The organism is Zwartia lucis (assembly GCF_965234455.1).
In the GTDB taxonomy this organism is placed as follows: domain Bacteria; phylum Pseudomonadota; class Gammaproteobacteria; order Burkholderiales; family Burkholderiaceae_B; genus Zwartia; species Zwartia lucis.
In genome coordinates this window covers 114036-157234 of sequence record NZ_OZ248477.1, presented here as the reverse complement: position 1 = coordinate 157234, position 43199 = coordinate 114036, and the positions used below count along the sequence as shown (strand labels likewise).

The 43199-nt window shown below is 51.6% G+C and carries 42 protein-coding genes and 2 tRNA genes (1 of these 44 only partly in view); 29 read left to right on the top strand and 15 right to left on the bottom strand.

Annotated elements, in window-relative coordinates:
* Positions 1–351, top strand: a 351-nt coding sequence (locus tag AC8GE9_RS17365; RefSeq protein ID WP_506678432.1) for a transposase, incomplete at its 5' end; no start/stop codon positions are given.
* Positions 352–537: 186 nt separating this feature from the next.
* Here the strand turns inward: AC8GE9_RS17365 and AC8GE9_RS17360 are convergent.
* A tRNA-Asn gene (locus tag AC8GE9_RS17360) sits at positions 538–613 on the bottom strand.
* Between the two features lie 255 nt (positions 614–868).
* Here AC8GE9_RS17360 and corA point away from each other — a divergent pair.
* Positions 869–1834: a magnesium/cobalt transporter CorA gene (gene corA / locus AC8GE9_RS17355; RefSeq protein WP_506678431.1), complete on the top strand. Its 966-nt coding sequence runs from the start codon at positions 869–871 to the stop codon at positions 1832–1834.
* Here the strand turns inward: corA and AC8GE9_RS17350 are convergent.
* The gene (locus AC8GE9_RS17350) at positions 1831–4329 is read right to left on the bottom strand and encodes a YgiQ family radical SAM protein (RefSeq protein WP_506678430.1); all 2499 of its coding nucleotides are present in this window, start codon (positions 4327–4329) and stop codon (positions 1831–1833) included. The two genes, corA and AC8GE9_RS17350, sit on opposite strands and share 4 nt — an antisense overlap.
* Before the next feature lie 100 nt (positions 4330–4429).
* Between AC8GE9_RS17350 and AC8GE9_RS17345 the strand changes: the two genes are divergently transcribed.
* From AC8GE9_RS17345 to AC8GE9_RS17310, 8 genes are all read left to right on the top strand, one after another.
* Positions 4430–4505, top strand: a tRNA-Thr gene (locus AC8GE9_RS17345).
* 282 nt (positions 4506–4787) lie between these two features.
* The gene (locus AC8GE9_RS17340; protein WP_506678429.1) at positions 4788–5816 is read left to right on the top strand and encodes a TauD/TfdA family dioxygenase; all 1029 of its coding nucleotides are present in this window, start codon (positions 4788–4790) and stop codon (positions 5814–5816) included.
* Positions 5816–6502, top strand: a complete 687-nt coding sequence (locus AC8GE9_RS17335) for a GntR family transcriptional regulator (protein ID WP_506678428.1) — start codon at positions 5816–5818, stop codon at positions 6500–6502. The genes AC8GE9_RS17340 and AC8GE9_RS17335 overlap by 1 nt, the downstream gene beginning before the upstream one ends.
* A 52-nt stretch (positions 6503–6554) precedes the next feature.
* Positions 6555–7538: a Bug family tripartite tricarboxylate transporter substrate binding protein gene (locus AC8GE9_RS17330; RefSeq protein WP_506678427.1), complete on the top strand. Its 984-nt coding sequence runs from the start codon at positions 6555–6557 to the stop codon at positions 7536–7538.
* Between the two features lie 39 nt (positions 7539–7577).
* The gene (locus tag AC8GE9_RS17325) at positions 7578–8450 is read left to right on the top strand and encodes an SMP-30/gluconolactonase/LRE family protein (RefSeq protein WP_506678426.1); all 873 of its coding nucleotides are present in this window, start codon (positions 7578–7580) and stop codon (positions 8448–8450) included.
* A 242-nt stretch (positions 8451–8692) separates the two neighbouring features.
* The gene (locus tag AC8GE9_RS17320) at positions 8693–9679 is read left to right on the top strand and encodes a Bug family tripartite tricarboxylate transporter substrate binding protein (RefSeq protein WP_506678425.1); all 987 of its coding nucleotides are present in this window, start codon (positions 8693–8695) and stop codon (positions 9677–9679) included.
* Positions 9680–9945: 266 nt separating this feature from the next.
* Positions 9946–10815, top strand: coding sequence for an NAD(P)-dependent oxidoreductase (locus tag AC8GE9_RS17315; protein WP_506678424.1), 870 nt, complete (start codon positions 9946–9948; stop codon positions 10813–10815).
* Positions 10816–11010: 195 nt separating this feature from the next.
* Complete coding sequence (locus AC8GE9_RS17310) at positions 11011–12684, top strand: formate--tetrahydrofolate ligase (RefSeq protein WP_506678423.1); 1674 nt, start codon at positions 11011–11013, stop codon at positions 12682–12684.
* A gap of 168 nt (positions 12685–12852) precedes the next feature.
* Here the strand turns inward: AC8GE9_RS17310 and AC8GE9_RS17305 are convergent, their stop codons facing one another.
* Together AC8GE9_RS17305 and AC8GE9_RS17300 are read right to left on the bottom strand one after the other, a co-directional pair.
* Positions 12853–13521, bottom strand: a complete 669-nt coding sequence (locus tag AC8GE9_RS17305; RefSeq protein ID WP_506678422.1) for a class I SAM-dependent methyltransferase — start codon at positions 13519–13521, stop codon at positions 12853–12855.
* The gene (locus tag AC8GE9_RS17300; protein WP_506678421.1) at positions 13521–14210 is read right to left on the bottom strand and encodes a glycosyltransferase; all 690 of its coding nucleotides are present in this window, start codon (positions 14208–14210) and stop codon (positions 13521–13523) included. Before AC8GE9_RS17300 ends, AC8GE9_RS17305 begins: the two co-directional genes overlap by 1 nt.
* Before the next feature lie 93 nt (positions 14211–14303).
* Between AC8GE9_RS17300 and AC8GE9_RS17295 the strand changes: the two genes are divergently transcribed.
* Entirely contained in the window at positions 14304–14912 is a 609-nt protein-coding gene (locus tag AC8GE9_RS17295) for a lipocalin family protein (protein WP_506678420.1), read from the top strand.
* 9 nt (positions 14913–14921) lie between these two features.
* Positions 14922–16286 (top strand): TAXI family TRAP transporter solute-binding subunit, encoded by a 1365-nt coding sequence (locus AC8GE9_RS17290; RefSeq protein ID WP_506678419.1) that lies wholly within the window; start codon positions 14922–14924, stop codon positions 16284–16286.
* Between the two features lie 3 nt (positions 16287–16289).
* Here the strand turns inward: AC8GE9_RS17290 and ispH are convergent, their stop codons facing one another.
* Together ispH and AC8GE9_RS17280 are read right to left on the bottom strand one after the other, a co-directional pair.
* Positions 16290–17237 carry a 4-hydroxy-3-methylbut-2-enyl diphosphate reductase gene (ispH, locus tag AC8GE9_RS17285; protein ID WP_506678418.1) on the bottom strand — a complete coding sequence of 316 codons (948 nt, stop codon included), beginning with the start codon at positions 17235–17237 and terminating at the stop codon, positions 16290–16292.
* Complete coding sequence (locus AC8GE9_RS17280) at positions 17237–17713, bottom strand: FKBP-type peptidyl-prolyl cis-trans isomerase (protein WP_506678417.1); 477 nt, start codon at positions 17711–17713, stop codon at positions 17237–17239. The genes ispH and AC8GE9_RS17280 overlap by 1 nt, the downstream gene beginning before the upstream one ends.
* 51 nt (positions 17714–17764) lie before the next feature.
* Here AC8GE9_RS17280 and radC point away from each other — a divergent pair, with 51 nt between their 5' ends.
* The gene (gene radC, locus AC8GE9_RS17275; RefSeq protein ID WP_506678416.1) at positions 17765–18442 is read left to right on the top strand and encodes a RadC family protein; all 678 of its coding nucleotides are present in this window, start codon (positions 17765–17767) and stop codon (positions 18440–18442) included.
* Between the two features lie 70 nt (positions 18443–18512).
* Here the strand turns inward: radC and AC8GE9_RS17270 are convergent, their stop codons facing one another.
* Positions 18513–19694, bottom strand: coding sequence for an acetyl-CoA C-acyltransferase family protein (locus AC8GE9_RS17270; protein ID WP_506678415.1), 1182 nt, complete (start codon positions 19692–19694; stop codon positions 18513–18515).
* A gap of 124 nt (positions 19695–19818) precedes the next feature.
* Here AC8GE9_RS17270 and AC8GE9_RS17265 point away from each other — a divergent pair, with 124 nt between their 5' ends.
* The 15 genes from AC8GE9_RS17265 (at position 19819) to hslO (ending at position 34276) form a co-directional block, all read left to right on the top strand.
* Entirely contained in the window at positions 19819–20835 is a 1017-nt protein-coding gene (locus AC8GE9_RS17265; protein WP_506678414.1) for an LLM class flavin-dependent oxidoreductase, read from the top strand.
* A 63-nt stretch (positions 20836–20898) separates the two neighbouring features.
* Complete coding sequence (locus tag AC8GE9_RS17260; protein WP_506678413.1) at positions 20899–22101, top strand: multidrug effflux MFS transporter; 1203 nt, start codon at positions 20899–20901, stop codon at positions 22099–22101.
* A 72-nt stretch (positions 22102–22173) separates the two neighbouring features.
* On the top strand, positions 22174–22410 hold the full coding sequence (rpmB, locus tag AC8GE9_RS17255) for a 50S ribosomal protein L28 (RefSeq protein ID WP_259661765.1): 237 nt from the start codon (positions 22174–22176) through the stop codon (positions 22408–22410).
* A gap of 20 nt (positions 22411–22430) precedes the next feature.
* The gene (rpmG, locus tag AC8GE9_RS17250; RefSeq protein WP_163655958.1) at positions 22431–22598 is read left to right on the top strand and encodes a 50S ribosomal protein L33; all 168 of its coding nucleotides are present in this window, start codon (positions 22431–22433) and stop codon (positions 22596–22598) included.
* A 175-nt stretch (positions 22599–22773) separates the two neighbouring features.
* Positions 22774–25434 carry a leucine--tRNA ligase gene (gene leuS, locus AC8GE9_RS17245; protein ID WP_506678412.1) on the top strand — a complete coding sequence of 887 codons (2661 nt, stop codon included), beginning with the start codon at positions 22774–22776 and terminating at the stop codon, positions 25432–25434.
* A 15-nt stretch (positions 25435–25449) separates the two neighbouring features.
* Positions 25450–26118, top strand: a complete 669-nt coding sequence (locus AC8GE9_RS17240) for an LPS-assembly lipoprotein LptE (protein ID WP_506678411.1) — start codon at positions 25450–25452, stop codon at positions 26116–26118.
* A gap of 12 nt (positions 26119–26130) precedes the next feature.
* A complete protein-coding gene (gene holA, locus AC8GE9_RS17235; RefSeq protein ID WP_506678410.1) occupies positions 26131–27168 on the top strand; it encodes a DNA polymerase III subunit delta in 1038 nt (345 codons plus the stop codon).
* A 4-nt stretch (positions 27169–27172) separates the two neighbouring features.
* Complete coding sequence (locus AC8GE9_RS17230) at positions 27173–28432, top strand: glutamate-5-semialdehyde dehydrogenase (protein WP_506678409.1); 1260 nt, start codon at positions 27173–27175, stop codon at positions 28430–28432.
* Between the two features lie 14 nt (positions 28433–28446).
* A complete protein-coding gene (locus AC8GE9_RS17225; RefSeq protein WP_506678440.1) occupies positions 28447–28869 on the top strand; it encodes a CopD family protein in 423 nt (140 codons plus the stop codon).
* A 9-nt stretch (positions 28870–28878) separates the two neighbouring features.
* Entirely contained in the window at positions 28879–30462 is a 1584-nt protein-coding gene (locus tag AC8GE9_RS17220; protein ID WP_506678408.1) for a THUMP domain-containing class I SAM-dependent RNA methyltransferase, read from the top strand.
* A gap of 107 nt (positions 30463–30569) precedes the next feature.
* On the top strand, positions 30570–30746 hold the full coding sequence (locus AC8GE9_RS17215; RefSeq protein WP_506678407.1) for a hypothetical protein: 177 nt from the start codon (positions 30570–30572) through the stop codon (positions 30744–30746).
* 52 nt (positions 30747–30798) lie between these two features.
* Positions 30799–31344, top strand: a complete 546-nt coding sequence (locus tag AC8GE9_RS17210) for an RDD family protein (protein WP_506678406.1) — start codon at positions 30799–30801, stop codon at positions 31342–31344.
* A gap of 63 nt (positions 31345–31407) precedes the next feature.
* Positions 31408–32769: an AMP-binding protein gene (locus AC8GE9_RS17205; RefSeq protein WP_506678405.1), complete on the top strand. Its 1362-nt coding sequence runs from the start codon at positions 31408–31410 to the stop codon at positions 32767–32769.
* Positions 32770–32824: 55 nt separating this feature from the next.
* On the top strand, positions 32825–33346 hold the full coding sequence (locus tag AC8GE9_RS17200) for a gamma carbonic anhydrase family protein (protein WP_506678404.1): 522 nt from the start codon (positions 32825–32827) through the stop codon (positions 33344–33346).
* A gap of 18 nt (positions 33347–33364) precedes the next feature.
* Positions 33365–34276: an Hsp33 family molecular chaperone HslO gene (gene hslO, locus AC8GE9_RS17195; protein WP_506678403.1), complete on the top strand. Its 912-nt coding sequence runs from the start codon at positions 33365–33367 to the stop codon at positions 34274–34276.
* 28 nt (positions 34277–34304) lie between these two features.
* Here hslO and AC8GE9_RS17190 read toward each other — a convergent pair whose 3' ends face one another.
* Genes AC8GE9_RS17190 through AC8GE9_RS17180 form a run of 3 tightly spaced genes read right to left on the bottom strand, consistent with a single transcriptional unit; the run spans position 34305 to position 38184 of the window.
* Positions 34305–35084 (bottom strand): response regulator transcription factor, encoded by a 780-nt coding sequence (locus AC8GE9_RS17190; protein ID WP_506678402.1) that lies wholly within the window; start codon positions 35082–35084, stop codon positions 34305–34307.
* On the bottom strand, positions 35084–36973 hold the full coding sequence (locus AC8GE9_RS17185; RefSeq protein WP_506678400.1) for a sensor histidine kinase: 1890 nt from the start codon (positions 36971–36973) through the stop codon (positions 35084–35086). The genes AC8GE9_RS17190 and AC8GE9_RS17185 overlap by 1 nt, the downstream gene beginning before the upstream one ends.
* 2 nt (positions 36974–36975) lie before the next feature.
* Complete coding sequence (locus tag AC8GE9_RS17180; protein WP_506678399.1) at positions 36976–38184, bottom strand: pyridoxal-phosphate-dependent aminotransferase family protein; 1209 nt, start codon at positions 38182–38184, stop codon at positions 36976–36978.
* A gap of 135 nt (positions 38185–38319) precedes the next feature.
* Between AC8GE9_RS17180 and AC8GE9_RS17175 the strand changes: the two genes are divergently transcribed.
* Entirely contained in the window at positions 38320–38844 is a 525-nt protein-coding gene (locus tag AC8GE9_RS17175; RefSeq protein WP_506678397.1) for a hypothetical protein, read from the top strand.
* Between the two features lie 12 nt (positions 38845–38856).
* Here the strand turns inward: AC8GE9_RS17175 and ftsB are convergent, their stop codons facing one another.
* From ftsB to AC8GE9_RS17150, 5 genes are all read right to left on the bottom strand, one after another.
* The gene (gene ftsB, locus AC8GE9_RS17170) at positions 38857–39195 is read right to left on the bottom strand and encodes a cell division protein FtsB (protein WP_506678396.1); all 339 of its coding nucleotides are present in this window, start codon (positions 39193–39195) and stop codon (positions 38857–38859) included.
* Between the two features lie 50 nt (positions 39196–39245).
* The gene (eno, locus tag AC8GE9_RS17165; RefSeq protein WP_506678395.1) at positions 39246–40532 is read right to left on the bottom strand and encodes a phosphopyruvate hydratase; all 1287 of its coding nucleotides are present in this window, start codon (positions 40530–40532) and stop codon (positions 39246–39248) included.
* A 30-nt stretch (positions 40533–40562) separates the two neighbouring features.
* Complete coding sequence (gene kdsA / locus AC8GE9_RS17160) at positions 40563–41417, bottom strand: 3-deoxy-8-phosphooctulonate synthase (RefSeq protein ID WP_506678439.1); 855 nt, start codon at positions 41415–41417, stop codon at positions 40563–40565.
* Positions 41414–43063: a CTP synthase gene (gene pyrG / locus AC8GE9_RS17155; RefSeq protein WP_506678393.1), complete on the bottom strand. Its 1650-nt coding sequence runs from the start codon at positions 43061–43063 to the stop codon at positions 41414–41416. Before pyrG ends, kdsA begins: the two co-directional genes overlap by 4 nt.
* 126 nt (positions 43064–43189) lie before the next feature.
* A protein-coding gene (locus tag AC8GE9_RS17150; RefSeq protein WP_506678392.1) for an aminopeptidase P family protein crosses the window boundary here: on the bottom strand, positions 43190–43199 show its end. Its footprint extends 1799 nt past the window's final position; the window shows 10 of its 1809 coding nt (coding positions 1800–1809); its start codon lies off the right edge, out of view; its stop codon occupies positions 43190–43192.

The following is a 43199-nucleotide window of genomic DNA, read 5'->3' as shown; positions in this document are numbered from 1 at the left end:
GAAGCGCTTCAAGAGGCCCTTGGTCGGTATGGCAAGCCAGAGATTTTTAATACTGACCAAGGCAGCCAATTCACCAGCGAGGACTTCACGGGGGTGTTGAAAGAAAACGGTATTCGGATCAGTATGGATGGAAAAGGCCGTTGGGTAGATAATGTTTTTGTTGAACGACTCTGGCGCTCTGTAAAGTACGAGAACGTTTATCTTAGGGCGTACGAATCAATGGCGGCATTGCGCGAGGGCATCAAAGACTACTTTTTGTTTTACAACACAAAAAGAACGCATCAATCGCTTGCCAAGCAGACACCAGATGAGGTTTACTTTAAAGACAACGGGCTGAAGGAAGCGGCTTGACATGACCGATCAATGACTTTCAACCCGAGCTGGGAACGAGCGGTCTCGTCCTGAGTATGATGAAACAACTGCCAATGCCATGTCTGAGAAAGAGAGTGACATGATTTATCTCCTGAATAAGCCCGAAACGTAGCGATGGTTTTGTGCATCGCTGCTTTCCGCCGGAAACGGCTATCAGAAGTAAATTGGCTCCCCGAGCTGGACTCGAACCAGCGACCTGCGGATTAACAGTCCGTCGCTCTACCGACTGAGCTATCAGGGAATAATATTAAAGATCAAAGCTTATAGCTTTTGACTTAAAAGCTGAACATTTGATGATTTTAAACTCAAAATATTCTAGCATATTCTGAGAAGCAATTGGTAGCTTGAAGCCTATCCTCATTAAGCACCCAGCCAACGAGCGATAATGCTTCGCTATAGGATGATTTCTCCAATGCGATGGATTCAACGATCACAAGAAAATCAACCTGCACCTCAAGAGCCCATCTTATGACTAAAACTTAAGGTTTATCCAAAAATGCTGATCAATTGTGTTGTGTATCGGGACGGTAACAAGCTTGCAGACATTGACATTGCAGATATCAGTGAATGGATCGCTCAGCCAGGCTGCTTTATTTGGGTCGCCCTGCGTGACGCTTCCTTGGATGAACTCAATCAAATGAAGGAGGAGTTTTCATTACATCCACTTGCAATTGAAGATGCCGCCAAAGGACATCAACGACCGAAAATTGAGGAGTATGGAGATACAGTATTTATCGTCATGCAACTGCTTGAACAAAGAGCCGATACGCTCCACGTAGGTGAAGTCGCTATTTTTGCGGGCCGTAATTTTGTCCTTTCTGTTCGAAGAGACAGTGATCAAAACTTTCTCGAAGTACGCGTCAGGTGCGAACAGGAGCCCGAACTGCTCAAACTAGGCGCAGGTTTTGTTTCCTATGCCTTGATGGATGCCGTGGTAGATCGTTATTTTCCGATCGTCGAAGCTCTAGAAGCAGATTTGGAAACCATTGAGTCAAAAATATTTATAGAAAACTCAGCACGTTCAAATATTGAGCAACTCTATGCCCTCAAACAACAAAGTGCAACGCTCAGACACGCTGTCGTGCCTTTACTAGAAGTCGTGGGAAAGTTGCATGGTGCACGCGTACCCCCCATTTGCATGAATAGTCAAGAATATTACCGAGACGTGCATGATCATTTATCACGCATCAACGGCACGGTCGATGCGGTACGCGATACGATTGCGACCGCCATTCAAGTGAACTTGTCCTTGGTCACAATCGAAGACTCAACTATTACTAAAAAATTAGCAGCTTGGGCCGCAATTTTTGCTGTATCAACGGCCTTAGCTGGCATCTGGGGCATGAACTTCGAAGTCATGCCTGAATTGCAATGGAAGTATGGCTATCCCGCGGCACTCGTTACCCTCGCATCAATTACCGGCTTTTTGTACTGGCGCTTTCGCCGCAAAGGTTGGCTCTAACTTTTACGCCGCGGAGGTAAACCTGTGTGTTGCGTGAGCATCTGACCAGATCGGACTGGCTTGTTAGGCCGCCCTGATGAGGTTGGTTTAGCAGTTAGGCTAGTTTTTACTGCGGCCTTTGCATCCGCTCTCACCGGCGCCTGAACGACAGGCTTTCCATACGTCGCGACAGGCCTGACAGACTGACCGGAACGAACAGGCTGAGCAGTTTTCACACCCCGCGCACCAGCAGTACCAGCAGCCTCGGTACTGTTTTTACGACGCACACTGGTGTAGCTACCGTCAGTCTGAGGCTGATGAAATGGAATCAAATGCTTCTTTCCAATGCCGATCAAGTCCGAACGACCCATTGCTTTGAGTGCTTCGCGCAATAGGGGCCAATTATTGGCATCGTGATAGCGTAAAAAAGCCTTGTGCAAACGACGACGGCGATCACCACGGACGATATCGACCGTTTCACTCTCACGTGTCACGCGACCTAGAGGATTGCGGCCAGAATGGTACATGGCGGTCGCTGTGGCCATCGGACTCGGGTAAAACGTTTGGACTTGGTCCGCACGGAATCCATGGCTCTTGAGCCACAGGGCCAGATGCATCATGTCTTCGTCAGCGGTACCAGGGTGAGCCGCAATAAAGTACGGGACTAAAAACTGCTTTTTACCCGCTTCAAGGCTGAACTTATCGAACAATTGTTTAAAGCGATCATAGCTACCAATGCCGGGCTTCATCATCTTGGATAAAGGCCCCATTTCGGTATGCTCAGGTGCAATCTTGAGATAACCGCCCACATGGTGCGTCACGAGCTCTTTGATGTACTCAGGTGATTTCACTGCCAAGTCGTACCGCAGACCCGAGCCAATCAGGATTTTCTTTACGCCTTTCACGGCGCGTGCCCGTCGGTACATATGGATCAACGAGCTGTGATCTGTATTGAGGTTTTGGCACACATCCGGATAGACGCAACTCGGCTTGCGACAGGCAGACTCAATCTCAGGACTCTTGCAACCGATGCGATACATATTGGCGGTCGGACCACCTAAGTCTGAAATCACTCCTGTAAAGCCAGGCACCTTGTCGCGGATGTCCTCGATTTCACGGATGACGGAGTCTTCGCTGCGGCTTTGGATAATGCGGCCCTCGTGCTCGGTGATCGAGCAAAAAGTACACCCTCCAAAACAACCGCGCATGATGTTGACGCTAAAGCGGATCATCTCCCATGCGGGGATCTTAGTTGCGCCATCGTGACCACCGCTTTCATCCGCATATACAGGATGTGGGCTGCGCGCATAGGGTAAATCAAACACCAGATCCATTTCTGCAGTCGTCAACGGAATGGGAGGCGGCGTGATCCAGACATCGCGTGCGGTTCTGCCGTCTCCATGCGCCTGAACGATGGCTCGCGCGTTCCCTGGATTGGTTTCCAGATGCAGCACTCGGTTGGCATGGGCATACAACACGGGATCTGATTTGACCTGCTCATACGAAGGCAAGCGAATCACGCTGCGATCACGAGGTGGGACTTTGAGCTTGCCTTTGACTTGCAGGGAGGGATTGGGCTGAAAGAGAAGCGGTGACTCTGTTTTGCCGCCCACTGCGGCTTTTACAGCCTTGGATCCTTTGGCTACAGTTTTAGCGTTGACCTCATCCGCAACAGCACGCGCCTCATCATTGCGCGCACAGCTTTCGCCCTGCTCGAGCGCTTGCTCACTAATCATCAAGTAAGGATTGACGTGAGCCTCTACCCTGCCCGGCGCATCGACACTCGTCGAGTCAATCTCAAACCATCCCTCGGGTGTCTCGCGGCGCACGAACGCCGTTCCGCGCACATCGGTCATATTTTGAACAGGTTCTTTGGCCGCCAAACGGTGGGCAATTTCCACCACTGCGCGCTCAGCGTTGCCATAGAGAAGCAAATCACATTTGCTATCGACCACGACCGAGCGACGGACTTTGTCAGACCAATAATCGTAGTGGGCAATGCGACGAAGCGAGCCTTCGATGCCACCCAAAATAATCGGTACATCTTTATAAGCTTCTTTGCACCGCTGGGTATAAACAATGGCCGCGCGATCGGGACGCTTGCCGCCGACATCACCAGCTGTATAAGCGTCATCGCTGCGCATTTTGCGATCCGCCGTATACCGGTTGATCATCGAGTCCATATTGCCCGCGGTCACGCCAAAAAACAGATTAGGCTTACCAAGGGCTTTGAAGGGTTCGGCGCTTTGCCAGTCGGGCTGGGCAATGATACCCACCCGAAATCCTTGATTTTCAAGCATTCGGCCAATCACGGCCATGCCAAAGCTCGGATGATCCACGTACGCATCACCCGTGACAATAATGATGTCACAACTATCCCAGCCAAGCTGCGTCATCTCCTCGCGGCTCATCGGCAGGAAAGGCGCCACGCCAAAGCGAGAGGCCCAGAACTTGCGATAGCTGCTCAGGGGCTTAGCATTGCGGGGAAAAAGGGAAACGTCGGCGTAGGTAGTCATATCCCTACTATTATCCGAGTAATTACCCTTATAAACAAGGTTCGCCTCAAAACCTATAGGGTCTTCAAGCTCAAAAGTGCTCTGCTATAATTTTTTCTATGCCGATGTAGCTCAGTTGGTAGAGCAGCTCATTCGTAATGAGAAGGTCGACAGTTCGATTCCGTTCATCGGCACCAATGAATATTTGGGTCACAGCAATGTGATCCTTTTTTCATTTTGGAACGGGCTAACACGGGGCTAAATCATCAAGAGCGAGTAGTAATACTCGAAGTTTTTGGTGTGCCTATATCCCTTTACTACTTCACTCACATGCACCAATCATCGGCAAGGTCGGTGTAGACAATCGGCTGGGCGCAGTCAAGGAAATTTGTACCAATGCGAGGGATAGTACTAATTTGTATTATTGTCGACAATATCATATTCTAACTTTACTCTATTGTGTAAAGTTGAAAATTATGATGCGCACACCAATTAGCGGACCTACAGTTTGGACGGGCGCAGAACTATCGAAGTCTGAACAATGGATTACCCGGCTGACGGCTTGCGACATCACGGAAATTTCAAATGCTGTCGCGTCGGTCGAGGCTCGCAATCTAGAACTATTTAGTATTACGAAAGCAGATTTCCCTTTGCCCATGCTGGGGGCCCGAATCGCCGCTCTGCGAAACGAAATAGAGGGCGGCAGAGGATTTGCTATATTGCGTGGCCTTCCGGTCAATCAATTTACCTTTGCAGCAAACCAGAAAATTATCTGGGGTTTGTCTGTTCATCTCGGACTTCCCGAACCTCAAGACTTCCTCAAAAATCTAATGCACAGTGTGACCAACACTGGCAAACGTGTGGAAACCAGCGAATCTACCCGTGGTTACGAAACCGACGATGAACTAAAGTTCCACAATGACGGTGGGGATGCGTTCATGCTTCTATGCCTTAAAACTGCTCGCGAAGGGGGTATAAGCAAACTGATGAGTGTAGGCACATTATTCAATGCAATTCTTGCGCGACGTCCTGATCTTGCCGAGGTGCTCCAACAACCATTCTATTTCGATGCACGGGCCCAGAATCCGCTAGCTAAGAAAGTTCAGATCGTTCCTGTTTTCGTGGAACATGAGGGATTGTTGAATGTGCTTTATAAGCGACGCTATATCGAAACTGCGCAACGGTTCGATGATGTCCCCCGTCTTACACCTCTTCAGCGCGAAGCCCTAGACTTATTTGACAAAATGTGCGCCGACCCAACGCTGCATCTGGCATTTACTATGGAGCCTGGTGATATCCAAATCGGCAATAACTATGCGCTGCTCCATTCGCGGACAAGCTACCAGGATCACGACGACGTAAGTCTTCGCCGTCATTTGTTGCGGGTTTGGCTCACGTTAGAAAACGGGAGACCCTTACCTGATGTTTTTGCAGAAACCAGAGAATTCGGTCATTCCTACGCTCGAAGGACAGGTAAACAATTTGCGTCTACAGAGTCTGTTGGCTGATGAATGCACTCGAAAAAGGCCCAAGTCGCTTCTTGTCTTTGCCCGATCAAATCGTAGCGAAGCTAACCGATGATATTGTTAAAGGTGTTTACAAGCCTGGCGAGCGCCTGAAAGAGCAAGAACTTGCTTTAAGGAATGGCATCAGCCGCGCGCCACTGCGAGAAGCATTCCGTGTTCTAGAACGTAACGGCCTGATAGAGATTATGCCCTGGAGAGGCGCCCGCGTTGTAGAGCAATCCCGCGCAGAGATCATTGAATTATTCGATGCACGAGCTGATCTCTTTGGGCTGTGCGCCAGGCATGTGGCGAAAAAAGGTCGGCCTGAAGATATCGCGGCTATCAAAGCTGAAATTGAGACTCTGTTATTAGCCACCGACTCTGGCTGCGATGAAATGACCTACAAGCACCAAACCAATCATATTTTCATGATGATGTACAAAAGTCTCGCCAATCGGTATCTGAGGGACATAATGGACAACATCCGACAGAAGATGTTCTGGCATTACTGCTTTTTAGGGATTTCAACAATTAAACGGAGGCAAGATTCGAACGAGTACTGGCGACAGCTTTCTAACGCCATTGAAAAGCGGGACGAGCAAACTGCGGAAGAGACTGCGCACAGAATCACGACTAGTTCGAAGGAGTTCGCACTGCAGTTTCTTGATTGCAATTCAGAAGATTTATAAGTACTGCACCTAGTCAACGATAGACCAATTACAACAATTATAGGGACATACTATGACGCTCAATCGTGCTGTAATGACTGTGATGATCCGGATTTTGCTTTGTGCTGCGACCACCACGGTAGCGGCCCAGGGAGAGTGGCCCTCCAAGCCGATCAATATCATCGTTCCATATTCGGCTGGAGGCGCAGCCGACATTGTCACCCGCATCATTGCGAACGAATTATCACTCCAGCTCAAACAATCGGTGGTGGTAGAGAATAAGCCGGGTGGTAATTCAAATATTGCAGCCAACTTAGTCGCTCGTGCGCAGCCAGATGGCAATACGCTTTTATTGACTGGTCCTTGGCTGCTCATTAACCAGTTTTTGGAAACTGGGCGTCGCTGGACACCAGAACAACTCATACCAGTGGCTCGCGTCGGCGTCAGCGACAACATTCTTGTCGTCCCAGCGAATTCGCCTGCAAAGACCCTTGAACAATATATCCAAATGGCCAAGACTGCGAAAGACAAGCCTTTGCAATACGGCAGTCCTGGGTTTGGATCAACGCAAAGAATGGCTGTCGAAATGCTCGCAAAGGCTGCCGATATAAGGTTGGAAGCTGTCCAATACACCGGAGCGCCACCCATTATTCCAGACCTTGTGACGGGTCGGGTCAGCATGGCGATTCTCGCGGCAGCCAATGTTACAGGACTAGTGAAGGACGGAAAGCTTCGCGCCCTAGCCACTGCAAGCGACAAACGGAGTCCGGACACACCAGAAATTCCTACCATTATCGAAACGGGGTTGAATAACGTAGAGGCAATATCATGGTTTGGATTGGGCGCGCCAGCTGGAACGCCATCCGATCGGATAAAGAAAATTTCAGACAGCATACAAAGCGTGCTTTCCAAGCCCGAGGTCAAAAAACAGTTGCTGTCAGCGGATACTCGTATTGCGTTCTTAAATACCAAAGATTTCGAGGCTTATCTCGAGGAAGAAAAGACCCGTTGGGGAGAGGTCGCTGGATCGATTACAACCAAGGAGAAGCAACAATGATGTCCAGTTTGCCGAGTACTTCTCGTATGCATGGTCAAGATGGCTACCGCTGAGTGTGTGGTCTGTAGCTCAGATATGTTAGGCGAAATGCCGATATGGTCTGAGCGAGATCAATTACTTTACTGGATAGATGTTAGGGCACCAGCACTCCATTCGTATGACCCATCGCGAGCCAAAGTACATACCTATGAACTGTCGGAAGTCGTTGGTAGCTTTTGCGAGCGTCAGTCGGGCGGTCTCATGTTGGCTATGAAGTCAGGCCTATATTTCTATGACACCAACACTGAAAATTCAGACCTATGGTTGAATCTTGAGCCTAAACTGCCAAATAATCGCCTAAATGATGGCAAGTGCGATCGGCAAGGTCGATTCTGGGTCGGTAGCATGAATGATGGCGATCGGCTTCCAACCGGAAGCTTGTTTTGCATTGAGCAAGGCGGCGAGCACCGCATTCTCTTCGACGGCATCACGATTCCCAATTCGCTCGCCTTCAGCCCCGATGGTCGTCTGATGTACTTTACAGACACTCCAAAGAAAATGATAATGGTGTACGACTTTGATACTGATGTCGGCATTCCACGGAACCCAAGAATATTCCGGGATATGCGCGATCACCATGGTAGGCCCGATGGCTCTACGGTTGATGCTGATGGCTGCTTATGGAATGCTGAGGTGGCCGCCTCGCGCGTCGTCCGATACACGCCAAAGGGCGAAATCGACCGAATCATCAATTTGCCAGTCTCAGTGGTAACTTCCTGCGCTTTCGGAGGCCCTCGGCTGGATACTTTGTACATCACAACGGCACGGCAAGGGCTGACGCTTGAGCAGTTAGAGAAACAACCACTAGCAGGTTCTTTATTCGCCATTAATACAGGTGCAATCGGAGTACCGGAAACACTGTTTGCAGGATAACCTTAGTCAAATTTAATCAATTTAAATCCGGACCAATGAACTTCGCAGCAATCTCTAACGAAATGTGCTGCTTGGGTTGCGTGTAGAAAATCCAGCCCAGTTTCCCGAGGCTTTCGCAAGTGCCTTGAGGGCTGATGTTCCTGTTGTGCTCGATGTGGTCACAGATCCAGACGCACTGGCTCCGCTACCGTGTTCGGGACAAGTTTGATTCCAACCAAAAAATGTAAAAAGGAATGACCAAAATGTGGAAAACTAACTTTGCTGTATTCTTGCTCGCTTGTGTCACCGCTTTCCCAGTACATGCCAACCAGAATGACACCGACCCTCAATACCCTTCCAAGCCGATACGTCTAATCGTTCCGTACGCACCTGGAGGCTCTACCGACAAAATAGCTCGCCTCCTTGCCGAACACCTCAGTAAAGGACTTAAACAGCCAGTAATTATCGAAAATCGGCCTGGGGCCAATAACATAGTTGGAGCCAATACTTTGTTGACCAGCAAGGCAGATGGCTACACACTTATGCTTGCGAGCAACGGTCTGCTGACGATGGCTCCGGCACTTTTTAAAAAGTTACCTTTTAATCCGGCGAAAGACTTCACTCTTGTCGGATTTGTGAACAAGAATCCCATGGTTCTTGTGACTCGCCGCGATGCCAAATACGGTGACATTGGCAGCCTTTTGAAGTACGCCAAAACGAATCCCGGCGTAGTTTCATATGCTGTATCGGGCGGCCTCGTGCCAGCAATGCTAGGTGCAGGAATACAGAGGATGAGCGGTACGGAGATGATCGAAGTTAGATACAAAGGCAGCGGCCCATCGATTACGGACATCGTCTCGGGCCGTGTAGATTTCGGCATATTAGGAGTTTCACTTGTGATGGGACTGGGGAGCGAAGACGGAAAACTTAAATCCCTTGCAGTAACAAGCAAACAACGCTCGACTAGCCTTCCCGACGTTCCAACTCTGTCAGAGTCAGGAATTCCAGAATTCGATACCATTGTATGGAACGGATTGATCGGACCCGCACAGCTCCCAAAACATATTGTATCGAAGCTGAGTAAAGCCCTCGCATCGCTATACCATAATCCAGAGTTTCGTAAAACGCTTCATGCCAGCGGAGAAGAGCCATTGTGGGGCACGCCTGATGAGATGCAGTCACGGATTGACGAGGAAATTGCCTTATGGAAGAAAATTGTCGCTGAGGCGAAAATCGAACCAATGGACTAGTAGCTGCCATTTCGATACTTGCAGCCAAGCGCGGTTTCGATGTTTGTATCAATTACAAGTCCAATAGAGAGCGCGACCTTGAAGTAGCGCGCATTGTTGAAAGCCAATTTCAAGCTCATCCCATCAAGTGTTTTCGTACATTTCACCTCAACGAAACGCGCGCTTTCTTTGTTCGCACTTTTGTCGTACTTTGACGATCTATGCAGGCTTGCAACTTGATATTCACTCTATGATGCCACTTTAAACAACTTTGCAGAGAGTCGAAAATGAATATTGCATTTATTGGCTTAGGAAGAATGGGTTGGCATATCGCTGCACACCTTAAACGTGCGGGACACGCCCTATCGGTATATGACACTCAAGCAACGTTGACATCTGACTGGGTAAAGACCTTTGGAGGGCGTGCAGGTCTGTCAGTCGTCGACACAGTCACGGATGTTGAACTCATTCTGACCTCTCTACCGGCTGATGCTGCACTCCAATCTGTTTGGGACGATGCACAATCCGTTCTTGCTCCAGGAGCGATCTGGGTCGATCACTCGACAACCTCTGCGGAAATTGCTAGACGCCTAGCCACAGCTGCCAGTACACAAGGACGACATTTTATAGATGCCCCAGTTTCTGGTGGCACGGCGGGCGCCGAGAAAGGTACCCTTGCAATTATGGCAGGTGCCGATCCCTTGGCTTGGTCTGTTGTCGAACCGATCATGTCTGCCTATGCCCAAAGGGCTTCGCTTATTGGTCCTGCTGGTTCAGGCCAATTAACAAAAATGTCGAATCAAATTTGCGTAGCAGGTATTGGACAAGCGCTTGCTGAAGGTCTAGCTTTTGCAGAACACAATGGACTGGATCCTCGAAAAGTACTGGATGTGATGCTTAAAGGCTCATCCACTTCGTGGATGATGGAAAATCGAGCTCAAACCATGATCGACGGAAAATTTGATTTTGGTTTTTCTACGACACTGATGCGGAAAGATCTAGGCTTAGTGATGAATGAGGCACACCGCGCAGATATTTCCTTGCCTGTCACAGCCTTGGTCGCACAACTCTTATCTGACGTCTCTGCGATGGGGCTTGCGCAAGCAGACTGGTGTAGCTTGATTCAACGTCAACGTCGAGTAGTATCTAAAGAATAATCAATCGTCGGCGCATAACCAAACGGCTGACTTGGATGAGCGGCCGTGTCCGCCCAAGCCAATCACACCAACAGTATTGAACATGCATGTATCTCCAGACTAAATACTAAAAACCAAGCTAAACCTCTCTGCTTACACCGCCACAAGCTTAATTGGTCTAGGATATAGGTTTTAAACAGAATATCAAGAGACCCTATGCGTTCAGATCTTGCTATTGCCCAAGCCGCAAACAAAACGCCCATTCTTAAACTCGCTCCCGCCAAGGCGGGCATCCCTGAGGACGCTCTCGAGCCCTATGGACGCTTTAAAGCAAAGCTCTCGCTTGACTATATCCGCTCGCTTGAGGGCCGCCCGAATGGGAAACTCATTCTCGTCACAGCAATTTCACCCACTCCCGCTGGAGAGGGAAAAACAACCACAACGGTCGGACTAGGCGATGCGCTAAATCATATCGGCAAGCGCGCCATGATCTGTTTGCGTGAACCCTCTCTAGGTCCTGTATTCGGCATGAAAGGTGGCGCTGCAGGCGGAGGGATGGCGCAAGTCGTCCCAATGGAGGACATCAATTTGCACTTTACGGGCGATTTCAACGCCATCGCCTTGGCGAATAACCTGTTATCCGCACTGATAGACAACCATATCCACCACGGCAATAAACTTCAGTTCGACGTACGACGCATCACTTGGCGACGTGTCGTCGACCTCAATGACCGCGCGCTACGTCAAATCGTTGTGGGTCTTGGCGGAACCGCCAATGGCTTTCCACGCGAAGACCACTTCGACATCGTCGTAGCCTCCGAAGTGATGGCAATATTTTGTCTGGTCAATAGCCTCAAAGAGCTCAAAGAGCGTCTCGGTGAAATCGTCGTCGGATATTCCCTCTCTGGTCAACCCATCCGCGCACGTGACTTGCAAGCACAGGGTGCCATGGCCGCCTTGCTCAAAGAAGCCTTGGCGCCCAATGTGGTCCAGACGCTAGAGAACAATCTCGCGCTCGTACACGGCGGTCCGTTTGCCAACATCGCACACGGCTGTAACTCCGTGCTCGCAACCTCCACAGCACTCAAACTCGCAGATTATGTCGTCACCGAGGCTGGTTTTGGCGCAGATCTCGGCGCTGAAAAATTTCTGGATATCAAGTGTCGCAAGGCAGGCCTAGCACCCTCGGCCGTCGTACTCGTCGCAACAGTACGTGCCTTGAAATATCACGGTGGCGTGGAGGTCAAAGACGTCGGTACTGAAAACCTCGACGCTTTACAAAAGGGTCTCGTGAATCTCGAGCGTCATATTCATAATATCCAGCACAACTTTGGTCTGCCTTGCGTGGTCGCAATCAACCATCGTACCGAAGACACCCCAGCAGAAATCGAACTATTGAAATCAACGGCTGCTGCGCTCGGCGTTGAGGTTGTCTTGGCCCAGCACTGGGCCAAAGGCGGCCCTGGCGCGGCCGAACTCGCACACGCCGTGGTCAAGCTTTGCGAGCAACCCAATCATTTCAAATTTTTATACGAAGACGATACCTCACTTCTAGAAAAAGTGAACACCATCGCCGTCAAAACCTATGGTGCAGCTGGCATCTCTTGCGACGCTAAAGTCAGAGGACAGTTTGCGCAACTCGAAGCCGATGGCTACGGTCGCCTCCCTGTCTGTATCGCTAAAACACAATACTCCTTTTCTTCGGATGCCAAACTACGTGGTGCACCCAGTGGACATACCCTTGCGATTCGCGAAGTGCGTCTCGCTGCTGGCGCAGGCTTTATCGTGGTGGTGTGCGGCGACATCATGACGATGCCTGGCCTACCTGTCGTACCCGCGGCCAATGGCATTGACATCAACGAGGCCGGTGAAATCACCGGCCTGTCTTAGCTCCGGATGAAACCCATACAAATCCTACCTAGTCGCATTCGAAAAGATACAGTTTTAAGTTCAAAAAAAATCTACGTCGTGCAGGAAGAAGTGCGTGTTCTAAAAAAGATCACAGTGTCGTGGACTCACCGATTAGACTGTCCGATTAATATTGCGACATTGAACACTCTAAATAGGTATCGCGCGGACGACATATTGCAACGGTAAGGCATCATTCACGGTCACTTCAGGATTTGCACCACAACTTTTGGCTATTTCAGCAATTAGAGGTAAAAACTTTTCGCGATTGGGCTCATCAAAAATCCGAGGACCTCCCTCAGCGATTTTAAAACCCTGACTTTCGAATAGTTCAATCATCGTTTGGCGAGTAAACCAACGCAAATGGGTTTTATCCAATAATCCAGCATCCTCGTACCTAAAGTCACCCACTGCGAGCCTGACGATTAATGACCAATGTTGGGCATTGGGAATACACGCTGTCACCACGCCCTGCGCTGGAATGACCTTTCGAATGTGACCCAAGACTGTCCAAGGATCTTTTAAATGTTCAAGAGTATCGCCAAAGATCCAACAATCACGATCCGCATATTCTCGATAAAACTGTTCATCTCGTAGTTCGATATTACCGGCTAGTGTTTGGTTGCAGTATCGTTTTGCAAGCTCCACATAATTGGGATCAATGTCCATGCCTACCCAATGTACGGTAGGCGATTGCTTTTTAAATTCGCGAGCGAGCGCACCAGAGCTACAGCCAATCTCAATAATTTTTTTTGAGTTGGTTGGAATTAATCTGAGCAAATCTGGATTATGACTGTCGTGAACAGGAGTTTGCTGCATTAGTCGCCCCATTTTTCCAGATACCTAGACCTTGCGGTTTCCCAAGCCGCCGTTTTGAAGTTTCCTTTGCTTTCATGAATGAGGGAAATCGTCCAAGTACCCATCCGAACTCCTTTTTCCTCAGCTTGTCGACAAAAATCGAGATCATAAAAGTGGAAGTCGAACCTCTCGTCAAACATCATTTTCTTTTGCTTTAAAAGCTCACTGTGACATACATAAATCACACCATCGAGAATCTTGACTTGCTGAGCGGGTGGTCCGAATACGTCTAGGACTTGTGGCGGATAGCCATTTCCATGTCCTACAACACCACTTAGGTTTTCAGACGCGTCCCAAGTGCCTGCATGATCAATAAAAGCCCACGAGGGTTGGTTTGGTAATCTTCGCTTATTTCCAGCAACACCAATAATGTCAAATTGATTCAAGCCGTTGAGCATTTGATCGGTCCAGTAAAAATCACATAAGTGGACGTCGTCGTGGATGAAAACTAAAATTGCGGGGTCATTTTTCGCTTTCTCTATTGAACGATTGTAAACCGCAGGCAAGCCTTCCTTATTTAATTCGTATAAATCCAGCTCGACGAAAGGGAAATTGTAGAGGCTTAAAGATTTTCCAGTCGCAGTTTGGGTGAAAAAATTTACCCGATTAACGCGTGTTGCGACAACAAATCTAATTTTAAGATTATTCATAAATTTCTATTTTTTGACTAAATTTGATGATGATTTAGTTTAAGTTGTGTGATTACTGATATTGCATTCTAATTGCTCAAGTAAGCTCGAATCATGAAAAAAATCAATGTAATGAAAAATACTCATGTACTCATTATTCAAAGACTATTTTTTTATGTCTTTTCATTCTTTTTCGTCTTTATCATTTTGGGTTCACTGTCTGGTTGCTCCACAGCCCCGCCCGCAGGGCTGACCTCAGTCACGCCTTTTGAGGTCAACCACTACCTGGGGAAATGGTACGAAATCGCTCGCCTAGATCACTCCTTTGAACGCGGACTGACCGATGTCAGCGCAACATACTCACTTCAATCCGACGGCAGCCTCGAGGTCATCAATCGCGGCTTTAACACCAAAAAGGATGAGTGGAAATCAGCCACCGGACGCGCCCTGTTCACGGGCAGCCAAGATCAAGGCTCTCTCAAGGTCTCTTTTTTTGGACCCTTTTATGGTGGCTACCACGTGCTCGCGCTTGATCAGGCTGGCTATCAGTGGGCACTCGTCTCGGGGCCTGATCGGGAGTATCTCTGGATCCTAGCCAGGTCTAAAATACTTGTTTCCGCGATCAAAGACCAACTTGTTGCCGAGGCCAAGAAAATGGGGTTTGCGACAGATAAGCTGATCTGGGTCGAACACACTAGAGCGGACAACTCAACAGCAAGGTAGAGCGATCGTATGGATAGCTTTAAAAATGAAGTTCGCGCCTATGTAGTAGCCACTTATGTAACGATATGCGAAGAATTAAAACCGTGGTGGCAATTCACCCGCGCATCCTGGCACCTTATCTTATTACTCATCGTCGCCATGAGCGCGGTGATCTGGCTCGCCAAGCCAGCCCCACCGTCACACGTTCTCATGGCGACCGGTGCGCCTGGTAGCTCATACGAAGATCTGGCAAAACAATATGCCGAATTTTTCAAGAAAAATGGTGTGATCCTTGAGCTTGTTGCCACGAAAGGTGCCGAGGAAAATATCAACCTTCTCAAAGATAAAGAAAACAGACTCCAGGCTGCGTTCATTCAAGGAGGGTTGCTGACCACTCGCGAGCAAGCCCAAGGGCTCTTGTCGCTGGGTAGTATCGACTACGAGCCATTGTGGATTTTTTACAGAAGAGCCATGCTTTCAGTCGATGATTTGAAGCATCACTATACCTTTCTAAACCATCCAATCGCGATTGGCGCCCCCGGCAGCGGCACTTATCAGCACGCGCTTCGCTTGCTCAACCTCAGTCATACCAAGCTCAGCGACAACTTCAAAACCCTGTCTAATGAAGAGTCTGTCGAAGCATTCAAAAACGGCACTGTCGATGTCGTTGTCATCGTGGATGGGCTCGACTCGAAAAATGTCCAAGCGATGATCAACGATCCTCAGGCCCGCTTGGCTAACTTTACCCGAGCCGAAGCCTTTGCGCGCCTTCTGCCGATTTATCATGTGCTCTCAATTCCCGAAGGCTCTCTGGATCTGGCACGCAACGAACCCTCCGAAACAATCAAGACGATTGCTCCCACCACCAATCTGGTGATCGACTCCAAAATGCACCCTGCGATTCAATTGCTGTTTTTACAGGCTGCTGAAAAAATCAACGGTGGCCGCTCGTTTTTTGTACGCTACGGTGAGTTTCCCTCCTACAAAGAGTCGATCATCGAAGAAAGCGAGGTCGCAAAAAGCTTTTACAAAAACGGCGCGCCTAAACTATTGAATTACATGCCCTTCTGGCTCGCCGAGTTTTTAGATCGTATGTTGATTTTGCTGTTACCTCTAGGCGCCTTTGCGTATCCCATCATGAAATCCATGCCCGGATATCGCTTGAGTCGCATTAACGAGGTCTATGGAGCGCTCAAGCTCTTTGAGCAAGAGCTCGAAAACAATTTCGATCCAACCCAACAAGAGGCGTATCTACAAAAAATCGATGCACTTGATAGAAAGGCACAAAACTTGAGTGTCCCCCGCAGTCTGATGAGCGAGTATTATTCCCTGCGCTCGACGATCAATTTTGTGCGTAATTTGATCGATCGTTCCCTTAGGAGTCGCGAGGCCTGAAGCCTAACCTACCTTACGCGACAATTCTTTGGGTAAGGGGAAAGCAACATTTTCGTGTAATCCATCCATTGTCCGAACGGAAATCGCCCCAAGTTCTTTTAAGCGGTGAACGACCTGCTGGACCAGCAATTCGGGGGCGGAAGCGCCGGCGGTGATGCCGATACGTTGCCGCCCCTCAAGCCAAGCAGGATCGATCGACTCAGGTCCATCAATGAGATAAGAAGTGATCCCCATGCGCTCAGCGACTTCGCGCAGGCGATTGGAATTTGAGCTGTTGGCACTTCCCACCACTAACACCAAATCCGACGCAGGAGCGAGGACTTTGACCGCATCTTGACGGTTTTGGGTGGCATAGCAAATATCGCTCTTTTTAGGTTCCTGAATATGTGGAAACCGCGTTCGCAGCGCCTGTGCAACCTCTGCAGCATCTTCGACCGAAAGCGTGGTCTGCGTCACAAACGCCAGTTTGTCAGGATGAGCCACCTGAAGCGCCCAGACGTCTTCGGTTGTCTCCACCAAATACATCCCTTGATTTGACTGTCCCAGAGTACCCTCGACCTCCGGATGTCCCTTATGGCCAATCATCACGATCTCACAACCGGCCGCACGCATGCGTTCGACCTCGACATGCACCTTGGTGACCAAGGGACAGGTCGCGTCAAACACTTTCAATCCACGCTGCCCTGCTTCGACGCGCACAGCTTTGGAGACACCATGCGCGGAAAACACAACAATGCCACCCTCAGGCGCCTCATCGAGCTCCTCAATGAACACCGCACCTTTACGTTTCAGGTCCTCGACCACAAAGCGGTTGTGCACAATCTCGTGACGCACATAAATAGGTGCGCCATGTAACTCAAGCGCACGCTCGACGATATCGATGGCACGATCCACGCCCGCGCAGAAGCCTCGCGGTTGTGCCAGCAGGATTTCAGCGCTCGAATTTGACATCACAGCACTCCCAGCAAATCGATATCAACCCGCAGCGTCAAACCCGCCAAGGGGTGGTTAAAGTCAAATAAAGCCGAGTCGTCGGCGATCTCTTTTAAGATGCCAGAATAACGTCCACCGTTGGGTGCAGTGAACTCCACCATATCTCCCGGATTAAAGTCGGCATCTTTTCCAGCATGCTGATCGAGCATGGCCCGCGAGACGCGCTGAAGCAAATCAGGATTGCGATCGCCATAGGCCTCGACAGGCGCGAGTGTGTAACTAAAACAATCGCCTTCGGGATGTCCAAGTAAGGGGGTCTCCATCCCAGGCGACCATTGACCACTGCCGAGTTGCAGCGTCGCGGGACGACCATTGAACGTGTCAATAAACGTCGAACCCGCTGCAGGTCCGTCCTCGATCACGATGCGATAGTGGAGCGTAAGGTAGGAGTCCGCACGGACAACGGGAGGAGTATTGGGGGCCTGATCAGTCAAAATCTGTCACCGTAGAGGGCTTTGCTAAACACCTATTTTAGAGCCTTCCCGATGACCTTGCGCGAACAACTTCCACCCGACCAACGACCCCGCGAAAGATTGCTTCAACATGGAGCAAATAGCTTGACCAACGCCGAACTTCTTGCACTCATTTTTGGCACGGGCACGCGTGGCATGAACGCACTGGCACTCGCACAGCAGCTGCTTGTCCGCTTTGGCGGGTTGCGCTCACTCCTAAGCGCCGACAGCGAAAACCTTAGAGCCGTTGTGGGATTGGGAAATGCTCGAATCTGCCAACTCAATGCCATTCAAACCTTGGCAAAGCGCGCGATCGAAGAAGAATTAAAACGCGATTGCTCGCTCAAGCACCCACTTCAAGTCAAAGCCTATTGCGCAACACTGCTCGGGCATGCGTCCATCGAACGTTGCTTCGCCTTGTTTTTAGACAATCAACATCGCCTGATTCATGCCAAAGAAATTTCACAAGGCACACTGACAGAAACAACGATTTATCCTCGTGAGCTCGTCAAAGCTGCGCTTGCGCATCATGCCGCCGCTGTCATCCTCGCGCACAATCATCCCTCTGGCGTTGCCAAACCAAGTGCCGCAGATATCCGCTTGACGCACCAACTCACACAGTCGCTCGCGGTCGTGGATATTGTGCTGCTTGATCACCTCATTGTTGCCGGCCATCAAGTCATTTCAATTGCGGAGCTAGGCCAGATGTAAAAAAAGAGCAGCACTATGGCTGCTCTTTTTTACTCATCACTCGCGAATGTTTAGTGCGAGGCTCGGGTCTTTAGACACGCTCAAAAATCGCCGCGATCCCTTGACCACCACCGATACACATGGTCACCAAGGCATAACGACCCCCGGTACGATGCAATTCATAAATGGCTTTAGTGGTCACGATGGCGCCTGTCGCACCAATCGGGTGACCCAGCGAGATGCCGCTACCGTTTGGATTCAAACGCTTGGCATCAAGCTTGAGCTCCTTGGCTACAGCGCAAGCTTGTGCGGCAAAAGCCTCATTGGCTTCGATCACATCCATTTGATCGACCGTCAAACCGGCACGCTTCATGACGGCCTGCGTAGCAGGCACGGGACCAATACCCATGATCTTTGGATCAACGCCCGCATGCGCATAGGCCACCAAACGAGCCAATGGCTTCGCACCGCTTGATTTCACGGCTTCTCCGCTCATCATCAGCACAGCGGCAGCGCCATCATTGATGCCCGAAGCATTTCCTGCAGTGACCGTACCATTTTCTTTGACAAACACCGCACGCAACGCTGAAAGGCCTTCGAGCGAAATATCACGACGTGGATGCTCGTCAAGCTTGAATTCAACCTCGCCTTTGCGTGTTTTGATCACGACTGGCACGATCTGATCGTTAAAACGACCTTCGTCTTGCGCCTGTACCGCACGACGATGGGACTCGATCGCCAAGGCATCCTGATCTGCACGAGAAATACCAAATTGCTTGGCGACATTTTCAGCGGTGATACCCATATGGGTACGCTCAAACGGATCGGTCAACGCCCCCACCATCATGTCGACAATGGTCGTATCGCCCATGCGTGCGCCAAAGCGCTGTGTCTGCGACAAATAGCCGCCACGGCTCATCGACTCAGCACCTCCGCCAATCGCCATCTCGGTATCACCAAGCAAGATCGACTGCGCGCTTGAGACGATCGCCTGTAGACCAGAGCCACACAAGCGATTCACGTTAAAGGCGGCGCAAGTCTGTGGAAGTCCGGCATTGAGTGCTACCACGCGCGACAAATACATGTCACGCGCCTCTGTATGAACGACGTGACCAAACGCTAAGTGGCCAACCTCTTTACCATCCACACCAGAGCGCTGCAGAACGGCTTTGACCACTGTAGTACCCAAATCAATCGGTGCCACATCCTTGAGACCACCGCCAAAGTCACCCACAGCGGTTCTAGCTGCACCGGTTATAAATACTTCACGCATTGTGCGCTCCTTAGACAGAGTAAATTGGACTGCAAGTCACAAATCACCTTGCAACAGGCAGATAAAAAAGTATCATCAGACTTATTGCCATAAGCATAACCCGCCTAGACATTACGAGATACCTATGAACATTCCCTATTCGATTCTCGACCTGTCCCCTATTCCTCAAGGTTTCACGGCGGCCGACGCCCTGCACAACTCCCGAGATTTGGCCCAACACGCCGAAAATTGGGGCTACACACGTTTTTGGCTCGCCGAACACCACAATATGACTGGCAATGCCAGCTCTGCGACCGCGGTGATTATTGCCTATGTCGCAGGAGGTACAAGCCGTATTCGTGTCGGTTCTGGCGGGGTAATGCTCCCCAATCACGCCCCCTTGGTCATCGCAGAGCAGTTTGGAACACTGGCATCCCTATTTCCTGATCGCATCGATCTAGGTCTAGGCCGCGCACCAGGCACCGACCAAATGACCGCACGCGCCCTACGCCGTGATCTGCAGGGCAATTCAGATCAGTTTCCGCAAGATGTGCAAGAACTTCAGCATTACTTTGACGACATTCAGCCAGGTCAGGCAGTCAAAGCCATCCCGGGTGCAGGTCTTCATGTCCCGATCTGGATTTTGGGCTCAAGCCTCTACGGCGCCCAGCTCGCCGCGCATTTTGGTCTGCCCTATGCTTTTGCTTCTCACTTTGCACCCGACTATCTGCTGGATGCGATGCGGGCCTACAAGGGTCTCTTTAAGCCCTCATCTCAGCTCAACCAGTCGCACGCAATGGTCGGCGTCAACGTCATTGCCGCAGAGACAGACGAAGAAGCAAAGTATCTCTTTACGACGCATCAGCAGCATGCTACACGCATGCGTCGCAACACCCGCGGTCAACTCCCTCCCCCCATCGACGACATTGAGACCTTTTGGACCCCGCACGAAAAAATCTCTGTCACTGAACAGCTTGCCTGCTCAGTCGTCGGCAGCCCTGAAACGGTCCGCCAAGGTTTGCAGCGTCTCGTCGAAAAGACAGGTGCCAACGAACTGATGATCACTGGACAGATTTTTGATCACCAGGCGCGCCTTCGCTCTTTTGAAATCGCCGCTCAAGCCGCTCAGTCCCTCGAGGTCTCGACCGCCATCGCCGCCTAATCAAGGTGATGGCGAGTACCCTCATATCCAGCTTTACTTAAAGCTTAAAGGCATACCCAAATCATGCGCTCCAAACTTGCCGCACTGGGCCTGCCAGGATGGCTCATTTTGATGGGTACGCTGACGGCGATCGGTCCGCTGTCCATCGACATGTACTTGCCCGCGTTTCCCGCAATCGCCATAGGTCTTGCCGCGCACAGCAGCGAGGTCGAGCGCACATTGGCTGCCTACCTTTTAGGTATGGCGAGCGCGCAACTCATTTACGGCCCACTGGCTGACCGTTTTGGTCGCAAACCCCCTTTGTATGGCGCGCTTGTGCTTTACATCCTTGCCTCGGCGGGGTGTGCGCTCGCCCCTAGCATCGAATTCCTGACTGTTTGCCGTGTTTTGCAAGCGATGGGCGGAGCCGCCGGGATGGTGATCCCGCGTGCCGTGGTACGAGACCACTACAGCACGCAAGACGCGGCACGGGCGCTTTCAATGCTGATGCTCATCATGGGCACTGTGCCGATTTTAGCGCCGGTTCTAGGGGCTTTTATTCTCTCGTGGGTAGGCTGGCGGGGAATTTTTATCATGATTACCTTGTGCGGCATCGCATTGCTTTGGACCTTATCCAAAGTCATGGTCGAGAGCCTGCCACCCGAACGCCAGATCAAACTCAGCTGGGGAAACATCCTGCGAACTTACGCAGGGCTGTTACGTCATCGTCGTTTTATGGCGTTTGCGCTCTCGGGGGGACTGGCTTCGGCCACGATGTTTAGCTATATCGTTGGCTCTCCCCGCCTATTTATCGAGCACTTTGATGTCAGCCCTCAAACTTACGGCTTGCTGTTCGGGATGAACGCGACAAGCTTGATCATTGGCTCACAAGTCAGCGTCCGACTTTTAAAATACTACCCCCCCATCAAAATACTGCCCTGGGCACTCGCTTGCATGATGTCAGCGGGGCTGTTCGCCTTATTTTCTACGCTCGCGGGTTTCGTGACACTCGTGTCGATCATGGGGTGTATGCTGGTATTTATGTTTTGTTATGGCTTTGTTGCACCCAATTCAGCCGCTTTGGCGCTTTCTGACCAAGGGCACCAACTCGGTTCTGCTTCGGCCATGATGGGCACGCTTTCCATTAGCTGTGGCGCTTTGGCTGGTCTGCTCATCAGTTTGATGACCATACCGGGACCCCTTCCTTTGGCCCTGATGATGGCGGGATGCACCGTTTTGGCATGCCTCATGGGTGCCCTCGCAAGGCATTCCCGCCCCTTAGTTTGATTAAATGCTTGATTTTGTATTAGAATGTCAGACTTGATGTGAAAATCTGAACAAACATAAATAGGTGTAGCCATGGCACGTGTATGCCAAGTGACTGGAAAAAAGCCCATGGTGGGCAATAATGTTTCTCACGCTAACAACAAAACCAAGCGTCGTTTTCTGCCAAACCTGCAGTCACGCCGTTTCTGGGTTGAGAGCGAAAACCGTTGGGTGCGCTTGCGCGTCACGACCAACGCCATTCGTACGATCGACAAGAATGGCATTGATGCCGTCTTGGCTGACCTGCGTGCACGCGGCGAAGTCGCCTAACCCGACACAAGGAGACCGACATGGCAAAAGGTGCACGCGAAAAAATCAAACTCGAGTCCAGCGCTGGAACGGGTCATTTCTACACCACGACTAAAAACAAGCGCAATATGCCCGAGAAAATGCTGATCAAGAAATTTGATCCAGTGGCTCGCAAGCACGTCGACTACAAAGAAACAAAGCTTAAGTAATTCAAGTCCGAGTCACTACTGTTCAGATTGACTGGATTTTTTAAATAGCTCACAGCCTCGCTTTGCGAGGCTGTTTGTTTTTCAACTTCAGCTGCGCAACGCTGATCACTCAGTAACACCTATAATGTCAGACTGATTCGGCGCATCGGCGCCCCCACCCTTTTTGGCTGTCGCAATGCAGGAACGCTACCTCCCCACTGTTGTTGAAAAACTGGCCCACGCAAACTGGGATGCCCGTGACGCTTACCGTGTCATCGAAGGCGCACTGAATGCCTCCGGACAGCCAAAGCCAAAGTTTTATGCCTGTTCGATGTTGCCCTACCCCAGCGGCAAACTCCATATGGGTCATGTGCGCAACTACACCATCAACGACATGATGACGCGCCAGCTCCGCATGCGTGGCTACAACGTACTGATGCCCATGGGTTGGGATGCATTTGGTATGCCCGCAGAAAACGCCGCGATTAAATCCATGGTCCCTCCCGCCAAATGGACCTACGACAACATCGCCTACATGAAGAAACAAATGAAAGCCATGGGGTTGGCGATCGACTGGTCTCGCGAAATGTGTGCCTGCGATCCGTCTTACTACAAGTGGAACCAATGGCTGTTTCTCAAAATGTTGGACAAGGGCATCGCCTACCGCAAGACTCAGGTTGTTAACTGGGATCCCATCGATAACACCGTGCTGGCCAACGAACAGGTCGTGGATGGACGCGGTTGGCGCTCTGGCGCCTTGGTTGAAAAACGCGAAATTCCTGGCTATTACTTGCGCATTACCGACTATGCGAGCGAACTCCTTGAGCAGGTACAAAACGGTCTCCCGGGCTGGCCTGATCGCGTGCGCGCCATGCAGGAAAACTGGATTGGCAAAAGCAAGGGAGTGCGTTTCGCGTTCCCGCACAGCATCAAAGACGCCAGCGGCCAATTGATACAAGACGGCAAGATGTATGTCTTTACTACTCGTGCCGATACGGTCATGGGTGTGACATTTTGCGCCGTGGCACCTGAGCACCCGCTTGCGCAACATGCCGCGCTCACCAGCCCCACTCTCGCCGCCTTTATCGAACAGTGCAAACAAGGCGGCACCACCGAAGCCGAGCTCGCAACACGCGAAAAAGAAGGCCTCGATACGGGTCTTGTTGTTTCCCATCCCTTGACGGGCGAAACCGTCCCAGTCTGGGTCGGCAACTACGTCTTGATGAGCTATGGTGATGGCGCGGTCATGGGCGTGCCTGCACACGACGAGCGTGATTTTGAATTTGCCAACAAATACGGCATTTCGATCAAACAAGTGGTTCAAGTGGGTGACAAGCCTTTTAACGACAAAGTCTGGCACGAGTCTTACGCTGACAAACAGTCGGGCCGACTCATCCATTCGGGCAAGTACGACGGCCTGAGCTTTCCACAAGCCATTGAGGCCATTGCCAGTGAACTAGAGTCCCTCAAGCTTGGTACACGCCAAACGACTTGGCGTTTGCGCGACTGGGGTATTTCTCGTCAACGCTATTGGGGCACACCGATTCCGATCATCCATTGCGATGATTGCGGCGCAGTTCCTGTTCCAGAAAAAGATCTCCCCGTGATTCTGCCTGAGGATCTGATTCCGGACGGCAGTGGTAATCCACTGACCAAACATGCCTCCTTTTTACAATGCAAATGTCCGAGTTGCGGCAAAGACGCGCGTCGCGAAACCGACACGATGGACACCTTTGTGGATTCGTCCTGGTATTTCATGCGCTACACGTCGCCTGGCAACGATCAAGAGATGGTCGATACGCGTAATGACTACTGGATGCCGATGGATCAGTACATCGGCGGTATCGAGCATGCGGTGATGCACCTGTTGTATGCGCGCTTCTGGACCCGTGTGATGCGTGATCTCGGCTTGGTCAAGTTCGATGAGCCGTTTACCAAATTGCTTTGCCAAGGCATGGTGCTCAACCATATCTACTCGACTAAAAATGCCAAGGGTGGCATTGAGTATTTCTGGCCTGAAGAGGTAGAAAATACCTATGATGCCAAAGGCGCTATCACGGGTGCTCGACTTAAAAGTGACGGACGCGAAATCACCTACGGCGGCGTCGGCACGATGTCCAAATCCAAAAATAATGGCGTCGATCCTCAATCCTTGATCGATACGCAGGGTGCAGATACCGCTCGTCTGTTTGTCATGTTTACAAGTCCGCCGGAGCAAACGCTTGAATGGTCGGACTCTGGCGTCGAGGGCTCTAATCGCTTTTTGCGTCGCCTCTGGTCCTTGGGCGTTCAAAACAAAGCACACATCGCTGCAGGCCTGCAAGCACCCGTTTCAGACTGGGCGCAGGCTCCAAAAGAAGTCAAACAACTGCGTTTTGAAATTCACGCGCTACTCAAACAGGCGGATTACGACTACCAAAGGATTCAGTACAACACTGTCGTCTCCGCATGCATGAAAATGCTCAACGCTATCGATGATGCCATGCTTGGAGACTCGAGCTTCGCCCAAGCTGTATACGCGGAAACCATCAGCATTTTGCTGCGAGTCCTCTACCCTGTCGTGCCCCATATTACTTGGCAACTCTGGGCGGAGCTTGGCTATGCCGAACCTTATGGCGATTTGCTGGATGCGCCCTGGCCGACAGTCGATGAATCCGCGCTGATAACCGACGAGGTTGAGCTAGTTTTGCAAGTCAATGGCAAACTTCGGGGCAGTCTGAGTGTTGCCCGCGAAGCCACCCGCGAACAAATCGAACAACTCGCCCTCGCCCACGAGTCTGTCTCGCGCAATCTCGAGGGCCGTCCGCCCAAGCGGGTCATCGTGGTTCCTGGCAAACTTGTTAATGTCGTTGGATAACAGGGATAGACTTTAATGAATCGGTCCATCGTGCGCGTGTTGCTTGGTTTGATGACGTTATTGCTTGCAGGCTGCGGCTTCAAAATGCAAGGCGCCACGCCTATGCCCTTTGACTCGCTCGCCATCACGATTCCTCAAAACTCTCAATTTGGTGCGGACGTGCGTCGCGCCATTCGCGCGTCTTCGCCTGGCATCGTCATTATCGAACCCTCTTCAACCCAAGCTGGTGTCAACACTGTCCCGCAAGCAAGGCTCGAACAGGTTTCCGAGGATCGCAACTCTCGCATCGTCTCGCTTAACGCGCGTGGCAAGCCCGAAGAGTTCGAGTTAACCTTGTTCTATACCTTCCGTCTCGTCAATGCAAAAAACCAGATCATTCTGCCTAACACAACGCTTTCGGCAGCACGAGCGATGCCCTTCGATGAACGCGTCGTTCAGGCCAAAGAAACCGAAGCCGTTACCCTTTACCGCGATATGCAAAAGAGCTTGGTTCCTCGCATGATGAGGCGACTGACAGCCCCTGACATCAAGCAACGCTGGGATGAGCTTCAAACCGCCTCTCCAGCCGAGCAGGAAAATATTGAAACAGCCACGCCCATTCAGGCTCCGGCAGGCAATTTGCCTACGCCTTGGCAAATTCCTTCCCTGACACCTCTGCCCATTCCGGTCAATCCGGGCGGCTAAGCGGATCACGACGTGGATGCGCAACGCCTGATCAATGACCTCAGCCGACCAGGCGCAAGTCTGGCGGCTCTATTTGTGGTCACGGGCGACGATCCTCTCCTCACGATCGAAGCAACAGATGCTCTGCGCGGCATCGCACGTGCCGCAGGTTTTCTCGAGCGCAGTTCTTTTTTGATGGATGCGCGCAGTGACTGGAGCGCGCTCACCATGGCAGGTCAAAGCGGCTCTCTTTTTGGCGATAAACAACTCGTTGAGATTTCTTTACCGACGGGTAAACCTGGAAAAACAGGTGCGGATGCCTTGATCGCTCTGGCCAAACGCAGTGCCGGCATGACCGCCGAAGATGTTCTGACGATCGTTTCCTTACCCAGACTAGACCGAGCAACCCGCGAAGGGAAATGGGCCAGTGCGTTGCAGTCAGCTGGAAAATTTATTGACATCCCGAGTGTCGAGCGCACGCAACTCCCGCGCTGGATTGCCGACAGATTGGCGCGACAAGCGCAGGAGACTGATCCTGAAACATTACAATGGCTCGCCGACAAGGTCGAGGGCAATCTTTTAGCGGCCCATCAGGAAATCCTCAAACTCGGCTTGTTATTTGAACCAGGCAAGCTTTCCGCTCACGATATCGAACAATCTGTCATGAACGTGGCACGTTATGACGTATTTGGTTTGCGCGATGCGATGCTCGCAGGCGATGTGCCGCGTATGATTCGCATCATGGATGGGCTCAAAGCCGAAGGCGAGCCTCTCCCCCTGGTGCTCTGGGCCGTTGGAGAGGAGATCAGGACGCTTGCACGCATTTCACAAGCCGTATCAGCCGGACAGGATTTGTCTAGCGTGCTACGCTCACAGCGTGTGTTTGGTTCACGCGAACCACTTGTCCGCAAAGCATTGTCTCGTGTCTCTGCGCGCAGCTGGCCGGCTGCCGTCCAGCACGCACACGAAGTGGATCGATTGATCAAAGGCCTACATGTCTCCGGGCGTCTTCAAGACCCCTGGGAAGAAATGAACCGTCTCGCGATGCGCATCGCTTTTAAACCGACTTGATTCTATGACTCCTATTTTTGATTCTATCCAGCAAATCGGACGACAAGCACGCCAGGCTGCACGCTTGATGATGCGCGCCAACAGTGCTCAAAAAGCGCACGCTTTGTGCGCCATGGCAGATGCGCTGTCGGAGCAGCGTGCGACGCTCAAAGCCGCCAACCAACGCGATATCGAGGCCGCGAACGCACGCGCGCTCGAAGCGGCCCTGCTAGATCGACTCACGCTCTCTGATCGCAGTATCGACCTCATGATCGAAGGCTTGCGTCAGATCGCCGCGATGCCTGACCCTGTAGGCGAACTCACCGCCACCAAAATTCGGCCTAACGGCATGCAAGTCGCACAGATGCGAGTCCCCCTGGGGGTCATCGGGATCATCTATGAGTCACGACCCAACGTCACCATCGATGCAGCAGCACTTTGCCTAAAATCCGGTAATGCTGCGATCTTGCGCGGAGGCAGTGAGGCGTTGCATTCCAATCTCGCACTCGGCAAGATCGTGTGTCATGGGCTCAACGCGGCAGGCCTACCCGAACAGGCTGTTCAAGTCATCGATACACCTGATCGTGCAGCTGTTGGCGCACTGATTACGATGACGGAGTATGTCGACGTCATCATCCCGCGCGGCGGCAAGAGTCTCATCACACGGCTTGCTGATGAAGCACGCGTTCCCATGATCAAACATTTGGACGGCAACTGTCATGTTTACGTGGATGAATTTGCAGACTTGAGCAAAGCCTCTGACATTGCCTTCAATGCCAAAACGTATCGCTACGGTGTCTGTGGTGCGATGGAGACGCTGCTCGTGCATGATGCGATTGCTCAAACCTTCCTGCCTGAGCTCGCAAACAAATTGCTCAAACATGGCGTCGAACTCAGAGGCTGCACCCGTACTCAAGCCCTGATCCCACAAGCGCTCGCTGCGACAAACGAAGACTGGGCGACAGAGTATCTTGGGCCAATTTTGGCCATTCGTATCGTCGACACCATGAATGAGGCGATCGAGCATATAGAGCGGTGGGGCTCGGGACATACCGAGTCTATCGTGACGACAAATATTTCTAATGCGCAACAATTTCAGCGCGAAGTCGACTCGAGTTCGGTCTATGTCAACTTACCCACCTGCTTTGCAGATGGCTTTGAATATGGACTTGGCGCTGAAATCGGCATTTCAACCAATCGTCTCCATGCACGCGGGCCCGTCGGGCTCGAAGGACTCACCACGCTAAAGTGGGTCTTGCAAGGCGATGGTCAAACACGCGGATAATATTTTTTATGCTCATGCTTTGGGTAAAAACACTCCATATCGTCCTTGTTGCCTCTTGGTTCGCAGGACTGTTTTATTTACCGCGCATCTTTGTCAACATGGCCCAGCAATCTGATCCGGCTGTTCTCGCTGTTCTGGATGGTATGGCGAAACGACTCTACCGCTTCATGACAATTCTCGCGGTGCCCGCGGTACTGCTAGGAATCTGGCTTTATTTAGGCTTTGGAATCGGACTCGGACCCGGCAATGGCTGGATGCACGCCAAACTCGTCTTGGTGATCGTCGCGGTTGCCTATCACTACAGCTGTGGCGTCGTTCTTCGTAAATTCGAACTGGGAGCGAATCGTCGCTCTCACATTTTTTATCGCTGGTTCAACGAAGCACCCGTGTTGATCCTCACTGCCGCGACGGCGTTGGTCGTCATCAAGCCTTTTTAATGAGACGCCATGTCTGAGCAGGACTCCGATCGTAAAATACTCACCATCAAAAAACGCGTCGACTCTACAGACGTCTCTTCGGATGGTCGTCCTCGCATTCGTATCGGTGCCCGTGCGCGTCAAGTCGCGCAACAAAAAATTGCCAAAGACAAATCTGCACGCCTCAAAGGTGAAGTTCCAGCGCCGTCTTCCGAGCCCAGAGCATCTAAAACGACAGATCGTCGCTCCGCCCCTGACGGCGCAGCCCCCCGAAGTTCGTCCGCGCGGGGCTCAAGTCGGAGTGCAGCGTTGCGAAGCGGACCTAACGAGTTCAGAGACCCCGGTGAGCGCGCCCGGCCACTCTCTGATCGCTCTCCCCGCGTCTCAACGCCCAAAGAATTACCTCAAGAACCAGAGATCTCGCGCTCTGTGATCGTCAGTCCGACGACGGATGTTTTTCATATTTTCGCACCCTGTCCTGTGGGTCTCGAAGAAGCGCTCGGCGCTGAACTCTCCGCGTTGGGCTACGAGCATGTTCAAACCACGCGCGCAGGTTGTCACTTTGTCGCAGACTGGTGGGGTATTCAGCGCGCTAATCTTTACTCTCGACTGGCTACGCGTATTTTGGTGCGTGTCGGTCAGGCGCCCGTACAACACGAGGATGACATTCTTGAGCTCGCGCAAAGCATCGGCTGGGAGCGTTGGTTTGGCGCCGAACATACCTTGCGTGTCGATACCTCTGCCGTCAAGAGCCCCATGCAGAGTCTGCAGTACTGTAATTTGCGTGCCAAAGATGGAATATGCGATCGACTGCGTGACCTCGAAGGGGCACGCCCCTCCATCGATACCGTCAGACCTGATGCACGTGTACATTTATTTTTGTCACACGATACGGCTACGATGTACCTCGATACCTCTGGCGAGTCCCTGTTCAAGCGCGGTTGGCGACTGGACAAGGGCGATGCGCCGCTGAGAGAAAATTTGGCGGCAGGTCTCTTGGCACTATCTGGCTGGGATCCACAAGCGGCCCTCATGGACCCCTTTTGTGGCAGCGGCACACTTTTAATTGAAGCGGCCTGGATCGCGCTTGGCGTTCCTCCCGGCATCACTCGGCCCTTTGGTTTCGAAAGACTGCGAGACCATCAAGCACGTCGCTGGGAAGACCTCAAAGAAGACGCACGCAGCCGTATTTTGCCCGAACTAGAGGCCCCCCTTGTCGGTATTGACGCGGATCCCGAAGCGATTGAAGCGGCTCAACGCAATGCTGAGCGCGCCTTTTTAACTGAAGACACTATCCATTTTGAAGTGGGCGATGCGCGTGATGCAGTCGCTCCGGCCCCCACAGGCTGGATACTGACCAATCCACCCTATGGTGAACGACTCGAAGAAGAGGACTTAGAGTTTTGGCGTGAATGGTCCGCAAATCTCAAGCGCGAGTTTGCCGGCTGGCAGGTCAACATCATCACCTCCGACTTGGATCTCCCCAAACACCTTCGCCTCAAGGCAAATCGGCGGACACCGATTTTTAATGGTGCGCTGGACTGCCGTTTATTTCATTTCGAACTGGTCGAGAGCAGCTATCGAAACGTTGCACCAATGCAACAAAATGTTTAAGTTTTAGAATTTTCCTAATGAATTAAGGGTTATCCCTTAAAAGCATTTGCTTAGTTTCGGGTTTTCCCTAATAATAGGGGTTATCCCTAACAAGCAATGGAAATATCATGACAACTTACACTGCAAACCGCCTGACCGACGCTCTCGAACGTGACCTGCTTGCCAAAGCAATGGAATCACAGTTTCGTTTTCATCCGCTAAGCGCAATCAAAAATTTCGTGTTCAGCATCTCTTCTTTTGTCAATGCAGTACGCACTCAGACAAATGCCCGTTACATGTTCTAAATATACCCCCGGGTGCGCGGGATCAACCTAAAAGTGCAGGATAATCTGTTCGATGAAAACCCGCACTTCACCTTCTACTGCGCTGACTCAAACACCAGCACCGCCGCGACTCAGAAGATTTGCCTCCATGATGTACGAGGGCGTTCTTCTCTTCGCAGTTGTTTTTTTAGCTGGTTATCTTTTCGATACACTCACCCAAAGCCGTCATGCGCTTATGTTGCGCGATAGTCGTCAGGTATGGCTATTTATCGCGATTGGCGCCTACTTTCTCATCTGTTGGCGTCGAAGCGGTCAAACCCTGCCGATGAAAGCTTGGCATATCAAAGTACTCGCCGCAAATGGTCAACCAGCGCCAACGTGGCGTCTCCTCGTGCGCTACGCCTGCATGTGGGTACTGCCCTTGCTTGGCGCGGGTATCGTTTGGGCGGCAGCCTCACTATCGGGTTGGAATGCCATGTTGATGCTGATCGTGGCCACACCCTTTCTGGTTTTCATACCCACTTGGTTCACAGCAGAGCAACAATTTCTTCATGATTTGCTCGCGGGTACCCGTTTAGTGAACGTCCAACCCCAGATTCGGACTAGTAAAAACCCTTAGTTTTAGCTTCTCACCACTCGCCGGTGTTGCGTCAAATGCTCTGGTAAGCCATGCTAGCGAGCATTGCATCGTTTACCCATTAAAAAAGGCATGTTGGACCAACACGCGTCACTCTCCGAATCCTTGCACTGGCAAGTGCCAACCAATTTCAATATTGGTGAGCAATGCTGCCATCGCTGGGCACAAAGCTCAGCCGATGCGCGCCGAATCGCCTTATTTTTTGAGGATGGCGCTGGTCATCGGGATATCTGGACCTATGAACGCCTTGGTGCAGCAACGAATCAGTTTGCAAATGCGCTCACACGAATGGGGGTCAAGCCGGGCGACCGAGTCGCCACTATCCTAGGACAAAGTCCCGAAGCCATTGTTGCTCAACTCGGTGCATTTAGCGTAGGGGCTGTTGCCATGCCTCTTGCAAGTAACTTGGCGCCCAAAGCTCTTGAATATCGTCTGCGTGACTCTGAAACACGCGTGGCTGTTGTCGGCCCCGAGGCGGCACCTCATCTACTCGGGATTTTGTCGCGATGCTCAAAACTGACCCAAGTCGTCAGTGTCGGCGTTGAGGACGACCGTTTATTACCTTGGCGCAGTCTCATGACGCGACAACCGGAAGTCTTTAAGCCAATCATGACACGTGCAGAAGACCCAGCGTTGCTTCTTTATAGCAACGATGTCGGACAACCTGTGCGCGGAACGCTGCTCGCGCATCAGGCTCTACTTGGCGCCCTACCAGGCTTCGTCGCCTCTCAACACTGGTTTCCTCAAGGCGCTGAGGTGTTCTGGACACCTTTGGATTGGGGGCATTCGAGCGCGTTGCTGTGCGGTGTACTTCCAGCACTCTATTTTGGACGCGCCGTTTTGGGCGTTCGAGGCGCAACCACGCCAGGTTTAGCGCAGCAATTGCTTGAGCGCTACCCGGTCAGTCACGCTCTGGCTCCAAGTGCGTTGCTTCGTCAATTTAAGCTAAACGCCCTCTCCGAACTCAAGCCCACGCGCCTACGCAGTATCGCGATCGTCGATGAACCCTTAGATGAAGCACTCGCCCAATGGTGCGAAAAACACTTTGGCTTCAAGCTCAATCAGCTATTTGGGACTTCAGAAATACCAGCACTGATCGGCGACAGTCATCAAAAATGGACGGGGCGCACAGGGAGCCTGGGCAAAAGATTTCCAGGTCATCGCATCACCGTACTAAACGAGGATGGCTCAGAGGCCCTTTCAGGGGATATTGGTGAACTCGCAGTCAACCGGCAAGACCGATACGGACACGCCGACCCTGCCATCCCCCTTCGCTTATGGCGCACCGAAACCGAGGAAAACATGAGCGCCAATCAAGAATGGTGGAGAACCGGCGAGCTCGCGCGCATCGACTCGGACGGTTTTGTTTGGCATGAAGGACGCAAATCTCGCAACCGAACATCATGACGCTGACAGAGTAAACTTACGCCATTCCTCAACGCTTTTATGGATGTTGAATAACATGGCGATTTATCAACTTGGCGAACTCACCCCACGTATTGATCCTACTGCTTTTATTTTTGACTCTGCCGACATTATCGGTGATGTCGTGGTGGGTGAGCACGCGAGCATTTGGGCCAATGTCAGTATTCGCGGGGACAATACCCTGATCGACATCGGACATCACAGCAATGTTCAGGAAGGCAGTGTGTTGCACTCGGACGAGGATGCGCCTCTGACGATCGCCGAGTACGTCACCGTTGGACATCAAGCGATGCTGCATGGCTGTTCGATCGGCACGGGCTCACTGGTCGGCATGCAAGCTATCGTGCTCAATCATGCACGTATTGGTCGCAACTGTCTAATCGGCGCCGGCGCCATTGTGCCCGAAGGCCGAGAAATTCCAGATGGCAGTCTTGTGATTGGGGTTGGCAAAATTGTTCGTACCTTGAGCGACGAAGAAATCGCTCAAATCCGTCACAATATTGAACACTATGCCGCGCGTGGTCAAATGTATCGCCAAAAACTCAAACGTCTAGGCTGAGACTTTTCATCGGCCCCTATGTCAGATCAACTTAAAAAATTTCTCTCCGAAGACCGTAGCGTTCGTATTGAGTCTGTCCAACTCCATCATGCATGGCAAGCTGCGCAGGCCCATCACAGCTACCCTCCCTCCGTCGCGGCACTGCTGGGCGAACTGGTAGCCGCCTCAGCGCTGCTTGCCGCAACACTCAAGTTCGATGGTTCACTATTGCTTCAGCTCCAAGGCGATGGTGCCATCGCCTTAATGGTTGTTGAGTGTCGGGCAGACATGAGCGTTCGCGCCACCGTCAAGCTGCGCGACCGCCCCTTACCGATTCAACGTGATCTGCAAACACTGCTCAATCCAGGTGGTACTGCCAAGTTTATCGTCGTGCTCGATCCGCCTAAAAACACACTGGGTCGTCAAGCCTATCAAGGGATCGTTCCCCTCGAAGGTGACTCTATCGCCGAGGCACTCGAGCAATACATGCTGCGGTCCGAACAGCTAGACACTCGAATCTGGCTGGCTGCAGATATCAACAATTGCACTGGCCTTTTACTCCAACGTCTACCGCTTCAGGGTGGCAATCAGCAAGCCGAGGTTGTGAGTGCCCAAGAAACATGGCATCGCACTCAGCGACTGGCGGAAACTCTCACAACAAAAGAAATGCTTGAGGCTACTCAGGACGAGCTCTTGCACAGACTGTTCTGGGAAGAGATGCTGCTCATGTTCGAAGCCAAGCCCATCGCGTGGAAGTGTTCCTGCACGCGTGAGCGCGTGGCCGACATGTTGAAAATGCTGGGTCGAAACGAAGTACAAGACATCCTGGAGACGCAAGGAAAAATCGAAGTTGCTTGCGAGTTCTGTGGCCAGCCTTATCTTTTTGATAGCGTGGACTCGGCATTTCTCTTTCAACCTTTGGTCCCTGGTTCAGGAAAGTCAATCCACTAATTTCCATCACCACTAGAACACGCGAAGCCTAAGGCCGAATCTCGATGGGGATACAAAGCTGATAGCCGACGCCCCAGACAGCCTTGAGTGCCGGCTCCGCACCTTCAGGGCAGAGAGAGGATAGTTTCTTGCGCAGTCGGCTAACTAGGCTTTCGAGCGCACGTTTCCCAATGTCATCGACATCGGGACGCTGACTCAGCATTTCACAAATAACTTCAGTTTCAAGCACATAATTAGAAGCCTGTGCGAGACCCACCAGTAAGGTTTTCTCACTATTAGTGAGATAAACTTTTTCTTCCGAATGCGGGCTCGTGATCGAACGGTGTTGCAAGCTAATCACCCAACTCAAAGCGACTTTATTGATCAGACGCGATCGTCGATGCATGCTCATCAGAGCGGCTGTCAGCTCCTCTGGTGCGACAGGTTTACTCAGATAAATATCCGTTCCCGCTTCGTAACCCTTGAGGCGATCAGGAACCGCGGCGCGTGCGGTGAGCATAATAATACTCATACTCGGAATACTAGTACGCATACGTCGGGCAATTGAGATACCGTCTTCTCCGGGGAGCGTGAGATCAAGGACGAGGGCATCAATCGGTTCAGTAATCAGTAAATCATCTAAAGAGCGCCCACTACTGACAGCGAAAACCAGAAAGCCCTGCTGCTTGAGATGGTAGTGGATTTCTTTGCGCAACAACGGATCGTCCTCGACAAGGGCGACACGCATCGGTGCCAGCGCAAAGAGGCTTGAGACACCCTCTTGACTGCCGAGACCCTGGAACTGGGTATTGGAGAAATTTTGACTCATTACTTTAACTCTACCGTAAAGTGCACGAGACCATTATTATGCTCGAAACGAATCGAACCACGTAAGATTTTGCATAAAGACTTCACCAGATACAGGCCTAAACCTGTCCCTGATTTCTCATGGGCGAGAGGTCCACGATAGTAACGACTGAACAGACTGACAGAGTCTGGGACGCCATATTGACTCACAGTATTAGATACGCGCATCTTCAGCTTAGCAGGATATACACTTAGTGCCTCATTGAGCTCGATCTCAAGAGTAATCAAACTGTCAGGTTCCGAATACTTAATTGCATTATCGAGCAAATTCGTCAATATGATCGCAAAAAGATTAGGGTCGGTCCGAAAAATTAATGTCGATGACTGAGGACGAAACTCAAGGCGCTGGGCCTCTGCCTGGCTGGTCAACACGTCATGAACAACCTGATAGACATCAACATCTTCAAGTTTAGGGGAAAAGCCTTTTTGATCAAGCTGATCGACTTGCACACAACGCTCAATGACCGTATTCATATTATTGATGGCTTGCACCATGCTATCGATTCGGTCTGCCGAGTCCTTTGATTGCTCGGTTGTCAAGACGCCAAGGCTACGCGTGAGTGAGCCGGCAGCCATCCGCATAGTCGCAAGCGGATTTTTGAGCTCATGGGTGAGCATATCAATCAACATACTGCGGTCTTTGATTTGCTCTGACTCCGCTAAGTTTCTTGCCCGCAAGTACTGCAACTCCTGCATTTCTCGATCATAAATGATCCGCCGATGGGTGAGATCGCTATTGACCATCAAAGACAACGCAATAGCCACAATCACCCCACCCCAATTACCAGGTATGGTCACAATACTCGGTTTCACCCAACCTAACACGGGCAAAATATCAGTCCACAACAGCCCTGCCACGATCAAAGCGCCGACAGCAATGAGTCGTTTGTGTGCCAGAGGCATCTGATGACACCCAGTCAGCGCCACTAGCATCATGATTGGCATCAAGGTCACAATCAAAAAATTGAAATTCAGTGCGATAAGCGTCACTGGACCTAGCTTAAGTGCGAATAGTTGCAAAAGCAGGATGCCTATTGCACCTTTAACGTAAAAGCTGTACCACTTCGGCGCCCCAAAATGCCTCAAAAACTCTAGGGTGACGAGCAAAGAAGCTATCAATCTCAATACATACAAAGTATTGAAACTTAGATTATCCATCCACACATGGTCTTCGAAATATAGGTTTGCAAGCAAACCAGAAGTAGAAAGACTAAAGAGCAGCGTGACGACTTCTGATATGAAAAAAATTCCAGCCAGTCTATGACGTGTGCGGATATATATAAACAAAGCCCACAAGCAAATCACCAAGACCACACCAAACTCTATACCAAAGACGCGTTGCTGCTCGACGAGGAGTGAGGACAGGTCCTCAGGCGTCATCGCCCGTGTTGTCAGAATGTAACCATTGAGGGTGTCGATCCGGACATAAAAATAATTATCCACTCCCGCATGGATCGTGACAGGAAAGCAATACGTATTATCTGCACAGGCGTTTTGACTGACGGGGAAACGATCTCCCGCAGAGCGCGAGGTCCATGTGCCTTGTTGATGCTCGAAAAGCTGAATATGGCCGATATAGTGAGGACCGATACGCAAAACAACCTGCTCGGAGCCTTGTTGAGGTGCAGCGACAAGAAGTTTCAGCCAACGCACCGTCGGGGAAAATTCACGATTGAGGACAGTCACAAAAGGCTTGTACTGTTGAGTCAGTGCTTGTTCGATCGTGAGGGCGCCAGGAGCAGGTTCGACATACAACCCACGCTCAATGATGAGGTCATCCTCACTTTTGGCGTGCGCACCAATACTCAGAACTGTGAATAACAGCCAGAGCAGCGCGCGTGCCAAACCCACGATTAACCTTCGACCTTGGCGAGATATTCCACAGCGCTTCGCACACCTTGATTGCCAACATTGATCCCTAGGGATTGCATCGCGGCTTCGACGCCAGCTAAACAACCGAGGATCATGGCGGGATTAAGGTCTCCTAAATGACCAATACGAAACACCCTTCCTGCAAACGGTCCGAGTCCCCCTGCAATCATCACCTGGAATTTTTCTCGGGCGGTTTGACGGATCAACTCGGGATCAATGCCTGGCTTGACCAAAATCGCCGTCACCGAATCGGAGCGGGCCTCAGGCACTTGACAAAGAAAGCCCAAGTGACCAGCCTGGGACCACGACTGCACCGCTGCACGAACTGCGCCCGCGAGCGCGCGATGACGCGCAAAGACGCGCTCGACACCTTCGCACTCAAGGAGCTCAAAGGCGGCTTCCATGCCAAATAACAAGTTTTGAGGGGCTGTACCACAAAAACGGCTGTAGGAAGGCCCTTTGCGACGGCGCAACCAATCCCAATAAAATCTTGGGGAAGGATTGTTTTCGCAGACCTTCATGGCGCGCGCATCGGCAGCACAAAAGCCTACTCCAGGAGGAACCATCAAACCCTTTTGGGAAGCACCAATCACTGCGTTGACCCCCCATTTGTCCATCTCGAAGGGGATCGCACCGAGCGAAGCCACGACATCGACGACGAACAAAGCGGGGTGTCCGGTCGCGTTGATGGTGTGACGAAGTGCCGGAACATCACTCGTCGTGCTACTTGCGGTATCCGTATGCACAGCAAAGACCGCAACGATCTCATGCTGCTTGTCCTCTCGCAAAATCTGCGCAACCGCCTCCATATCAATGGGGTAACCCTCGTGATATGGGGTACGAAGCACGATCGCGCCCATCGCCTCGGCCATGAGGGCCCAAGACTCAGAAAAGTGCCCTGTGCCGGGAATCAACACTTTTTGTCCAGGTGCCAGTAGATTGACAATCATCGCCTCCCAAGCACCGTGACCATTCGCCGCATAAAAAAAGACATCCGCCGCCTGCGTGTTCAACAGCTTTTTTAAGCCTGCCTCACAAGCATCGACGCACGCATCGACACGAGGATCACCCATATCCATCGGCTGCTTGGTCATCGCATCCAGCACCGCTTTGGGCACATGCGACGGTCCGGGGGAGTGCAGTAATCGTACGCCTGGAAAATATGGAAAAGCAGCTGCTGACGAGGTCATATCCGGTCCTTGTGAAAGTGGATAGATTTTAACCTGTCGATATCCATACGCGCTCATCCGTATCGACAACACGTACCTTGGACACCACACTTTGCGCACCCTTGCTCTCAACAGCCCTCAGTCTGCCAATACACTATGAATCCGATCACCCGCTTTTTCCTCGCATCTACCGACAGAGTCCAACCACAACAAGGTGCAGCAATGCTTGAATGCGTGCTGGCCTTGCTACCCATTCTGCTCGTGGGTAGCCTTTGTCTCGAGCTCGCACGTGGTTATCAACTCCGTCAGTTACTCCTTCTTTCACTACAAGAAGCTGCACGTGTGGCGGCAGTCCATCACGCCAAGCCACAAAAATGGCAACCCGTGCTGAAACGCTCTTTGTCCAGATTATTTATCCCGGCGGGTCGATTCGCTAATGCTCACATGCGACAAGAGGCAGCGCGGCAGGACTTTCAATCTCGTTTTAAGGTGCCACTCTGGCAGGCGTATCAAGTCGCATCGGATCCGGAGACCATTCACCTCCGCTTGATTTATCTGCATCGACCCATGCAAGAATGGTTAAGGATTTTGTTACAAGCATTACGTCAGGAGAAGCACGGCTTGATCCCGATCATCGTAGACTACCGTGTCTTGCGACAGCACAGTCATAGAGGGAGATAGATACAGACCAACTCAACGAGCAACTGGCTTGACACCTGCTGCAGGCTTAGAACTAGTCTTGAGTTCGGGAGGCTTTGCGCCAAGCGGCAAGATCTGAACAAAAACCTCCCCCTGCCGCATCATCCCGAGCTCACTGCGGGCACGCTCCTCAGAGGCTTCAGTTCCCGAGCGAAGGTCTTCGACTTCGGCTGCCAGCGCAACGTTTCGCGCACTAAGACCATCGTTAATCATGCGTTGATCAGCGACTTGCGTCTGCATATCCCAAACGGAAAACCACCCGCCCCGACCCATCCACAAGGGATACTGGATCAGACCAACCAGCGCAATCATCACAATCAGTAAAAGACGCATAGCACCTTATTTAACTGGAACGACCGAAGGCCGTTTCAGCAAGTCTAGATTTAGCGCAAGTTATAAAACGCATCGCGACCTGGATAGGTCGCGACTTCGGCGAGTTCTTCCTCGATCCGCAATAACTGGTTGTACTTGGCCATGCGATCAGAGCGCGACAATGAGCCGGTTTTGATTTGCATAGCGTTAGTCGCCACCGCGATATCCGCAATCGTCGAGTCCTCGGTTTCACCGGAGCGATGAGACACCACAGCGGTATAACCAAAACGTTTCGCCATTTCAATCGCTGCGAACGTTTCCGTCAAGGTGCCGATCTGATTAATTTTGATCAAAATCGAATTGGCGATACCTTGGTCGATGCCTTGCTTGAGAATCTTGGTGTTGGTGACAAATAAATCATCGCCCACCAACTGAACCTTACGACCAAGCCTTTCAGTCAAATGTTTCCAGCCCGCCCAGTCATTTTCAGCCATCCCGTCTTCGATCGAGATGATCGGATATTTGTCACACCACGTCGACAACAGGTCGGTCAAAGCCTCGGAGGACAGGGACACACCACCCTCGCCGTGCAAGGTGTATTTACCATCACGATAAAACTCAGAGGCCGCACAGTCCAGACCCAAGGCAATCTGTGAGCCTGGCTCATAGCCTGCGTTTTCAATTGCGCGCAAAATCAGCTGAATCGCCGCTTCGTGATTGGGGACGTTTGGGGCAAAACCGCCTTCATCACCCACGGCTGTCGACATGCCCTGATCGTTGATAATTTTCTTGAGCGCGTGGAATATTTCCGCCCCCATACGCAAGGCTTCACGAAAACTCGACGCGCCGATTGGCAGAATCATCAACTCTTGCATGTCGAGCGTGTTGTTCGCATGCGCGCCACCGTTGATCACGTTCATCATCGGCACGGGCATGCTCATCGGGCCGCTACCACCAAAATAGCGATAAAGAGACAAGCCTGACTCATCAGCGGCTGCACGGGCGACGGCCATACTCGCGGCCAAAATGGCATTGGCGCCAAGGCGTGACTTGCCCTCCGTGCCGTCGAGTTCGATCAATGTACGATCCAGGAATGTTTGCTCTTGCGCATCGAGACCCATCAAGGCTTCGGAGATCTCGGTGTTCAGATTTTCCACAGCGCGCAAGACACCCTTGCCGAGGTAACGGGACTTGTCACCGTCACGTAACTCAATCGCCTCACGGCTACCCGTCGAGGCGCCAGACGGCACAGCCGCACGGCCCATCGCACCTGATTCGAGTAAAACGTCGCACTCGACGGTCGGATTACCACGCGAGTCGAGAATTTCACGACCAATGATGTCTACGATTGCACTCATTTCTGTCTTTCCTGAAAAATAAAAATTCCGTTAAACAAAATGCGACTCTAGAAAACCATGCTTTTTAACGACACGATCAAGTTCGATTAGGGTCGTCAAGAGATTCTTCATTTGGCCGAGCGGCACGGCGTTCGGGCCGTCGGACAGCGCTTTGGAAGGATCTGGATGGGTTTCCATAAAAAGACCTGCAATACCCGCTGCAACGGCGGCACGCGCAAGCACGGGCACAAACTCACGCTGCCCACCCGAAGAAGTACCCTGTCCGCCTGGTAATTGAACCGAGTGGGTCGCATCGAAGACAACCGGACAGGCTGTTTCGCGCATGATGGCCAGTGAACGCATATCGGAGACAAGATTGTTGTAGCCAAACGAAACGCCGCGCTCACACACCATGATGTCCTCAGCGACACCGGCTTGCCGAGCTGCATGACGCGCCTTATTGACAACTTGCAACATATCGTGAGGCGCAAGAAACTGGCCCTTTTTAATGTTGACCGGCTTGCCACTCGCAGCACAGGCCTCGATAAAATCAGTCTGACGACACAAGAAAGCAGGTGTTTGCAACACGTCTACGACGGCGGCGACCGCCTTGACTTGATCCTTGTCATGGACATCGGTCAATACGGGAACCTGGAGCTCGGCACGCACATCGGCCAAAATTTGTAAACCCTCGTCCATGCCTGGACCTCGATAAGACGTCCCCGAACTCCGATTGGCTTTATCGAAAGAACTTTTATAGATAAAGGGGATGCCCAAAGAAGAGGTCATTTCCTTGAGTTGACCAGCGGTATCGAACGCCATCTGGCGTGACTCAATCACGCACGGACCCGCAATCAAGAAAAAGGGGTGCTCCAGGCCGACATCGAATCCACACAACTTCATCAGGTCACCTTACGCTTGGTCTGATGCGCCAGAGCCGCGTGAATGTAGCTGGTGAACAAGGGATGCCCTTCTCGTGGCGTAGAGGTGAATTCCGGGTGGAATTGCACGCCTACAAACCAGGGATGGTTAGGTAATTCCATGATTTCGGGAAGATTTTCCGTGGGCGTCCGGGCGCTGATGACAAGCCCAGCTTTTTCCAGTCGTGGTACGTAGATATTGTTGACCTCATAGCGATGGCGATGTCGCTCATTGACCTCAGGTCCATAAATTTGATGGGCGAGCGACCCCGTTTTGACGGGACATTTTTGCGAGCCTTTGCGCATCGTTCCACCAAGATCAGATTGTGTATCCCGTTTTTCCGTCACGCCTTCGCGATCCATCCACTCAGTGATCAACGCCACCACAGGATGCGGGGAAGCAGGATCAAACTCCGTACTGTTGGCTTGACCCAAGCCCGCCACATCACGAGCGAATTCGATCACCGCTAGCTGCATCCCCAGGCATATTCCCAAGTAGGGCACGTTATGTTCGCGGGCAAAACGAATCGCAGCGATCTTACCTTCGGTACCTCGCTTACCAAAACCGCCTGGCACCAAAATAGCATCAAAGGGCTTGAGCACTTCGACACCACTTTCTTCGATACTTTCGGAGTCGAGGTACTCGACTTTGACACGTGACTTGGTGTGAATACCAGCGTGGATCAAGGCCTCGGTCAGCGACTTGTAGGACTCGGTCAAATCGACGTACTTGCCGACCATCGCGATACGCACCTCGCGCTCGGGATGTTCGAGCTGATAGACCAGGTTGTCCCACATGGACAGATCCGCAGCGGGCGGGTTGAGGTTAAGCACCTCACAAATCAAATTGTCCAAACCTTGTTTGTGCAGCATCGACGGGATTTTGTAGATCGAATCCTCATCCCAAACCGAAATCACCGCATCAAGAGGAACATTGGAAAACAAAGAAATCTTGGCGCGTTCTTCGTCGGGGATCGGACGATCCGCACGACACAGCAAGGCGTGGGGGATGATTCCGATTTCGCGCAGCTTTTGGACGGAATGTTGGGTCGGCTTGGTCTTGAGTTCGCCCGCCGAGGCGATGAAAGGCACGAGCGTGAGGTGAATGAAGGCAGCGTTGTTGCGACCGAGACGCAGACTCATTTGACGAGCCGCCTCAAGAAAGGGAAGAGACTCAATATCACCTACGGTGCCACCGATTTCGACAATCGCCACATCAGTCGCACCGTCCCAGGATTGTTCCGCACCGCGTGCGATGAAATCCTGAATTTCATTCGTGATGTGCGGAATCACCTGCACAGTTTTGCCCAGATAATCGCCGCGCCGCTCTTTGCGCAACACCGACTCGTAGATCTGTCCGGTGGTGAAGTTATTGACCTTACGCATTTTCGAGGAGATGAATCTCTCGTAATGTCCGAGGTCCAAATCAGTCTCGGCCCCGTCTTCGGTCACGAAGACTTCACCATGCTGAAACGGACTCATGGTGCCTGGATCGACGTTGATATAAGGATCGAGCTTGAGTAGGGTCACCTGCAGGCCACGGGATTCGAGGATGGCGGCCAGAGACGCGGCGGCGATGCCCTTGCCTAGCGAGGACACCACACCACCGGTAACAAAGACAAATTTGGTCATGTGTTTGACGCCCCATCATGAGGCGTATGCGGGAAATTTGGATTATAGCCGCCTGTCTAACTTTTGCGGAAAACCCGTATAGATTTATCCACAACATTCACCACTTCTGTCACGCAGAGGCCATTTTTAACGGAAA

Coding starts and splice junctions, on each gene's coding strand:
- corA (WP_506678431.1), top strand. CDS start 869: ATGCTGATCAATTGTGTTGTGTATCGGGACGGTAACAAGCTTGCAGAC.
- AC8GE9_RS17350 (WP_506678430.1), bottom strand. CDS start 4,329: ATGACTACCTACGCCGACGTTTCCCTTTTTCCCCGCAATGCTAAGCCC.
- AC8GE9_RS17340 (WP_506678429.1), top strand. CDS start 4,788: ATGCGCACACCAATTAGCGGACCTACAGTTTGGACGGGCGCAGAACTA.
- AC8GE9_RS17335 (WP_506678428.1), top strand. CDS start 5,816: ATGAATGCACTCGAAAAAGGCCCAAGTCGCTTCTTGTCTTTGCCCGAT.
- AC8GE9_RS17330 (WP_506678427.1), top strand. CDS start 6,555: ATGACGCTCAATCGTGCTGTAATGACTGTGATGATCCGGATTTTGCTT.
- AC8GE9_RS17325 (WP_506678426.1), top strand. CDS start 7,578: ATGGCTACCGCTGAGTGTGTGGTCTGTAGCTCAGATATGTTAGGCGAA.
- AC8GE9_RS17320 (WP_506678425.1), top strand. CDS start 8,693: ATGTGGAAAACTAACTTTGCTGTATTCTTGCTCGCTTGTGTCACCGCT.
- AC8GE9_RS17315 (WP_506678424.1), top strand. CDS start 9,946: ATGAATATTGCATTTATTGGCTTAGGAAGAATGGGTTGGCATATCGCT.
- AC8GE9_RS17310 (WP_506678423.1), top strand. CDS start 11,011: ATGCGTTCAGATCTTGCTATTGCCCAAGCCGCAAACAAAACGCCCATT.
- AC8GE9_RS17305 (WP_506678422.1), bottom strand. CDS start 13,521: ATGCAGCAAACTCCTGTTCACGACAGTCATAATCCAGATTTGCTCAGA.
- AC8GE9_RS17300 (WP_506678421.1), bottom strand. CDS start 14,210: ATGAATAATCTTAAAATTAGATTTGTTGTCGCAACACGCGTTAATCGG.
- AC8GE9_RS17295 (WP_506678420.1), top strand. CDS start 14,304: ATGAAAAAAATCAATGTAATGAAAAATACTCATGTACTCATTATTCAA.
- AC8GE9_RS17290 (WP_506678419.1), top strand. CDS start 14,922: ATGGATAGCTTTAAAAATGAAGTTCGCGCCTATGTAGTAGCCACTTAT.
- ispH (WP_506678418.1), bottom strand. CDS start 17,237: ATGTCAAATTCGAGCGCTGAAATCCTGCTGGCACAACCGCGAGGCTTC.
- radC (WP_506678416.1), top strand. CDS start 17,765: ATGACCTTGCGCGAACAACTTCCACCCGACCAACGACCCCGCGAAAGA.
- AC8GE9_RS17270 (WP_506678415.1), bottom strand. CDS start 19,694: ATGCGTGAAGTATTTATAACCGGTGCAGCTAGAACCGCTGTGGGTGAC.
- AC8GE9_RS17265 (WP_506678414.1), top strand. CDS start 19,819: ATGAACATTCCCTATTCGATTCTCGACCTGTCCCCTATTCCTCAAGGT.
- AC8GE9_RS17260 (WP_506678413.1), top strand. CDS start 20,899: ATGCGCTCCAAACTTGCCGCACTGGGCCTGCCAGGATGGCTCATTTTG.
- rpmB (WP_259661765.1), top strand. CDS start 22,174: ATGGCACGTGTATGCCAAGTGACTGGAAAAAAGCCCATGGTGGGCAAT.
- rpmG (WP_163655958.1), top strand. CDS start 22,431: ATGGCAAAAGGTGCACGCGAAAAAATCAAACTCGAGTCCAGCGCTGGA.
- leuS (WP_506678412.1), top strand. CDS start 22,774: ATGCAGGAACGCTACCTCCCCACTGTTGTTGAAAAACTGGCCCACGCA.
- AC8GE9_RS17240 (WP_506678411.1), top strand. CDS start 25,450: ATGAATCGGTCCATCGTGCGCGTGTTGCTTGGTTTGATGACGTTATTG.
- AC8GE9_RS17230 (WP_506678409.1), top strand. CDS start 27,173: ATGACTCCTATTTTTGATTCTATCCAGCAAATCGGACGACAAGCACGC.
- AC8GE9_RS17225 (WP_506678440.1), top strand. CDS start 28,447: ATGCTTTGGGTAAAAACACTCCATATCGTCCTTGTTGCCTCTTGGTTC.
- AC8GE9_RS17220 (WP_506678408.1), top strand. CDS start 28,879: ATGTCTGAGCAGGACTCCGATCGTAAAATACTCACCATCAAAAAACGC.
- AC8GE9_RS17215 (WP_506678407.1), top strand. CDS start 30,570: ATGACAACTTACACTGCAAACCGCCTGACCGACGCTCTCGAACGTGAC.
- AC8GE9_RS17210 (WP_506678406.1), top strand. CDS start 30,799: ATGAAAACCCGCACTTCACCTTCTACTGCGCTGACTCAAACACCAGCA.
- AC8GE9_RS17200 (WP_506678404.1), top strand. CDS start 32,825: ATGGCGATTTATCAACTTGGCGAACTCACCCCACGTATTGATCCTACT.
- hslO (WP_506678403.1), top strand. CDS start 33,365: ATGTCAGATCAACTTAAAAAATTTCTCTCCGAAGACCGTAGCGTTCGT.
- AC8GE9_RS17190 (WP_506678402.1), bottom strand. CDS start 35,084: ATGAGTCAAAATTTCTCCAATACCCAGTTCCAGGGTCTCGGCAGTCAA.
- AC8GE9_RS17180 (WP_506678399.1), bottom strand. CDS start 38,184: ATGACCTCGTCAGCAGCTGCTTTTCCATATTTTCCAGGCGTACGATTA.
- AC8GE9_RS17175 (WP_506678397.1), top strand. CDS start 38,320: ATGAATCCGATCACCCGCTTTTTCCTCGCATCTACCGACAGAGTCCAA.
- ftsB (WP_506678396.1), bottom strand. CDS start 39,195: ATGCGTCTTTTACTGATTGTGATGATTGCGCTGGTTGGTCTGATCCAG.
- eno (WP_506678395.1), bottom strand. CDS start 40,532: ATGAGTGCAATCGTAGACATCATTGGTCGTGAAATTCTCGACTCGCGT.
- pyrG (WP_506678393.1), bottom strand. CDS start 43,063: ATGACCAAATTTGTCTTTGTTACCGGTGGTGTGGTGTCCTCGCTAGGC.